Annotated in this window: 52 protein-coding genes and 2 tRNA genes (2 of these 54 running past the window's edge); 10 read left to right on the top strand and 44 right to left on the bottom strand. The window is 64.4% G+C overall.

The genetic code is table 11. From position 1 onward, the window contains the following. The 3 genes in view from SIL87_RS08020 to SIL87_RS08010 are tightly spaced (at most 13 nt apart) and all read right to left on the bottom strand, a layout consistent with a single transcriptional unit that may run on beyond the window. Positions 1-661, bottom strand: the 5' portion of a protein-coding gene (locus tag SIL87_RS08020) for an SPOR domain-containing protein (protein WP_319613649.1). 134 nt of this gene lie to the left of the window's left edge; 661 of the gene's 795 nt are visible here — the first part of the coding sequence; its start codon is at positions 659-661; its stop codon lies off the left edge, out of view. Between the two features lie 13 nt (positions 662-674). Continuing rightward, complete coding sequence (argS, locus tag SIL87_RS08015; protein WP_319613648.1) at positions 675-2,465, bottom strand: arginine--tRNA ligase; 1,791 nt, start codon at positions 2,463-2,465, stop codon at positions 675-677. A gap of 8 nt (positions 2,466-2,473) precedes the next feature. After that, positions 2,474-3,613: a deoxyguanosinetriphosphate triphosphohydrolase gene (locus SIL87_RS08010; protein ID WP_319613647.1), complete on the bottom strand. Its 1,140-nt coding sequence runs from the start codon at positions 3,611-3,613 to the stop codon at positions 2,474-2,476. A 177-nt stretch (positions 3,614-3,790) separates the two neighbouring features. Here SIL87_RS08010 and SIL87_RS08005 point away from each other — a divergent pair, with 177 nt between their 5' ends. Beyond that, entirely contained in the window at positions 3,791-4,120 is a 330-nt protein-coding gene (locus tag SIL87_RS08005) for a HesB/IscA family protein (protein WP_405055218.1), read from the top strand. Positions 4,121-4,132: 12 nt separating this feature from the next. Then, complete coding sequence (gene xth, locus SIL87_RS08000) at positions 4,133-4,903, top strand: exodeoxyribonuclease III (protein WP_319613645.1); 771 nt, start codon at positions 4,133-4,135, stop codon at positions 4,901-4,903. 105 nt (positions 4,904-5,008) lie between these two features. Here the strand turns inward: xth and recF are convergent, their stop codons facing one another. Both recF and dnaN read right to left on the bottom strand, forming a co-directional pair. Continuing rightward, positions 5,009-6,118: a DNA replication/repair protein RecF gene (gene recF, locus SIL87_RS07995; RefSeq protein ID WP_319613644.1), complete on the bottom strand. Its 1,110-nt coding sequence runs from the start codon at positions 6,116-6,118 to the stop codon at positions 5,009-5,011. Positions 6,119-6,289: 171 nt separating this feature from the next. Next, positions 6,290-7,414 (bottom strand): DNA polymerase III subunit beta, encoded by a 1,125-nt coding sequence (gene dnaN, locus SIL87_RS07990; RefSeq protein ID WP_319613643.1) that lies wholly within the window; start codon positions 7,412-7,414, stop codon positions 6,290-6,292. A gap of 209 nt (positions 7,415-7,623) precedes the next feature. Here dnaN and SIL87_RS07985 point away from each other — a divergent pair, with 209 nt between their 5' ends. From SIL87_RS07985 to SIL87_RS07975, 3 genes are all read left to right on the top strand, one after another. Then, positions 7,624-9,357, top strand: coding sequence for an ABC transporter permease (locus SIL87_RS07985; RefSeq protein WP_319613642.1), 1,734 nt, complete (start codon positions 7,624-7,626; stop codon positions 9,355-9,357). A gap of 9 nt (positions 9,358-9,366) precedes the next feature. Further along, positions 9,367-10,683 carry an ABC transporter ATP-binding protein gene (locus SIL87_RS07980; protein WP_319613641.1) on the top strand — a complete coding sequence of 439 codons (1,317 nt, stop codon included), beginning with the start codon at positions 9,367-9,369 and terminating at the stop codon, positions 10,681-10,683. Positions 10,684-10,756: 73 nt separating this feature from the next. Next, positions 10,757-12,589 (top strand): methyl-accepting chemotaxis protein, encoded by a 1,833-nt coding sequence (locus SIL87_RS07975; protein WP_319613640.1) that lies wholly within the window; start codon positions 10,757-10,759, stop codon positions 12,587-12,589. 29 nt (positions 12,590-12,618) lie between these two features. Here SIL87_RS07975 and SIL87_RS07970 read toward each other — a convergent pair whose 3' ends face one another. Further along, positions 12,619-12,900, bottom strand: coding sequence for a DUF427 domain-containing protein (locus SIL87_RS07970; RefSeq protein ID WP_319613639.1), 282 nt, complete (start codon positions 12,898-12,900; stop codon positions 12,619-12,621). A gap of 97 nt (positions 12,901-12,997) precedes the next feature. Here SIL87_RS07970 and fumC point away from each other — a divergent pair, with 97 nt between their 5' ends. Both fumC and SIL87_RS07960 read left to right on the top strand, forming a co-directional pair. Then, complete coding sequence (gene fumC / locus SIL87_RS07965) at positions 12,998-14,452, top strand: class II fumarate hydratase (RefSeq protein ID WP_319615937.1); 1,455 nt, start codon at positions 12,998-13,000, stop codon at positions 14,450-14,452. A gap of 67 nt (positions 14,453-14,519) precedes the next feature. Further along, a complete protein-coding gene (locus tag SIL87_RS07960; RefSeq protein ID WP_319613638.1) occupies positions 14,520-15,335 on the top strand; it encodes a DODA-type extradiol aromatic ring-opening family dioxygenase in 816 nt (271 codons plus the stop codon). Here the strand turns inward: SIL87_RS07960 and SIL87_RS07955 are convergent. From SIL87_RS07955 to SIL87_RS07925, 7 genes are all read right to left on the bottom strand, one after another. Then, entirely contained in the window at positions 15,304-16,587 is a 1,284-nt protein-coding gene (locus tag SIL87_RS07955; protein ID WP_319613637.1) for an MFS transporter, read from the bottom strand. The genes SIL87_RS07960 and SIL87_RS07955 overlap by 32 nt on opposite strands. 163 nt (positions 16,588-16,750) lie before the next feature. Beyond that, entirely contained in the window at positions 16,751-18,283 is a 1,533-nt protein-coding gene (gene mctP, locus SIL87_RS07950; RefSeq protein ID WP_319613636.1) for a monocarboxylate uptake permease MctP, read from the bottom strand. An 8-nt stretch (positions 18,284-18,291) separates the two neighbouring features. Next, positions 18,292-18,498: a DUF3311 domain-containing protein gene (locus SIL87_RS07945; RefSeq protein ID WP_319613635.1), complete on the bottom strand. Its 207-nt coding sequence runs from the start codon at positions 18,496-18,498 to the stop codon at positions 18,292-18,294. Between the two features lie 106 nt (positions 18,499-18,604). Then, positions 18,605-19,195, bottom strand: coding sequence for a guanylate kinase (gene gmk, locus SIL87_RS07940; RefSeq protein ID WP_319613634.1), 591 nt, complete (start codon positions 19,193-19,195; stop codon positions 18,605-18,607). A 6-nt stretch (positions 19,196-19,201) separates the two neighbouring features. Further along, positions 19,202-20,116 (bottom strand): YicC/YloC family endoribonuclease, encoded by a 915-nt coding sequence (locus SIL87_RS07935; protein WP_319613633.1) that lies wholly within the window; start codon positions 20,114-20,116, stop codon positions 19,202-19,204. Beyond that, a complete protein-coding gene (locus tag SIL87_RS07930) occupies positions 20,113-21,129 on the bottom strand; it encodes a site-specific DNA-methyltransferase (protein ID WP_405055259.1) in 1,017 nt (338 codons plus the stop codon). The genes SIL87_RS07935 and SIL87_RS07930 overlap by 4 nt, the downstream gene beginning before the upstream one ends. 121 nt (positions 21,130-21,250) lie before the next feature. Further along, positions 21,251-22,273 carry a glycosyltransferase family 2 protein gene (locus tag SIL87_RS07925; protein ID WP_319613631.1) on the bottom strand — a complete coding sequence of 341 codons (1,023 nt, stop codon included), beginning with the start codon at positions 22,271-22,273 and terminating at the stop codon, positions 21,251-21,253. A gap of 111 nt (positions 22,274-22,384) precedes the next feature. Here SIL87_RS07925 and SIL87_RS07920 point away from each other — a divergent pair, with 111 nt between their 5' ends. Beyond that, entirely contained in the window at positions 22,385-23,209 is an 825-nt protein-coding gene (locus SIL87_RS07920) for an IclR family transcriptional regulator domain-containing protein (protein ID WP_319613629.1), read from the top strand. A gap of 102 nt (positions 23,210-23,311) precedes the next feature. Here the strand turns inward: SIL87_RS07920 and SIL87_RS07915 are convergent, their stop codons facing one another. Continuing rightward, the gene (locus SIL87_RS07915) at positions 23,312-24,919 is read right to left on the bottom strand and encodes an NAD(P)/FAD-dependent oxidoreductase (RefSeq protein WP_319615936.1); all 1,608 of its coding nucleotides are present in this window, start codon (positions 24,917-24,919) and stop codon (positions 23,312-23,314) included. Positions 24,920-24,985: 66 nt separating this feature from the next. Between SIL87_RS07915 and SIL87_RS07910 the strand changes: the two genes are divergently transcribed. After that, positions 24,986-26,773 carry an ABC-F family ATP-binding cassette domain-containing protein gene (locus SIL87_RS07910; protein WP_319613628.1) on the top strand — a complete coding sequence of 596 codons (1,788 nt, stop codon included), beginning with the start codon at positions 24,986-24,988 and terminating at the stop codon, positions 26,771-26,773. Positions 26,774-26,904: 131 nt separating this feature from the next. On the opposite strand, the gene SIL87_RS07905 is transcribed toward SIL87_RS07910, so the two are convergent. Genes SIL87_RS07905 through SIL87_RS07880 form a run of 6 tightly spaced genes read right to left on the bottom strand, consistent with a single transcriptional unit; the run spans position 26,905 to position 32,678 of the window. Next, a complete protein-coding gene (locus tag SIL87_RS07905) occupies positions 26,905-27,369 on the bottom strand; it encodes a phosphate-starvation-inducible PsiE family protein (RefSeq protein WP_319613627.1) in 465 nt (154 codons plus the stop codon). Beyond that, positions 27,359-28,297 (bottom strand): alpha/beta hydrolase, encoded by a 939-nt coding sequence (locus SIL87_RS07900; protein ID WP_319613626.1) that lies wholly within the window; start codon positions 28,295-28,297, stop codon positions 27,359-27,361. The genes SIL87_RS07905 and SIL87_RS07900 overlap by 11 nt, the downstream gene beginning before the upstream one ends. A 17-nt stretch (positions 28,298-28,314) precedes the next feature. Next, a complete protein-coding gene (locus tag SIL87_RS07895; RefSeq protein ID WP_319613625.1) occupies positions 28,315-28,992 on the bottom strand; it encodes an ABC transporter ATP-binding protein in 678 nt (225 codons plus the stop codon). Next, positions 28,985-30,232 (bottom strand): lipoprotein-releasing ABC transporter permease subunit, encoded by a 1,248-nt coding sequence (locus SIL87_RS07890; RefSeq protein WP_319615935.1) that lies wholly within the window; start codon positions 30,230-30,232, stop codon positions 28,985-28,987. Before SIL87_RS07890 ends, SIL87_RS07895 begins: the two co-directional genes overlap by 8 nt. Further along, entirely contained in the window at positions 30,232-31,545 is a 1,314-nt protein-coding gene (gene proS / locus SIL87_RS07885; protein ID WP_319613624.1) for a proline--tRNA ligase, read from the bottom strand. The genes SIL87_RS07890 and proS overlap by 1 nt, the downstream gene beginning before the upstream one ends. A 35-nt stretch (positions 31,546-31,580) precedes the next feature. Beyond that, the gene (locus tag SIL87_RS07880; protein ID WP_319613623.1) at positions 31,581-32,678 is read right to left on the bottom strand and encodes an acyltransferase family protein; all 1,098 of its coding nucleotides are present in this window, start codon (positions 32,676-32,678) and stop codon (positions 31,581-31,583) included. Positions 32,679-32,780: 102 nt separating this feature from the next. Between SIL87_RS07880 and SIL87_RS07875 the strand changes: the two genes are divergently transcribed. Continuing rightward, positions 32,781-33,720, top strand: a protein-coding gene (locus SIL87_RS07875) for an IS630 family transposase (protein WP_319613622.1) whose coding sequence is annotated in 2 segments (ribosomal slippage) — positions 32,781-33,113 and positions 33,115-33,720 — 939 coding nt in all. Because the reading frame shifts where the segments join, the coding sequence is not laid out codon by codon here. Positions 33,721-33,972: 252 nt separating this feature from the next. On the opposite strand, the gene SIL87_RS07870 is transcribed toward SIL87_RS07875, so the two are convergent. The 24 genes from SIL87_RS07870 to clpX all read right to left on the bottom strand — a co-directional run. Further along, positions 33,973-35,637, bottom strand: a complete 1,665-nt coding sequence (locus SIL87_RS07870) for a ribonuclease J (protein ID WP_319613621.1) — start codon at positions 35,635-35,637, stop codon at positions 33,973-33,975. A 19-nt stretch (positions 35,638-35,656) separates the two neighbouring features. After that, positions 35,657-36,457 (bottom strand): type III pantothenate kinase, encoded by an 801-nt coding sequence (locus SIL87_RS07865; RefSeq protein WP_319615934.1) that lies wholly within the window; start codon positions 36,455-36,457, stop codon positions 35,657-35,659. A gap of 17 nt (positions 36,458-36,474) precedes the next feature. Continuing rightward, entirely contained in the window at positions 36,475-37,203 is a 729-nt protein-coding gene (locus SIL87_RS07860; protein WP_319613620.1) for a biotin--[acetyl-CoA-carboxylase] ligase, read from the bottom strand. Next, the gene (gene nuoN, locus SIL87_RS07855; RefSeq protein WP_319613618.1) at positions 37,200-38,660 is read right to left on the bottom strand and encodes an NADH-quinone oxidoreductase subunit NuoN; all 1,461 of its coding nucleotides are present in this window, start codon (positions 38,658-38,660) and stop codon (positions 37,200-37,202) included. Before nuoN ends, SIL87_RS07860 begins: the two co-directional genes overlap by 4 nt. Next, entirely contained in the window at positions 38,657-40,165 is a 1,509-nt protein-coding gene (locus SIL87_RS07850; protein WP_319613617.1) for an NADH-quinone oxidoreductase subunit M, read from the bottom strand. The genes nuoN and SIL87_RS07850 overlap by 4 nt, the downstream gene beginning before the upstream one ends. Positions 40,166-40,173: 8 nt before the next feature. After that, positions 40,174-42,102 (bottom strand): NADH-quinone oxidoreductase subunit L, encoded by a 1,929-nt coding sequence (gene nuoL, locus SIL87_RS07845; RefSeq protein ID WP_319613616.1) that lies wholly within the window; start codon positions 42,100-42,102, stop codon positions 40,174-40,176. Between the two features lies 1 nt (position 42,103). After that, on the bottom strand, positions 42,104-42,412 hold the full coding sequence (nuoK, locus tag SIL87_RS07840; RefSeq protein WP_319613615.1) for an NADH-quinone oxidoreductase subunit NuoK: 309 nt from the start codon (positions 42,410-42,412) through the stop codon (positions 42,104-42,106). After that, positions 42,409-43,056: an NADH-quinone oxidoreductase subunit J gene (locus tag SIL87_RS07835; RefSeq protein WP_319613614.1), complete on the bottom strand. Its 648-nt coding sequence runs from the start codon at positions 43,054-43,056 to the stop codon at positions 42,409-42,411. The genes nuoK and SIL87_RS07835 overlap by 4 nt, the downstream gene beginning before the upstream one ends. A gap of 6 nt (positions 43,057-43,062) precedes the next feature. Further along, a complete protein-coding gene (gene nuoI, locus SIL87_RS07830) occupies positions 43,063-43,551 on the bottom strand; it encodes an NADH-quinone oxidoreductase subunit NuoI (protein WP_319613613.1) in 489 nt (162 codons plus the stop codon). Positions 43,552-43,707: 156 nt separating this feature from the next. Continuing rightward, positions 43,708-44,724, bottom strand: a complete 1,017-nt coding sequence (nuoH, locus tag SIL87_RS07825) for an NADH-quinone oxidoreductase subunit NuoH (RefSeq protein ID WP_319613612.1) — start codon at positions 44,722-44,724, stop codon at positions 43,708-43,710. 3 nt (positions 44,725-44,727) lie between these two features. Next, positions 44,728-46,785, bottom strand: coding sequence for an NADH-quinone oxidoreductase subunit NuoG (nuoG, locus tag SIL87_RS07820; RefSeq protein ID WP_319613611.1), 2,058 nt, complete (start codon positions 46,783-46,785; stop codon positions 44,728-44,730). Beyond that, complete coding sequence (locus SIL87_RS07815) at positions 46,785-47,171, bottom strand: pentapeptide repeat-containing protein (RefSeq protein ID WP_319613610.1); 387 nt, start codon at positions 47,169-47,171, stop codon at positions 46,785-46,787. The genes nuoG and SIL87_RS07815 overlap by 1 nt, the downstream gene beginning before the upstream one ends. A 12-nt stretch (positions 47,172-47,183) precedes the next feature. Beyond that, a complete protein-coding gene (nuoF, locus tag SIL87_RS07810) occupies positions 47,184-48,479 on the bottom strand; it encodes an NADH-quinone oxidoreductase subunit NuoF (RefSeq protein ID WP_319613609.1) in 1,296 nt (431 codons plus the stop codon). Further along, positions 48,479-49,093, bottom strand: coding sequence for a complex I 24 kDa subunit family protein (locus SIL87_RS07805; protein ID WP_319613608.1), 615 nt, complete (start codon positions 49,091-49,093; stop codon positions 48,479-48,481). Before SIL87_RS07805 ends, nuoF begins: the two co-directional genes overlap by 1 nt. A gap of 2 nt (positions 49,094-49,095) precedes the next feature. Then, entirely contained in the window at positions 49,096-50,313 is a 1,218-nt protein-coding gene (locus tag SIL87_RS07800) for an NADH-quinone oxidoreductase subunit D (protein ID WP_319613607.1), read from the bottom strand. Beyond that, positions 50,310-50,882 (bottom strand): NADH-quinone oxidoreductase subunit C, encoded by a 573-nt coding sequence (locus SIL87_RS07795; RefSeq protein WP_331260083.1) that lies wholly within the window; start codon positions 50,880-50,882, stop codon positions 50,310-50,312. The genes SIL87_RS07800 and SIL87_RS07795 overlap by 4 nt, the downstream gene beginning before the upstream one ends. An 85-nt stretch (positions 50,883-50,967) precedes the next feature. Then, positions 50,968-51,528, bottom strand: a complete 561-nt coding sequence (locus SIL87_RS07790; RefSeq protein WP_029311283.1) for a NuoB/complex I 20 kDa subunit family protein — start codon at positions 51,526-51,528, stop codon at positions 50,968-50,970. Between the two features lie 91 nt (positions 51,529-51,619). Beyond that, complete coding sequence (locus tag SIL87_RS07785; protein WP_319613606.1) at positions 51,620-51,985, bottom strand: NADH-quinone oxidoreductase subunit A; 366 nt, start codon at positions 51,983-51,985, stop codon at positions 51,620-51,622. A gap of 196 nt (positions 51,986-52,181) precedes the next feature. Then, positions 52,182-52,258: transfer RNA gene (locus SIL87_RS07780), tRNA-Asp, on the bottom strand. 51 nt (positions 52,259-52,309) lie between these two features. Then, the gene (locus SIL87_RS07775; protein WP_319613605.1) at positions 52,310-52,525 is read right to left on the bottom strand and encodes a lipoprotein; all 216 of its coding nucleotides are present in this window, start codon (positions 52,523-52,525) and stop codon (positions 52,310-52,312) included. Between the two features lie 119 nt (positions 52,526-52,644). Beyond that, positions 52,645-52,716 (bottom strand) — tRNA-Val (locus tag SIL87_RS07770). 99 nt (positions 52,717-52,815) lie between these two features. Beyond that, positions 52,816-53,079: an HU family DNA-binding protein gene (locus SIL87_RS07765; protein WP_319613604.1), complete on the bottom strand. Its 264-nt coding sequence runs from the start codon at positions 53,077-53,079 to the stop codon at positions 52,816-52,818. Between the two features lie 225 nt (positions 53,080-53,304). Beyond that, positions 53,305-55,761: an endopeptidase La gene (gene lon, locus SIL87_RS07760; RefSeq protein ID WP_319613603.1), complete on the bottom strand. Its 2,457-nt coding sequence runs from the start codon at positions 55,759-55,761 to the stop codon at positions 53,305-53,307. A 181-nt stretch (positions 55,762-55,942) separates the two neighbouring features. Next, on the bottom strand, positions 55,943-56,530 hold the final stretch of the coding sequence (gene clpX, locus SIL87_RS07755) for an ATP-dependent Clp protease ATP-binding subunit ClpX (protein WP_319613602.1). The gene runs 669 nt beyond the window's last position; only the last 588 of its 1,257 coding nucleotides appear in the window; the start codon falls outside the window, past its right edge — the gene reads right to left on this strand; it ends in the stop codon at positions 55,943-55,945.

Raw genomic sequence — 56,530 nt, 5'->3', positions numbered from 1 at the left:
CGGGCTTCTGGTTGCCCAGAATGTCGGGGACCCGGGCGACCAGGACCTGCCAGGCCTGATCGGCTTTCGCCATCGAGGTCAGGGCGGCGAGCTGGACAGCGTAGGCGCCGGAACCGGTGGTTTGAGCGGGGGCGGTGGTGGACGGGGGTGGCGGGGTCGGGATGGGCGCGGGGGTGGGCGTGGGGATGGGCGTGGGGATCGTTGCCGCCGCGAATTGGGGTGGGGGTGGCGGGGGCAGCGGCAATGCCGGGGCGGTGGAGGTTGCGACGGGAGACGGGGTTGTGGCCGGGGTTGGAGGTGGGGGTTTGGGCAGGGCGGCGGCTTCTTCCTGGTCGAGTTTCGAGAAATCGGGCTGGGGCGATGCCGGGGCGAGTTGCGGCGGGCCGGAGGCGACTTCGCCGGACATGATCTGTTCATGGGCACCGGGAACCTGAAGGCCGCCGGGGTTTTTCGGCACGGTGCGCATCGGGCCGGCCGGAGGTTTGATGACCGGCGGCGGGCCGAGGCTGGTGTGGATGCCGCTCCAGATCAGGGCGAGCGCGATGATGCCGACGCCGAGGCCGCCGGCGATGATCGCCATGCGTTTGGTTTCGGGGTCGACACCGCGTGCGCGCAGGCGGGGCGAGGCGTAGGGGGGAATGTCGATATCCGGGTCTTGCATCACGCGGTCCTTTTCAGCGCATCTCCTCGGCCGGGGCGACCCCCATGACCGCGAGGCCGGAGCGGATCACCACTGCCGTGGCCGCGACCAGGGCGAGGCGGGCGCGGGTGGGTTCGGGCGCTTCGGTCTGGATGAAGCGCAGGGTGGTCTCGGTTCGGCCGGCGTTCCAGAGAGCGTGGAAGTCGCCCGCGAGATCATACAGGAAGAATCCGATTCGGTGCGGCTCGCGCGCGAGGGCGGCGGATTCGATCAGGCGCGGCCACGAGGCGAGGCGGCGGATGAGGGCGAGTTCCTCGGGGGCGGTGAGCGAGACGAGGCTGGTGGTGGCGAGGGAGGCATCCGAAATGTCGCCGAGTTCGGGCATGCCGGCGGCGGCGCGGAGGACGGAGCGGCAGCGGGCGTGGGCGTACTGGACGTAGAAGACCGGGTTTTCGCGGGTCTGGGCGACCGCGGCATCGAGGTCGAATTCCATCTGCGCGTCGGATTTGCGCATCAGCATGATGAAGCGGACGACATCGGGGCCGACGGCATCGATCAGGTCGGCGAGTTCGATATAGGTGCCGGCGCGCTTGGACATGCGCATCGGCACGCCATCCTTGAGGACGCGGACGATCTGGCAGAGCACGATGTCGAGCCGGGCCTCGGCGTTGGCGGCGAGGGCGCGGACGGCGGATTGCATGCGTTTGACGTAGCCGCCGTGATCGGCGCCCCAGACATCGATCATCTGGTCGAAGCCGCGCGCCATCTTGTCGGCGTGGTTCGCGATATCGTTGAAGAAATAGGTGTTCGAGCCGTCGGATTTGCGGACCGGGCGATCGACGTCGTCGCCGAAATCGGTGGCGCGGAACAGGGTTTGTTCGCGGGGTTCCCAATCCTCCGGGGTTTTGCCTTTGGGGGGTTCGAGAATGCCCTCGTAGAGAAGGCCGCGCGCGCGCAGGGCGGCTTCGGCGCGGATGACGCCGCCGCCGGCGATCAGGGCGGCTTCGCTGGTGAAGACATCGTGGTGGACGTGAAGGGCGGCGAGGTCGGCGCGGACCAGATCCATCATGGCGGCGACCGCGAAATCGCGCACGGTATCGAGCCAGAGGGCGGGGTCGGCGATGGTGAGATCGGGCGTCGCGAGAGCGGGGCCGTGGCGTTCGGCGAGTTGGGCCCCGACCGGCAGCAGATAGTCGCCGGGATATTGCAGGCCGGTGGGGGTGGCGGCGGCGAATTCGGCTTCGGTCATTGGCGTGCCGAGGGTCTGAAGGTAGCGCCAGTAAACCGACCAGGCGAGGGCGATGACCTGGGCACCGGCATCGTTCAGGTAATATTCGCGGGTGACGGCGTAGCCGGCCTTGGCGAGCAGGCTGGCCAGTGCATCGCCCACCACGGCACCGCGACAATGGCCGACGGTGAGCGGGCCCGTGGGGTTGGCCGAGACGTATTCGACGTTGACCCTGGCCCCCTGCCCCAGCGTGCTCGCGCCGAAGGCTTCGCCGGTTTGCAGGATGACGGGGAGCTGGGACTGCCAGAGGGCGGGTGCGAGAGTGAGGTTGACGAAGCCGGGGCCGGCGGGTTCGGCTTTGGTGACGCTGGGATTGTCGCGCAGGGCGGCGGCGAGGGCATCGGCGATGTCGCGCGGTTTCTGACCGAGGGGTTTGGCCGCGATCAGGGCGGCATTGGTCGCGACGTCGCCGTGGGCGGCCTCGCGGGTGGGGGTGATTTCGATGCGGGCGAGATGCTCGGTTCCGAGTGTGGGGTAGAGCGATGCGATCGTGCCGAGCACGGTGGTGCGGAGGTCGGTGAACAGGTTTGCGGACATGTGAACCTTCAGGCGGCGGCGGTGGGGTCGGTCAGACGGCGGTGTTCGTCGAGGGCGAAACGGTCGGTCATGCCGGCAATGTAGTCGCGGACGGCTTCGGCGGTCTGGTCGGTGTGGGGGTGTCCCGCCCGGTCGCGCCAATCATCGCGCAGGAGATCGGGGCGGGCGAGGAACAGGGTGGCCATGTCGCGGACCACGGCTTCGACCTTGTGGGTCATGCGGTTGACGCGCCAGTGGCGGTACATCCGGGCGTAGAGGAAGGTGCGGATGGCGCGGTTGGCCTCCGCGAGGTCCGACGCGAAGCCGATGACGGGGTGGGCGGCGGCGCGGATCGCGTCGGGCGATGCCGGTTTCAGCGCGGCAAGCCGGGTGCGGCTTTCGGCGAGGGCGCCGGTGACGAAGACGCCGATCATCTGGCGGACCATGTGGGCGCGGATGCGGCGGGGATCGGGCGTGAGGGCGCGGGCTTCGGCGAGGACCGTGCCGACCACCGGGAGATCGGACAGGTCATCGATGGTAAAGAGCCCGGCGCGCAATCCATCGTCGATGTCGTGGGCGTGGTAGGCGATGTCGTCGGACAGGGCGGCGACCTGGGCTTCGGCGGCGGCTTGCCGGGTGAGGTCGAGCGGGTAGCCGGCGTCGAACGCGGCGATGTAGGCGGGTGGCGCGGGCAGCGGGCCGTTATGTTTGGCGATGCCTTCGAGGGATTCCCAGGTGAGGTTGAGGCCATCGAAGCCCGGGTAGCGGCGTTCGAGCATCGTGAGGCTGCGCAGGCTCTGGGCGTTGTGGTCGAACCCGCCATGGGCGGCGAGCGCGGTGTTCAGCCCGGCCTCGCCGGCATGACCGAAGGGGGGATGGCCGAGATCGTGCGCGAGGGCGAGGGTTTCGGTGAGGTCTTCATCGAGGGCGAGGCCGCGTGCGATGCTGCGGGCGATCTGGGCGACTTCGAGGCTGTGGGTCAGGCGGGTGCGATAGAAATCGCCCTCGTGAATGACGAAGACCTGGGTTTTGTACTGGAGTTTGCGAAAGGCGTTGGAGTGGAGCACGCGATCGCGGTCGCGCTGGAAGGCGCTGCGGGTGGCGCTGTCCGGTTCGGGGAACTGGCGGCCGCGCGAGGCAGCGGCGTGGGAGGCGTAGGGCGCGAGCATTGGGGTGGCTTACAGGAGTGCGGGCCGGTGTCCAAGATGCACCGGAACTGCCCGAGGTTGAGGCGAATGAAAGTTTTCTGCTTCTTGTTTCCAAACAAGAAGCCCTCCCTCCCCTGCCCCACCTTACTGCTGGCCCAACCGGCTCGATGGGCCTATATATGGACCATGAGCGAAACCATGGACCGATTCAGGATCAGCGCCAGCGCGGCAGAGCGGATCGCCGCGATCGTGGCGGGCGAGGATGATGCCAAGGCATTGCGGGTCGAGGTGCTGGCCGGCGGGTGCAACGGGTTTCAGTACAAGTTCGATCTGACCGGAGCGATCGAGGACGAGGATTATGTCGTCGAGCGGGATGGGGCGAAGGTGGTGGTCGATCCTGCCAGTCTCGATCTGCTCGATGGGGCGGAGCTCGATTACAAGGATACGCTGATGGGGGCGTATTTCGCAGTGGGTAATCCGAATGCGAAAACATCCTGCGGGTGCGGCACCTCGTTTTCCGTCGAGTGAGACGCTGACACGATGAGGATTGCGACCTGGAACGTGAATTCCGTACGGATTCGCGCCGCACTCGTTGCGGATTTTCTGGAGCGCGTGCAGCCGGATGTGCTGTTGCTGCAGGAGATCAAGTGCGAGGCGCATCAGTTTCCGGGGGACGCGTTTGCCGCGGCGGGGTATCGCGCCGAGGTGTTCGGGCAGAAATCGTATAATGGCGTGGCGGTTCTTTCGCGCGAGGCGGTCGAGGTGCGGGCGCGCGGCTTGCCGGGCGAGGCCGAGGGTGCGGCGGCGCGGTATATCGAGGTCGGGTTGCGGGATGTGATCATCGGCAATCTGTATCTGCCGAACGGCAATTCGGGCGGGGCGGACGGGTTTCAGGCCAAGCTGGACTGGATGGCGCGGCTACGGGTTCATGCGGCGGCGCTGATGGCGACGGACCGGGATTTCGTGCTGGCGGGGGATTACAATGTGTGCCCGACCGATGCGGATTATGCCAAAGGTGCGTTGGGGGCCGACGATGCGCTGGTGCGGCCGGAGAGCCGGGCGGCGTTTCGGGCGTTGATGTGGCTCGGCTTGACCGATGCGGTGCGGGCGCTGCACCCGGCGGAGACGCTGTACACGTTCTGGGATTATCAGGCGGGGGCGTGGCAGCGGGACCGGGGCTTGCGGATTGACCATGCCCTGCTCTCGCCCCGGATGGCGGAGCGGTTGGAGAGCGTGGTCATTGCGAAGGCGGAGCGGGACCGGACGCAGCCTTCGGATCATGTGCCGGTGATGGTGACGATCGGGGATTGACCGGTTTCGGTCTGGCGCCTGATCGGATCGTGGGTCACGCGAAGGTGTTTTCGTCCGGCAAAAGCTGAGGCCGAGTCCCCCGAGGAAATCCGAGGCAACCCGAGGTCAGTGGATGGCGCCGTGGGTGACGTTGAGGATGGTTGCGTCGGAGCCGAGGGGGGTGAGCTGGTCGCGGTCGGTGGCGGTGCAGATGATCTGGGCGTCGAGCCGGGTCAGGGCGGTGCCGAGGGCCATGCGGTGGGTGGCGTCGAGATGGACGAAGGGTTCGTCGAGCAGGAGGACCGGGGCGGTGCCGCGCAAGGTTGTGACCAGAGTGGCGTGGGCCAGAATGGTTGCGACCAGCATGGCACGTTGCTGGCCGGTCGAGGCGAGGGCGGCGGCGAGGCCGGTGGCGTCGGTCAGGATGAGGTCGGCGCGTTGGGGTGAGACCGGGGCCGAGGGTTCGATGCGGTTGGTGGCGTAGAGGCGGCGGAGCCAGTCTTCGACCGCGAGGGCGGGTTCGGTGGCGAGGCGGGTGGCGATCGGGCAGTCCAGAGTCATTTGCGCGGCGGGAAATGGGGCGAAACTGCCCAGAGCGAGGGTTTTGTTCAGGCGGGCGATGAGGTCGAGCCGGGCGGCGGTGATGGCGGCGGCGTGGCGGGCCATGGAATCCTCGATGACCGCGAGCCATGCGGGATCGGCGGTGTGCTGTTCGATCTGGCGGTTGCGGTTGGCGGCGGCGGCCTCGAAGGCGGCAACCTCGCTGGCGTGGCCGGGGGCGAGGGCGAGGGTCAGCCGGTCGAGGAAGCGGCGGCGGGCGGAGGCACCTTCGGTGAACAGGCGGTCCATCTGCGGGGTGAGCCAGACGCAGGCGAAATTCGCGGCGGCGATGGCGGCGGTGACCGGATCGCCGTCGAGCAGGATTTTGCGGCGGTCGGCACCTGACGTTTCGATGCCGGTGCCGAGGGTGAACCGGCGGGTTTCGTCGGCGAGGGTGGCGGCGAGGGTGGCGGCGACGGCCCAGCCGCCGGAAGCTGCGGGGGCGCGGCGGGCGAGTTCGGCAAATTTCGCGCCGCGCAGGCCACGGCCGGGGGCGAGCAGGGAGATCGCTTCGAGCAGGTTGGTTTTGCCCGAACCGTTGGGGCCTTGCAGGGCGACGATGCGGGCCTCGATCCGGAGATCGAGCGCGGCGTAGGAGCGGAAATCGGTCAGGCGGAGGGTGGTAAGCCGGGTCATGGAGGGGAAGGATGGGAAGCGCTTCTTATTTCGCAGAAAAACGTCAGTCCGCTGCGTCCGTGACCTTGGCCGCGCCCGAACCTTGATTTAACAAAAGTTTTTTGCTTCTTTTTTTCAAAAAAGAAGCACTTTCTTAACCTTTCCAGCGGAATATCCAGATCGACGCGGGGTTCAAACCCGCATCGGCATCAGGACGAAGACGGCGCTGGCGTCTCCGGCGGCGCGGACCAGGGTGGGGGCACCGCCGTCGGCGAAGCAGAATTCGACGTGGCCTTTGATCTGTTCGGTGACGTCGTTGAGGTAGCGGGCCTGAAAGCCGATTTCGAGCGGGGTGGAGGTGTAATCGACCTGGTCGCCGTCGAGTTCTTCCGAGGCGGTGCCCTGATCGGGGCTGGTGGCGGAGAGGACGAGGAGGTCGCGGGCGACGGAGAGTTTGATCGGTTTGTGGCGTTCGGCGGTGATGGCGGAGACGCGGGCGACCGCGTTGGAGAATTCGTGGGTGTCGACGCGGAGGATTTTGTCGTTTCCGACCGGGATGACCTTGCTGTAGTCGGGGTAGGTGCCGTCGATCAGTTTGCTGGTCATGCGCATGGTATCGAGCGTGAACTGGATCCGGGTTTCGGAGAGGGCGATGGCGATATCGCCAGAGACGTCTTCGAGGAGTTTGCGGATTTCATTGACGGTTTTGCGCGGGATGATGACGCCGGGCATGCCTGCGGCGCCTTCGGGCAGGGCTTCCTCGACCCGGGCGAGGCGGTGGCCATCGGTTGCGACGGCGCGCAGCACGTCCGTGCCATCGGAGATCGCGGCGTGGAGGTAGATGCCGTTGAGGTAGTAGCGGGTTTCCTCGGTCGAGATCGCGAAGCGGGTGCGGTCGATCAGGCCGCGCAGGGCCTGGGCGGGGACGGCGAATTTGTGGCTGAGCTTGCCGGCGTCGAGTTTGGGGAACTCATCGGTCGGCAGGACCACGAGTTTGGTGGCGTAGCGGCCCGCGCGCAGGGCCAGCGGGGCGTCGCCGCCCTGATGGTCGAGCTCGATGGTGGCGTGTTCGGGCTGGCGGCGGACGATTTCGTAGAGGGTGGCGGCGGGGGCGGTGACGGCGCCGTCCTGTGCCGAGTCCACGGGGACGTCTTCGATCAGGGCGATTTCGAGGTCGGTCGCGGCGATGGTCAGGCGGCCGTCCTTCACGGAAAGCAGCACATTGGCGAGGATGGGGATGGTGTTGCGTTTTTCCACCACGTTCTGAACATGGGCCAGCGCCTTGAGGAGCGTGGCGCGATCCGCCTTGAGCTTCATGCGATCCTTCCAGTCATTGTGCCGGACGTCCGAGTCGGCCGGTTTTGTTCCATAGCCTACATCCGGGGGGAATAGAACCATGCCGCTGTCACTGACGTGAAACCAAACAATGGGTGACAAGGGGGGGCGTTGCGGGTTAAGGCGGGCCGTCGGGTTCTGAGGGCCGGGCATCAGATCGACATCGTCAATTCTTTCAAGCGGATCTGCTCATGACCAGAATCGCCCCGCCCGCCCTTGTGCATGGACGCCGGCTGCCCAATGGCTGGGATATCGCCGCGATCGTGCTGGTGTTCGCCGTGCTGATCGGCGTGGTGCATGTGGGACAGGGAACGCTGGCGCCGCTGAGCAGCGTGCAGGCGACCGCGATCCATCTCGATCCGGCGTATCTGCCGGGATATGCGGTGCGGACGACGCTGCGGATGTTCGCGGCGCTCGTTGCCTCGCTGATTTTCACGTTCACCGTGGCGACGCTGGCAGCGAAGAGCCGGCGGGCGGCGATTATTATCATTCCCATTCTGGATATTCTGCAATCGGTGCCGATCCTGGGGTTTCTGTCGTTCACGGTGCTGTTTTTCCTGCATTTGTTTCCGGGGCAGGAGCTGGGTGCGGAACTGGCGGCGGTGTTTGCGATTTTCACCAGCCAGGCGTGGAACATGGCGTTCAGCTTCTATCAGTCGCTCACCACGGAACCGGCGGATCTCGATGAGGCGTGCCGGAGTTTCGGGCTTTCGCCGTGGCAGCGCTTCTGGCGGCTCGATGTGCCGTTCGCGATGCCGGGGCTGGTGTGGAACACCATGCTGTCGATGTCGGGCGGGTGGTTTTTCGTGGTGGCCTCGGAGGCGATCACGGTGGGGAACACGACGTTCACCCTGCCGGGGATCGGCTCCTACGTGGCGGTGGCGCTGAGGCGGAGCGATCTGCTGGCGATTTTCTATGCCGTGCTGGCGATGCTGGTGGTGATTTTGCTTTATGATCAGTTGCTGTTCCGGCCATTGGTCGCCTGGTCGGCCAAGTTCCGGTTCGAGACGGTGCAGACGGCGGCGGATTCCGAGCCGTGGATGCTCAAGGTGCTGCGGCGGACCTATCTGGTGGCGGATGCGGCGGCGTGGCTGGGCGAGCGGCTCGCGGCGGTCGGGCGGTTGCGGCTGGGGCGGGCGGAGCGGACGTTCGCCTCGATGAAGACCAGTCGCGTGTCGTCCCGGCTGGGCGATGCGGTGTTCTATGCGATCGTGGCGGCGGCGGCGGGGTATGGGCTGTGGCTCGTGGTGTCGTTCTGTGCGGCGCATCTGCAGTGGCATGATTTGTGGACCTGCGTGATCGATGCGCTCTGTACCCTCGCGCGGGTGCTCGCGGCGCTGATCATTTCATGTGCGATCTGGGTGCCGGTGGGGGTGTGGGTCGGGCTGCGACCGAAGGCGACCAAGCTGGTGCAGCCGGTGGCGCAGTTTCTGGCGGCATTTCCGGCGAATTTGCTGTTTCCGGTGGTAGTGGCCGGGATCGTCGCGTTCCGGCTGATGCCGAATATATGGCTGACGCCGCTGATGGTGCTGGGGACGCAGTGGTATATTCTGTTCAACGTGGTCGCCGGGGCTTCGGCGTTGCCGGGCGATTTGAAGGAGGTCGCCGCGAGCTTCGGGCTGCGCGGATTTCTCTGGTGGAAGCGGCTGATCATTCCGGGGATATTGCCCTATTTCGTGACCGGGGCGCTGACCGCGACGGGAGCGGCCTGGAATGCCTCGATCGTGGCCGAGGTGGCGTCCTGGGGGAAGACGACGTTGGTGGCCAAGGGGTTGGGCGCGTATATCGCGCTTGCGACCGTTGCGGGGAATACCAGCCGGATCGTGCTCGGGGTCGCGGTGATGTCGGCCTTCGTTCTCTCGTTCAACCGGCTGATCTGGCGACCGCTTTATGCCTATGCCAGCCGGCGCACCAACCTTGGGTAGGAGGTTTCGATGGATCAGCAGGTGACGACGACGCTGCTTGAGGTCAGGCATTGCCAGCAGGCCTATCCGAAGGATGCCAACAGCGATGTGATCGTGCTCGACGATGTGAATGTGAGCTTGCGCGAGGGCGAGATCGTGGGGTTGCTCGGGCGGTCGGGCTCGGGGAAGTCGACGCTGCTGCGGATCATCGCGGGGTTGCTGCGGCCGACCAAGGGCGATGTGACCTGGCAGGGGCGGCCCGTCGTGGGGCCGGTGCGCGGGGTGGCGATGGTGTTTCAGAGCTTCGCGCTGTTTCCGTGGCTGACGGTGCAGGAGAATGTCGAGCTGGGGCTGGAGGCGCAGGGGGTGGCGCGGCGGGAGCGCGAGCAGCGTTCGGAGGAGGCGATCGATCTGATCGGGCTCGGCGGGTATGACGGGGCGTATCCCAAGGAATTGTCGGGGGGGATGCGCCAGCGGGTGGGGCTGGCGCGGGCGCTGGTGACGCATCCGGATTTGTTGTTGATGGATGAGCCGTTTTCGGCGCTCGACGTATTGACCGCCGAGACGCTGCGGACCGATCTGATCGATCTGTGGTCGGAGCGGAAACTGCCGGTGAAATCGATATTGATGGTGACACATAATATCGAGGAAGCAGTGCTGATGTGCGACCGGATTTTGGTGTTCTCCTCGGACCCCGGGCGCGTCGCGCATGAGATGGCGGTGCCGTTCGCGCATCCGCGCAACCGGCTGGATACGGCGTTCCGGCAGATGGTCGATGACATTTATGCGGTGATGACGCGGCGGAAGACGCCGGCGGATCTGCGGGCCGCGGCGGCAGTGCCCGCGACCGGGTTTGCCACCCCGCTGCATCCGATCGGGACAAATCTGATGTCGGGGTTGATGGAGACGCTGGCGGCGGAACCTTATCACGGGCGGGCCGATCTGCCGGCGCTGGCGGCGGTTTTGCAGTACGAGGCGGATGAGTTGCTGCCGCTCGGTGAGACGTTGCAGTTGCTGCGGTTCGCGGAACTTGAGGAAGGCGATATCCGGCTGACCGAGCAGGGGATGCGGTTCGTGCAGGCCGATACCGAGGAGCGCAAGACGATTTTCGCCGAGGCGGCGCGGACCCATGTGAAACTGGTGGCCGCGATCCGTCAGGTGATCGATGAGCGGTGGAATCACCGGGCGTCGGCGGTGCGGTTTCGCGACGAGCTGGAGGATCACATGTCGCCCGAACGGGCGGAGGAGACGCTGCGGACCGCGATTTCGTGGGGGCGGTATGCCGAATTGTATTCGTATGACGAGGAGGCGCAGCAGTTCAGTCTCGAAGATATCGAGGAGGACTGATCGGTTAACCTTCGCTTTATCTTTGCCGTCTAAGATGCGCCGGATTGCAACCGATCGGCGAGGACGACCGAAGATGATCCTGAGGCGCGACGTATCCACCAAATTATATCTGACGGCGGCGATCAGCCTGATCGGGTTCATCTGCCTGTGCGCCTTTGCGCTGCATCTTCTGTACCGGACCATGGTGGAGGACCGGATCGACAAGGTCGATACGATTGCGCAGGTGACGCGCTCGGTGGTCGAGTCGATCTATCGGCGCGAGCAGAAGGGGCAACTGACCGAGGCGCAGGCGCAGGCCAAGGCGGTACGGATCATCAGCACGATCAGATACGGCAAGGACGGGTATGTCTTCGTCAATACCAGCAAGGCGGTGCGGGTGATCTTTCCGCCCGACCCCAAGCTGGTCGGCCAGGATACGTGGAATCTCCGCAGTGCCGGTGGGACCTATCCGAACCGGATCATGGCGCAGCGCGCGGTCGCGGGAGATCCTCGACCGGTGTTCTACCGGTTTCCCAAACCCGGATCGGCGTCGCCGCAGCCGAAAGTGGCGACGGTGATCTATTTCGCACCGTGGGACTGGGTGATCGGCACCGGGGTATATCTGGATAACGTGCGGCATGCTTTCATCAATGAGATCTGGGCATTCGCGGGCTTTGCGGTGCCGATTCTGCTGGTGATCTTCGGGGTGGCGTTCTGGCTGTCGCGCACGATCGCGCGGCCCTTGCGCGGGCTGGCGGCGCAGACGCAACGGCTGGTCGAGGGTGATTTCAGTATCGCCGTGGAGGGGACCGCACGACCCGACGAAATCGGCATTCTGGCCGCCGCGATCGATGCGTTCAAGATCGCCGGCATCAAGGCGCGCCGGTTGGAGGATGAAGCGAGCAAGGCGCGTGAAGCGGCTGAGGGGGAACGCCGGCGGGCGGAAGCGGTCAGGGAAGAGACCACACGGAATCTCGGCCGGGTGGTGGATGAACTCGCCGGCGGGTTGAGCAAACTTGCCGCCGGTGACCTGGTGCAGCGGATCGAGCAACCATTCGCCGCCGATTACGAGACACTCCGGAGCGATTTCAACGCAGCGATCACGCAGTTGAATGCGACGATGACCCGTGTGGCGGTGAATACCGATGCGATCCGGTCGGGGACCGGGGAGATTGCCGGAGCGTCGGACGATTTGTCGCGCCGGACCGAGCAGCAGGCGGCGAGTCTGGAGCAAACCGCCGCCGCGCTTGATCAGGTGACCGCCACCGTGCGCAAGACCGCCGAAGGGGCGAGCCATGCGCGAAATGTGGTACAGGCGGCGCGGGAAGATGCCGAACGATCGGGCGAAGTGGTGGGACGCGCCGTGACGGCGATGGGCGGGATTGCGGAATCGGCGGGCGAAATCGGCAAGATTACCGGAGTGATCGACGAGATTGCGTTTCAGACCAACCTGCTGGCGCTCAATGCCGGTGTCGAGGCGGCACGGGCGGGGGATGCGGGGCGCGGGTTTGCCGTGGTCGCCTCGGAAGTGCGGGCACTGGCGCAGCGGTCCGCCGAGGCGGCGAAGGAGATCACCGCGCTGATCCGCACCTCGGGCGGGCAGGTTGCAACCGGGGTCGATCTGGTTGCCGAGGCGGGTAAGGCGCTCAAACGGATCGTTCAGCAGGTCGGGGAGATCAATCATATCGTGTCCGACATTGCGGCTTCGACGCAGGAGCAGGCCACCGGGCTCGCGCAGATCAACATGGCGGTCAATCAGATGGATCAGGTCACCCAGCAAAATGCCGCCATGGTCGAGCAATCGACTGCCGCAGCGCATGCGTTATCTGATGAAGCCGATTCGCTCTCGGATTTGATGGCCCAGTTCAGGCTGGTTGCCGAGGTCGCTCCGGGTCGGGCGCGGGTGCCGCTGCGACAGGCGGGATAACCGAGCGTCAGGTCGCGGCGGCTCGCCGATCAGCGGACCGTGACACCTTTCCAGAAGGCGATGCGGCCCTTGATGTTGGACGCGGCGGGGAGCGGATCGGCGTAGTACCAGGCGGCGTCCTGGTTGGTTTTGCCGTCGATTTCTATCGAATGATAATTGGCGGTGCCTTTCCAGGGGCAGCGGGAGGTGGTGGCGCTCGGGCGCAGGGAAGCGGCGCGGACGGACCCGAGCGGGAAATAATGGTTGCCTTCGACCACCACGGTGTCGTCCGATTCCGCGATGACCGATTCGTTCCAGATGGCTTTGACCACGGCGTGCTCCTGAAGATGTGTTGCGTAACGATAGATGGGCATGGCGCGGAACAGTGGAAGGGTTGGCGGCGGGCGCGCGGTTGCCCATGTCCGGATGATGGACGAGCATGACCCCCCTGCCCTGCGCGACGTGGCGATCGGGATCGCGGCGCACGGATTTCGGACCGAGAGCGATTCGATGGGCGAGATCGAAGTTCCGGCGGATCGGTACTGGGGCGCGCAGACGCAGCGGAGCCTGAAGCATTTTTCGATCGGCGCGGAGCGGATGCCGCTTGAGGTGTACCGGGCCTATGCGCTGGTCAAGAAGGCGGCGGCGGAGGTGAATCACGCGGCGGGGAAGCTGCCGGCGTGGAAGGCGGCGGCGATCGTGCGGGCCGCGGATGAGGCGCTCGACGGGGCATTCGACGCCCATTTCCCGTTATTTGTTTATCAGACCGGGTCGGGCACCCAGTCCAACATGAATATCAATGAGGTCCTCGCCAACCGGGCGAGCCAGTTGCTGGGCGGGGTGATCGGGAGCAAGGCACCGGTGCACCCCAACGACGATGTCAATCTGGCGCAATCCTCGAACGACACGTTTCCGACTGCGATGCACGTGGCGACGCTGGATGCTCTCGAGCGGCAGTTGTTGCCGAATGCAGCGGCGCTGACGGCCGCGATCGAGGCGAAGGCGGTGGAATGGATGGATGTGCCCAAGACCGGGCGGACCCATCTGCAGGATGCGGTGCCGCTGACGGTGGGACAGGAGTGGTCCGGCTACGGCCATCAATTGCGCGATGCGCTGGCGCGGATCGAGGCCGCGAAGGCGGGACTCTACGAGTTGGCGGCGGGCGGCACCGCAGTCGGGACCGGGATCGCGGCATGGCCCGGGTTCAGTATGGCGATTGCGGCACGGATTGCCGCGCTGACCGGCCAGCCGTTTGTGACGGCGCCGAATAAATTCGCGGCCCAAGGGTCGCTCGATGCGATGGTCGCGGTGATGGCGGCGATCCGGGGGCTCGCGGTGGCATTGATGAAGATTGCCAACGACATGCGCTGGCTGGCTTCGGGACCGCGCTGCGGGATCGGGGAACTGGTTTTACCGGAGAACGAGCCGGGATCGTCGATCATGCCGGGAAAGGTCAATCCGACCCAGTGCGAGGCGATGGTGATGGTGTGCATTCAGGTGATCGGGGATGACAATGCGGTCGCGTTTGCCGGGAGCCAAGGCAATTTCGAACTCAATGCGATGCGCCCGATCATCATCAATAATGTGCTGCGATCATGCCGGAACCTTGCAGATGCCTGCGGCACGCTCAACCGGTTTTCGGTGGCGGGGACCGTGTTGAACCGGGAGCGGATCGACGAGCAGATCGGGCGTTCGCTGATGCTGGTGACCGCGCTGAGCCCGGTGATCGGGTATGATCGGGCGGCGATGGTGGCGCATCGGGCCGAGGCGGAAGGGCTGAGCCTGCGGGACGCGGCGATGGCTTATGCCGGGATGGACGGGGCGGAATTCGATCGCATCGTCGATCCGGCGAAACTGGTGGGCAGGGGTCTTGCCGGCGCATGAAGGGGTGATGGAAACGACGGGGGCGGACGATTATATCAGTATCGAACGATTATGATGGGTTCGGACCATGGATGCGTTGCCAGCTATTTTCGTGAGCCACGGATCGCCGATGCTGGCGATCACGCCGACGCCGGCACGGGCGTTTCTGGCCGGGTTGGGGACGGCGCTGCCCAAGCCGCGGGCGATTCTGGTGGTGTCCGCTCATTGGGAGACCGTGACGCCGATGGTCAATGCAGTGGCCCGCAACGCGACGATCCATGATTTCGGCGGATTTCCCCGGGCGTTGTTCGAAATCGAGTATCCCGCGCCCGGCGATCCCGCACTGGCGGCGCGGGTTGCGGATCTGCTGACGGCGGCGGGGTTCGCGACCGGGATCGATCCGGTGCGGGGGCTCGATCATGGAGCGTGGGTGCCGGTGATGCTGGCCTATCCGATGGCCGATGTGCCGGTGCTGCAGCTTTCGGTGCAGACGATGTTGGGGCCGGAACATGCGTTTGCGGTGGGTCGCGCGCTGGCGCCGTTGCGCGACGAGGGGGTGCTGGTGCTCGGGTCGGGCAATTTTACCCATGATTTGCGGCGGTTTCGCGGTCAGGCGGTGGATGCGCCGGAAGCCGGGGACGTGACCGCTTTCAGCGCGTGGATGGATGACGCCATCGCACGCGCCGATATCGCGGCGCTGCTCGATTACCGGTCGCTTGCGCCGCATGCGCACGACGAACACCCGACCGAGGAACATCTGCTGCCGCTCTTCACGGCGATGGGCGCGGCGGGGCCGGACATCGAAGCGCATCGGCTGCATCGTTCGACCGAGCATGCGATTTTGCGGATGGACGCCTATGCGTTCGACCGCGTCAGCGATCGGCCTGCCGCCGTTCACGACTGACGCAGGCGCTCGGGCTGGCCGCTGGCACAACATTGCCGAGGCGCAAAATCGGCAGCATCGAAACGAGCAGCAGCCCCCCGGCGGTGACGAGGGGCAATCCGGCGGTCCAGACCAGGGCCGAACCGCCGGGGCCGAGGCATTTCGCATAGATTGCGGTGAATAATAACGGGCCGATCAGCGCGGTGAGGCCGGACAGGCTGCTGAGCAGGCCCTGCAACCGCCCCTGCGCCGCGCCGCTGACCCGGTGCGCCATGATCCCCTGCACCGAGGGCATCGCCAGCGCCCAGAACGAGATCACCGGCACCCCGGCCCAGAAGATGAGACTGCGCGGCGCGAAGCCGAAAACCCCGAACCCCGCCGCGCCCAGTAACAGCCCCAGAATCAACGTGCGAACCTCGCCGAACCGCTTGACCACCGGGCCGACCAGCAGGCCACCGACCAGAGCGAAGCCGATTCCCGCCGCCGCAAGGGTCAGGCCGATTTTCAGCGGTATCCAGCCGAACCGGTCCTGCACGTAGAGCACCAGCACCGAGGGGATCGCCTGGAGGGCCAGCGTGCCGAGCGCATAGATGGTCGCCGGTGCCGCAATGCCGGGGCGCAGATAAAATGCAAGCGCCGATAGCGGATTGAGGCCGCGCCAGGTCAACCGCGTGCGCGCCCGCTTCGATAGCGATTCCGGCAGCGCAACCCATCCGTAGATGAAATTCGCCAATGCCAGACCGGCTGCGAACCAGAATGGCAGGCGCAGCGACACCCCGCCCAGAATTCCGCCCAGCGCCGGACCCAGCACGAACCCCAAGGCCGCCGCAACGCCGGATATGCCGAATGCCGCTGCCCGGCGCTCCGCCGGGGTGACATCCGCGATATAGGCGTTCGCCGCCGCAATGTTCGCCGATGACGCGCCCGACAGCATCCGCCCGACCAGCAGCCACGCCACATCCGGCGCCAGAGCCATCACCACGAAATCGGCGGCCTGACCCAGACAGGACAATAATATCACCGGCCTGCGGCCATAGCGGTCGGACAGGGCACCCAGCACCGGTGCTGTGATGAACTGCATTGCGGCCCATGCCGCGCCGAACAGACCGAACACATGCGCGGCAACCACCGTGTCGCCCCGTACCAGACCCTGAATCAGTTTAGGCAGGACCGGCAAGACGATCGCCATCGCCAGCATGTCGAGCAGGATCGTCGCCATGATGAACCCGAATGCCGCCCCACGCCGCGCCCGTCGCGGTAAGAGTCCGCTCACGGCGCGCGGTGGCTCGACAGACGGGGGGCAGAAGGCCAGGGGCTCTGCCCCTGGACCCCGCTAAGGGCGGAGCCCTTAGAACCTTTGAGTTTCAGGCAAGGGGGCGGGCCGGGGGGCAGCGCCCCTTGGTCTTTTCTGCGCCGTCGCTCTGATGGCCGCGCGATCATACGTAATCGGCTTCGGCCGTGATGTCGTGGATGCGGTCGGAGGCGAAGGTGTTGATGATGGGAGACAGGATGGTCGAGACAGCGACGTTGAGGAGGAAGGTGGCGATGGCGATGTAGCAGGGGAAGGTGAAGCCGCCGATGTGGAACGGGTAGATGGCACCGGCGAGGTGATTGAGCAGGGCGTAGTGGGTTGCCATGACGATGCCGCAAGCCCAGCCGATCAGCAAAGCCCAGCCATTATAGAAGCGGGTGAACAGGCTGAACACGATGGCGGGGAAGATCTGGATCATCCACATGCCGCCTAGGAGTTGGAGCTGGATGGCGTATTTCAGCGGCAGGCCGAAGATGAAGAGCAGAGCGCCGATGATCATGACGATCGAGAAGAGTTTGGCCACCATGGATTCCTGGCCGGGGGTGACGCGGGGGTTGATGAACTGGCGCCAGATGTCGCGGGTGAATATGTTGGCCGAGGCTATGGCCATGATGGCGGCGGGGACGAGGGCGCCGATGGCGATGGCGGCGAAGGCCACGCCGACGAACCATGACGGCAGGGTGTGGATCAGCAAAGCGGGGACCGAGAAGCTGGGGCCGTAGGCTTTGAACCCCGCGGCGAATTGCGGCATGCCCGCGACCCCGGCGGCGACGGCCATGGCACCGAGCAGGGTGATCAGGCCGAGCATGAAGGAGTAGGCCGGCAGGATGACGGCGTTGCGGCGCACGACTTCGCCCGAGCGGGCCGAGAGGATGCCGGTGGTGGCGTGGGGGTAGAGGAACAGCGCCATGGCCGAGCCGAGGGCGAGGGTGGCGTAGCCGGAATAGAGACCGCCGCTGCCGGCGGGCGGGGTGGGCAGCAGGAGTTTCGCGGGCGGCATTTTCGCGAAGATCGCGCCGAAGCCGCCGAGCTCGTAGGGGATGACGATGATGGCGACGATGATGGTGAGGTAGATCAGCAGGTCTTTGACGATGGCGATCATGGCGGGGGCGCGCAGGCCGGAGGTGAAGGTGAAGGCGGCGAGCACGAGGAAGGCGATGATCAGCGGGAGGTGCGCGCCGAAGCCGGCGCCGGTGATGCCGAGGCCGCCGATCACGGTTTGCATGCCGACAAGCTGGAGGGCGATGTAGGGCATGGTCGCGACGATGCCGGTGATGCCGACGGCGAGGGCGAGGAGGCGGTTGCCGTAGCGGCCGCGGACGAATTCGGGGCCGGTGACGAAGCCGTGTCTGGCCGAGACGCGCCAGAGTTTGGGGAAGATGACGTAGAGGATCGGGTAGGCGACGATGGTGTAGGGAACCGCGAAGAAGGCGAGCGCGCCGGCACCGAACATCAGCGCGGGAACCGCAATGAAGGTGTAGGCGGTGTAGATGTCGCCACCAATCAGAAACCAGGAAATGATGACGCCGAACTGGCGGCCACCGAGGCCCCATTCGTCGAGCTTGGTGAGGTCTCCGCTTTTCCAGCGCGCAGCGGCGAAGCCGAGCACCAGGACGAGCACGATCAGGATGGTGAAGACGATAGTCGCGGTTGTCATGGGGGTACTCAGCTTTCCGCTTTGTAGACGATGAAGATGATCAGGGCGGAAACCGGGACGGCGAGAAGCTGGTACCAGTAGAAGAATGGAAAACCGTAGAGAGCGGGGAGCGGGTGGTTGTAGAACGGCACCCAGAGCGTGCCGATGAAGGGGATCAGCAGCAGAATCCGCCACGCGGAGGCGCGGGATGCCGGTGGGGGTGCCTGTGATGGCATGATGCTGATAACCTCCCGTTACGTTGATCCCGATGCCGGGACTGTTACCGGATATCTAGGCCGATCGGCGCTCGCGAAGCAAGGGAGGCGCTTGCTTCCTGCACGTCTACTGCCCCGTTACGACCCGCGAGGTCATGAGGCGGCAGGCGCGGCGGATTGCGCGCAGGTCGGTCAGGGCGACGTCGAAATCCTTGTTCTCGATGATGAAGTCGAATTCGCTCTGGTGGGCGAGTTCGGTTTCGGCTTCCGCCATGCGGCGGGCGATGGTGGCGTCGTCGTCGCCGCGGGAGATGAGGCGGATGCGGAGATCGTCGAGCGAGGGGGTGCGGATGAAGACGCCCATCACATCGTCCGGCAGGGCGGCGCGGAGCTGGCGGTAGCCTTGCCAGTCGATGTCGAAGAGGATGTCGCGCCCGGCGGCGAGGGCGGCTTCGACCGGGGCGCGCGGGGTGCCGTAGGCGCGACCGAAGACATTGGCGTGTTCGAGGAATTCGCCGTTGGCGATCATGGCGGCGAAGGCTTCGGGGGTTTTGAAATAATAATGCACGCCGTCCTGCTCGCCCTCGCGCGGGGCGCGGGTGGTGGCGCTGATCGAGAGAGAGATGAAGCCGTCATTCGCGAGGAGGGCGCGGGAGAGCGAGGTTTTGCCGGCACCGGAGGGCGCGGCGAGGACGAGGCAGAGGCCGCGCCGGTTCATCGGGGCTTATTCAATGTTCTGGACCTGCTCGCGGAGTTGCTCGATCGCCGCCTTGAGGTCGAGCCCGATGGCGGTGAGCGGGAGCGAGGTGGATTTGCTGCAGAGCGTGTTCGCCTCGCGGTTGAATTCCTGCATCAGGAAGTCGAATCGCCGGCCGATCGGGGCGGATTCGGCGAGGAGGGCGCGGGCGGCGGCGAGGTGGGCGTCCAGCCGGTCGAGCTCTTCGCGGATGTCGGATCTGGTGGCGAGGAGCGCAATTTCCTGAGCGAGGCGGTCAGGGGCGACGGGGTTGGACTCGGCGAGGAGGGCGGCGAGGGCAGCTTCGAGGCGCGCGCGATGCTGGAGGGTCTGCTCCTCCGCACGAGCCCAGGCGGCTTTGACCTGGCTATCGATCCGCGTGAGCAGGGCTTCGATGACGGTGGCGAGACGATCGCCTTCGGCGTTGCGGGCGATGACGAGATCGGCGAGGCCCGCTTCGAAGCTCGCGGCGAGGGCGGTGGCGAGGCCGGCCTGTTCGTCTTCATCGGCGTCGGGATCGGTCGTGTCGGCGATCGGACGGATCACGCCGGGCAAGGCGAGCAGGGCCTCGGGCTGGGGCGGTGGGGCGTTCGGGATGCGGCGGGCGAGGTCGAGCGCGCGGGCGAGGTAGAGATCGAGCATGGCTTCGTCGATCATGGTGGAGGCGATGCTCTCGCGCTTGAGCGTGAGGGCGACCGAGATGTTGCCGCGTTTGAGGCGACGGCCGGCGGCTTCGCGCAGGGCGGGTTCCAGCGCATCGAAGCCCGGCGGCAGGCGGAGTTTGAGATCGAACCCCTTGCCGTTCACGCTGCGGAGTTCCCACGCGTAGGTCGTGGCGTGGTACGTGCCGGCGGTGCGGGCGAAGCCGGTCATGGAGGCGATGGTGGTGACGCCAGTGCTCATGGGCGAAGGGTTTCGCGCACATGGTCGAGGGCGACAAGCCTGCCGTCGCGCTCGATGTGCCAGAAGGTCCAGCCATTGCAGCTTGCCGCGTTCTGCGCGAGGGCGCCGACCTGATGGATCGAGCCGCGATGAGGGCCGGCGATGATGGTGGCATCGGCGGTGACGGTGGCGGCGATGCGGCGGAGGCGGTCGTGCAGGATGGTGCCGGGCGGGACCAGCCCGCGTTCGACCAGAACGCCGAAGGCGATGCGCGGGGCTTCGCGACGGTTGGTGGCTGAGGCGGTGAGATGGGCGGGGGCTGCGCGGAGTTCGCGCAGGCGGGCCCAGCCGGCTTCGACATAGGCGGGGTGGCGCTCGATGCCGATGAAATGGCGGTTGAGGCGTTTGGCGACGGCGGCGGTGGTCGCGGTGCCCGAGAACGGATCGAGCACCACGTCGTCGATATTGGTGGCGGCGAGGATGACGCGGTGAAGGAGGGCTTCGGGCTTCTGGGTCGGGTGGAGTTTGAGCCCGTGCTGGTTGCGCAGGCGTTCGTTGCCGGTGCAGAGCGGAATGGTCCAGTCACTGCGCATCTGGGTGTCGTCGTTGAGGGATTTCATGGCCTGGTAGTTGAAACGATAGCGCGATTTCGGCTCGCGCGCCGCCCAGATCATGGTTTCGTGCGCGTTGGTGAAGCGCCGTCCGCGAAAATTGGGCATCGGGTTGGTTTTGCGCCAGATGACGTCGTTGAGAATCCAGAAGCCGAGATCCTGCATGATCGCGCCGAGGCGGAAGATGTTGTGGTACGAGCCGATCACCCAGATCGTGGCGTCCTTGTGGAGCAGGCGGCGGGCTTCGGTGAGCCAGGCGCGGGAAAAGGCGTCGTAGGCGGCGAAATCGGTGAATTTGTCCCAATCGTCGTCCACGCCGTCGACCAGACTGTCATCGGGGCGGCGGAGTTCGCCGCGGAGCTGGAGGTTGTAGGGCGGGTCCGCGAAGATGCAGTCGATCGAGGCATCGGGCAGCATGCGCATGGTCTCGGCGGCATCGCCGAGGAGCAACTGGTCGAGCGGGAGTTCGCGAATGGCGGACAAGGGCAAGGATGGCCTCGGCTGGTTGACGTTCCTTATACCTGACGAACGCGCCGTAGTCGCGTCAATGGTGATCGGGGCGTTCGGGCGAGCCCTGTGAGGGATCGGGTGCCGCGTTCCAGGCGGCGCGGACGAGGTAGACCGGGCGCTGTTTGCTCTCCTCGTAAAGCCGTCCGAGATATTCGCCGAGCACGCCGAGGGCGAGGAGCTGGACGCCGCCGAGGAACAGGACCGCGACCAGCAGCGATGGGTAGCCCTTGACCGGATTGCCGTAGATCAGCTTGTTGAAGATCGTGATCACGGCATAGACGAAGGCGAAGATCGAGACCGCGAAGCCGAGATACGAGGCGAGGCGGAGCGGGGCGCTGGAGAACGACGTGATGCCCTCGATCGCGAAATTCCAGAGTTTCCAGTAGTTCCAGGTCGTGGTGCCGGCATGGCGGGGGGCGCGGTTGTAGGTGATGGTCGCGGTGCGAAAACCGACCCAGGCGAACAGGCCCTTCATGAAGCGGCGGCGCTCGGGCAGGCGTTTCAGGGCGTCGAGCGCGGGGCGGGAGATCAGGCGGAAATCGCCGGTATCGGCGGGGATTTCGACATCGCTCATCCGGTTGATGATCCGGTAGAAAGCGTGGGCGGTCGCGCGCTTCACCGGACCGTCGCCCTCCCGCGAGGCGCGGACGGCGTTGACGACTTCGAAACCTTCGCGCCATTTCGCGATCAGGGTGGCGATGATTTCGGGCGGGTCCTGGAGATCGGCGTCGAGCGGGATGACGGCATCGCCCCGGGCGAAATCGAGCCCGGCGGTGAGGGCGGCTTCCTTGCCGAAATTGCGGGAGAGATCGATGACGCGGACGCGCGGATCGTGCGCGGCGAGGGCGACGAGGCGGGGGAGCGTGTCGTCGCGGCTGCCATCGTTGACGCAGACGAGTTCCCAACTGTCCGGCCCGGCATCGAGCGCGGCGGAAAGGCGGGCGTGCAGCGGGGCGATGTTCGCGGCCTCGTTATGGAAGGGAACGACGATCGAGATGGTGGGGGGACGGACGCCGGGAGCGTCGAGGCGGGGCGCGGTTGGGGCGGGTTCGGCCATGGGGTCGATGATGGCACGATTTGCGGGCATCGCACAGGCGGGCGTGATGGTCCGGCGTTGACGGGGCGGTTCGATCGGTTCGATATGATGACAGGGTCAGAGGGCGGCGGGATGGCGGTTGAACGGGGCGATGCGGCGCGGGTGAGGATGGCGGCACCGGCGGAACGGTCGATGCAGGTGCAATCGCTGGTGCGGGCGCTGGCGATTCTGAACCGGCTCGGAGCGTCCGACGAGGGGTTGAAGCTGATCGAGATCGGCCAGCAGGTCGGGCTGTCGCCGTCCACCGCGCATCGGTTGCTCACAACGCTCGAACAGGAGCGCTATGTCCATTTCGATGCGGAACGGCGGGTCTGGTCGGTCGGGGTGCAGGCATTCGCGACCGGGACGGCATTCCTCAAGAGCCGCAACGTCGCGGCCCTGGCTCCGGGCCCGATGCGCGCGCTGATGGAGTTGACCGAGGAGACCGTCAATCTCGCGATGGAGGATCAGCACGAGGCGGTCTATCTGGCGCAGGTTGAATGCCGGCAGATGATGCGGGCGTTCGCGCGGCCCGGAGGTCGGGTGCCGCTGCATTGCTCGGGCGTGGGCAAGGCGCTGCTGTCGGCGATGAACCGTGCCGAGATTTCGCGGATTCTGCATGCGCGGGGGATGGCGCGGATGACGGTGAAGACGATCAACAACACTGCCCATCTCCACGAGGATCTCGCGGCGGCGCGGGCGCGGGGGTATGCGATCGATGATGAGGAACACGCGATCGGGCTACGGTGCATTGCGGCGGTGATTTTCAACGAACATGCCGAGGCGGTGGCGGCTGTTTCGGTATCGGGGCCAATGGCGCGGATCACGGATGCACGGATTCCGCAACTCGGTGAGCAGGTGCGTCGGACGGCGGATGCGATCACTGCCCTTTATGGCGGTCGAGTAGCACATGGATAGGCAAGATTTACTTCATCAGAAAATATAAAAATCGCCTGCTGCCAATTAAAAAAGTTTTTTGCTTCTTTTTTACAAAAAAGAAGACCTTCCTATACTCACTTTTCACCCGGCACGTATAACCGCCTCAGCCGCGCGGATACCGTCGACTCCGGCGGACAGGATGCCGCCGGCGTAGCCCGCGCCCTCGCCGGCGGGGAACAGGCCGGGGGTGTTCAGGCTTTGGCCGGAGGGATCGCGGGTGATGCGGATGGGGGCGGAGGTGCGGGTTTCGACACCTGTGAGGAGCGCGTCCGCGCGGTCGAAGTCGGGGATTTTTCGGGCGAAGTGGGGGATGGCTTCGCGGATGGCTTCGATGGCGTAATCGGGCAGGCAGGGGGCGAGGTCGGTGAGGTGAACGCCGGGTTTATAGCTGGGGATCACTGATCCAAGGCTGGTGGATGGGCGGGCGGCGAGGAAATCACCCACAAGCTGGCCGGGGGCGTGGTAGGTGCTGCCGCCCTGAAGGTAGGCGCGGGATTCGAGGTGGCGCTGGAAGGTCATGCCGGCGAGGATGTCGCCTCGATCGGCATCGGGGTAGTCGGCCGGAGTGACGCCGACGACGATGCCGGCGTTGGCGTTGCGTTCGTTGCGGGAATACTGGCTCATGCCGTTGGTGACGACGCGGCCGGGCTCGGAGGCGGCGGCGACGACGGTGCCGCCGGGGCACATGCAGAAACTGTACACGCTGCGGCCGTTTTTCGCGTGGTGGACCAGTTTGTAGTCGGCGGCACCGAGAAGCGGGTTGCCGGCGAAGCTGCCGTAGCGGGCGCGGTCGATCATGGACTGCGGATGTTCGATACGAAATCCGATCGAGAAGGGTTTGGGGTCGAGATGGACGCCAGCATCGCGCAGCATTTCGAACGTGTCGCGCGCGGAGTGGCCGATGGCGAGGATGATGTGGTCGGCGGTGAGGGTTTCGCCGGAGTCCAGGATCACGCCACGGGCGCGGCGGGGGGTTGAATCGAGGATGAGGCCGGTGACGCGGGCACCGAAGCGGTATTCGCCGCCGAGGCGTTCGATGGTTTCGCGCATGGTCTCGACCATGCCGACCAGACGGAAGGTGCCGATATGGGGGTGGGCGACGGTGAGGATTTCGGCGGGCGCACCGGCGGCGACGAATTCGGTGAGGACTTTGCGGCCGAGATGGTTGGGGTCGCTGATCTGGCTGTAGAGCTTGCCGTCGGAAAAGGTCCCTGCCCCGCCTTCGCCGAACTGGACGTTGGATTCCGGCGTGAGGATACCGCGCCGCCAGAAGGCCCAGGTGTCTTTGGTGCGTTGGCGGACCGGCTTGCCGCGCTCCAGGATGATCGGGCGGAGACCCGCCTGGGCGAGGATGAGCGCGGCGAACAGGCCGCAGGGGCCGGTGCCGATGACGATCGGGCGGGTGGATGCGGGACGGGTGGATGCGGGGCGGATGGCGGGGGGTTTGTAGGTGGTGTCGGGCGTGGGGCGGATGTGGGGGTGGTTGCGGGCGAGGATTTCGGGCTCACCTTCGGTTTCGGCATCGATCGTGTAGGTCAGTTTGATTGCGGATTTGCGGCGGGCGTCGATCGCGCGGCGGGCGATGGTGAAGCGGCTCGGGATGGCCGGGGCGAGGCGTGCGGCGACCGCGGCGGCGAGGTCGGCCTCGGAATGGTCGAGCGGGAGGATGATTTCGGTAAGGCGGAGCATAGGTTGCATGTTTAGACGGTCCTGTGCGCGCTTGCCATGCCGGGGCGGAATAGCCACAAGGCGGACATGGCCCCTCCCCTGCTGAATTTACAGAATATCCGGCTTTCACTCGGCGCATCGCCCTTGCTCGATGGGGCGGAGATCGGGGTGGGGGCGGGTGAGCGGATTTGTCTCGTCGGGCGGAACGGTTCGGGCAAGTCGACGCTGCTGAAAATCGCTGCCGACATGATCGGTGCGGATGGCGGGACGCGGTTTTTGCAGCCGGGGGCGACGTTGCGATATCTGCCGCAGGAGCCGGATCTGACCGGGTTTGCGACGGTGATGGATTACGTTCTGGATGGGCTGGATGCCGAGACCGACGGGCATCGGGCTCGGGGATTGCTGGACCAGCTCGGGTTGAGCGGGGCGGAGACCACGGTGCGACTTTCGGGTGGCGAGGCGCGGCGGGCGGCGATTGCGCGCGTGTTGGCACCGGCACCTGACGTGCTGTTGCTGGATGAGCCGACCAATCACCTGGATCTGCCCGCGATCGAATGGCTTGAGGCGGAGTTGCGCGGCTCTCGCGCCGGGATCGTGCTGATCAGCCATGACCGGCGGCTGCTGGAGAAGGTGTCGCGCAGCATCGTCTGGTTGGATCGGGGGCGCACCAGCCGGATCGACCGGGGGTTCGCGCATTTCGAGACGTGGCGCGACGAGGTGTTCGAGCAGGAGGCGCGGGATGCGCAGAAGCTTTCGCGCGAGATTGCCCGCGAGGAAGACTGGATGCGCTATGGCGTGACGGCGCGGCGCAAGCGAAATGTCCGGCGGGTCGCGGAACTGGCCGGGTTGCGCGAGAAGAAGCGGGAGGAAAAGCGGGACAGCCGCGAGTTGCAGGTGAGCGCGAGCGCGGCCTCCCTGTCCGGCAAGATCGTGATGGATGCCAAGGGGATATCGAAATCCTATGGCGATCAGGTCATCATTCGCGATCTGACGCTGCGGGTGCTGCGCGGCGATCGGCTGGGCATCGTCGGGCCGAACGGGGCGGGCAAGACGACACTGCTGCGCTTGCTGACGGGGCAGGATCAGCCGGATGCCGGGACAATCAAGATCGGGACCAATCTGGCGGTGGCGACGTTGGATCAGCAGCGCGCGGCGCTCGACCCCGCGACGACGCTCGCCGATACGCTGACCGGGGGCAAGAGCGATCTGGTGGAAGTGGGCGGGGAATCGCGTCATGTGATCGGTTATATGAAGGATTTTCTGTTCCGGCCGGAGCAGGCGCGCACGCCGGTGGGCACGCTTTCGGGCGGGGAGCGCGGGCGGTTGCTGCTCGCGGCGATATTGGCGAAACCGTCGAACCTGCTGATCCTGGATGAACCCACCAACGATCTCGATCTGGAGACGCTGGATATATTGCAGGACATGCTGAGCGAGTATGCCGGGACGATTCTGCTGGTCAGCCATGATCGTGATTTTCTCGACCGGGTGGCGACCTCGACCTTGGCGGCGGAAGGCGATGGGCGCTGGGTGGAATATGCCGGCGGCTATTCGGATATGCTGGCGCAGCGCGGCGAGCGCGGGCGCGAGGCGGCGGCGGTGCGCAAGGCCGGGCCGGTGGCGAAGCGGGCGAACGAAAAAGCCGCGTTTTCGTTCAAGGACCGGCACCGGCTGAAAGCATTGAACGAGGAGATGGCCGCGGTGCAGGGCCGGATCGACACTCTGGAGGCGACGTTCGCGGATACCGAGTTGTTCACCAGGCAGCCGGAGCAGTTTCAGGCGAATATGACGGCGCTGGCGGGGCTGCATGAGCGGATGGGCGTGTTGGAGGCGGAGTGGCTGGAGTTGGAGATGCGGCGGGAGAGTGTTGAAGGGTAAGAAAGGAAGGTTTCTTTTTTGTAAAAAAGAAGCAAAAAACTTTTTAACTCGGGGGCGGAGCCTGTGGCGAGTGAGCGCCTCGGACCAAACTAATAAAAGTTTTTTGGTTCTTTTTTACAAAAAAGAACCGCTTAACTTTCCTTACCGAGCGCCGGCGAGACCTTGATTGTGATACTCCGCGCGATCACCAGCACGATGACCAAGATGCACAACGCCACCAGATCGCGCGAGGAGAATTTCTGGGCGTAGAGTTTGATCAGGATTTCGCGCAGGGAGAACACGATGGTGACATCCAGCAGGGTCGAGAGGCGGATGCGGCGGGTGCGGGCGTAGTCCATGAAGGTGTTGAACAGCTCGATCAGGATGACGACGTCGAGGATGCGTTCGACCAGGGTACGGAGTTCGAATCCGTCGACCTTGGCGGGGCGGAGGTCGGGGAACAGGTGGATGGTGGTGACGACGGCTTCGACGAAGGCGAAGCCGAGGGCGATGAGCATCAGCGGGATGACACCGATGATCACCGCGTCAACCGCGATATCGTAGCCGCGAAAGATCAGGGCGCGCCAGCGGAGCCGGGGCTTGGGTTCAGAGGCCACGGGCCGCCATGGCGTCGGCGATTTCATCGATTGCGCCGGTGGCTTCGGGGATGATGCGGCCCATGGTGATGAACCCGTGGATCTGGCCGGGGAAGCGCCGCACCGTGACCGGGACGCCGGATGCGATGAGGGTGCGGGCGTAGTCTTCGCCTTCGTCGCGCAGCGGATCGAAGCCGGCGGTGATGATCAGGGCGGGCGGCAGATTGGCGTGGTGGGCGGCGCGGATGGGTGAGGCGCGCCAGTCGTGGGTGTCGTCCTGACTGCGGAGATAGTGGTTGCGGAAATAGATCATGGTCTCGCGGGTGAGACCGTAGCCTTCGGCGAATTCCTGCTGGCTTGGCGAGGTCATGGACATGGCGATCGAGGGATAGATGAGGGCCTGCAGGGCGAGGACGGGGCCGTGATTGTCGCGCGCGTCGATTGCGACGACGGCGGCGAGGTTGCCTCCGGCGCTGTCGCCGCCGACGGCGAGGCGGTTCGGATCGATGCCGAGATCAATCGCGTTGGCGGCGACGAAGGCGGTGGCATCGATCGCATCGTCGGCGGCGGCGGGGAATTTGTGTTCGGGGCCCATGCGGTAGTCGACCGCGACGATGACGGCGCCGGTGCGCTGGGCAAGCTGGCGGCAGACGACATCGTGGGTGTCGAGATCGCCGATCACCCAGCCGCCGCCGTGGAGATAGACCATTCCGGCGCGGGGGGCGGGATCGGTGCCGTCACGATAGAGGCGGAGCGGGATGGCGCCGTTGCGGCCGGGGGCGGTGAGATCGCGGATTTCGGCGAGGGCGGGCGGTTCGGGGCTCAGCGCGGCGCGGGCGGCACGATAGGCGAGGCGCGCCTGTTCGGGGGTGAGGGTATGGGTGGCGGGGGCGCCGGAAAGGCGGATCATGTCGAGCACTGTAGCGGCGCTGCGGTCGAGTTCGGCCATGGGCAGGTCTCCGTGGTTCAGGATGCGACCAGCAGACCGTCGCGCAGGATGATGGTGCGGTCCATGCGGGCGGCGAGGTCGGGGTTGTGGGTGGCGATGAGGGCGGCGATGTTTTCGCCGCGAACGGCGCGGAGCATTTCGTTGAAAACGATATCGGCGGTCGCGACGTCGAGATTGCCGGTGGGTTCGTCGGCGAGCAGGAGTTTGGGGGCGTTGGCCATGGCGCGCGCGATGGCGACGCGCTGACGTTCGCCGCCGGAGAGCTTGCCGGGCAGATGGTTGGCGCGATTGGTCAGGCCGAAAGCGGCGAGAAGGGTGGCGGCGCGGGCCTCGGCATCGGCGCGGGATTTGCCGGCGATCATTTGCGGGATCGCGACGTTTTCGAGGGCGGTGAATTCGGCGAGCAGGTGGTGGGATTGGTAGACGAAGCCGATTTCATCGCGGCGGAGGCGGGTGCGTTCGGAATCCGAAAGCCGTCCCGTGTCGATGCCGCCGATCCGAATCGTGCCGGAATCGGCTCCTTCGAGCAGGCCGGCGAGATGGAGCAGGGTGGATTTTCCCGAGCCCGACGGGGCGACCAGGGCGGTGATTTCACCGGCGCGCAGCGTGAGATCGGCCCCGCGCAGGATGTGGAGTTGTTCGTCGCCGCTGCCGAAAGTGCGGGTGACTTTATCGAGGGTGAGGATGTCACTCATGGCGGAGGGCCTCGACCGGGTCGGTGCGGGCGGCGCGCCAGCTCGGGTAGATGGTGGCGGCGAAGGACAGGGCGATGGCGAGGAGGACGACTTCGATCACCTGGCTCCATTCGAGTTTCGCGGGCAGGGATTCGAGATAGTAGACGGTGGGGTTGAACAACTGGGTGCCGGTGATGTTCTGGATGAACATGCGGATGTTTTCGATATAGGTGCAGAAGACGACGCCGAGGCCGAAGCCGATGACCGTGCCGAGCACGCCGACCGAGGCGCCGACCATGAAGAAGATCCGCAGGACCGAACCGGACGATGCGCCCATGGTGCGCAGGATCGCGATATCGGCGGTCTTGTCCTTGACCATCATGATCATGGACGAGACGACGTTGAAGACGGCGACGATGATGATGAGGGTGAGGATCAGGAACATCACGTTGCGTTCGACGTTGACGGCGGCGAAGAAGGCATTGTTGCTGTCCTGCCAGTCGACCACGTTGACCGGCGTGCCGGACAGGGCTTGCGGGATGGCGGCTTTGATCGGGCCGTCCTTGTCGGGGTTTTTCACGAAGAGCTGGATCTGGGTTGCGGCATCGGGCGCGCGGAACAGGGTTTGTGCGGCCTTGAGCGGCAGGAAGACGAAACTGGAATCGTACTGCGCCATGCCGGTCTGGAAGATGGCGGTGACGTGGAAGCTCTCGATCCGGGGGATGGTGCCGATGATGGTCGCGTTGCCCTGCGGCAGGACCAGGGTGATGGTGCCATCGAGCGGGATGCCGAGCTGGGTACCGACGCCTGCGCCGATCGCGACGTCGTTGCCGGAAAAGCCCTTGAGGGTGCCTGAGATGATGTGATGCGAGACGGTCTTGAGGTCGGCGAGGCCGGAGGGCTGGATACCGCGGGCAACACCGCCGATCGCGCCGCCGTGCGGGCCGGTCATCAGCACCTCGCCCTGCACGATCGGGATGGCGCTGATCACGCCGGGGATTTTCATGAGTTTGCCGGCGGCGGCATCGTACTGGCTGATGTTGTGGCCCGCGCCGTAGACGCCGATATCGCCATTCAGGCCGAGGATCTGGGCGAGGAGTTCCTGGCGGAAGCCGTTCATCACGCTCATCACGATGATCAGGGTGGCGACGCCGAGGGCGATGCCGATCAGGGAGAAGATCGCGATGATCGAGACGAAGCGCTCACCCTTGCGGGCACGCAGGTAGCGGAAGGCGACGCGGCGCTCGAAGGCGTTGAACATCAAGCCAGCACTTTCGCGAGCGCATCTTCGAGGGAGAGTTCGGCGCGTTCGCCGGTGTGGCGGCGCTTGAGTTCCACCTGATTTTTGGCGGCACCGCGCGGTCCGACGATGAGTTGCCACGGATGGCCCATCAGATCGGCGTCGGCGAATTTTTCGCCGGCGCGGGCGTCGCGGTCGTCGTAGAGGGCGGCGTCGCCCAGGCGGGCGTAGAGGTCTTCGCAGAGTTTGTCGGTGGTGGCGTCGCCCTGGCGGAGGTTGAGGATGGCGGCGCGGAACGGCGCGACGGCATCGGGCCAGATGATCCCGGCGTCATCGTGGCTGGCTTCGATGATCGCACCGGTGAGGCGCGAGACGCCGATGCCGTAGCTGCCCATTTCGGGGTGGATTCTCGCGCCGTCCGGGCCGACGACGGAGAAGCCCATTTTTTCGCTGTATTTGGTGCCGAAGTAGAAGATCTGGCCAACTTCGATGCCCCTGCCCTCGCGGCGGTCGGACTCCGGGATTTTGGCCCAGGCTTCGGTATCGTGTTTTTCATCGGTTGCGGCGTAGAGCGTGGTCATCTGGTCGAAGAAGGCGTCGAGGTCGGCCTGGGTGTCGTAATTATAGGTGTCGTTGCCGAGGTCGATCGATTCGAAGGCTTTATCGTAGAACACGCCGCTTTCGCCGGTCGGGGCGAGGATGTGGAACTCGTGGGAGAGATCGCCGCCGATCGGGCCGGTATCGGCGCGCATCGGGATGGCGCGGACGCCCATGGTGCGGAAGATCCGCATGTAGGACAGCATCATGCGGCGGTAGCTTGAGACAGCGGCTGCGTAGTCGAGATCGAAGCTGTAGCCGTCCTTCATGTAGAATTCACGCCCGCGCAGGACGCCGAAGCGGGGGCGGACCTCATCGCGGAATTTCCACTGGATCTGGTAGAGCATCTGCGGCAGGTCGCGGTAGGATTGCACCGACTCGCGCATGATGGCGGTGAGCATTTCCTCGTTGGTCGGGCCGTAGAGCATCTCGCGGTCGTGACGGTCGCGGATGCGGAGCATTTCCGGGCCGTACGCGTCGTACCGCCCGCTTTCGCGCCAGAGATCGGCGGATTGGATGGTCGGCATCAGGATTTCCTGCGCCCCTGCCCTCGCCTGTTCGGCGCGGACGATGTTCGCGATGTTGTGCAGCACGCGCAGGCCGCTCGGCAGCCAGGCATAGATGCCGGCGGATTGCTGGCGGATCATCCCGGCGCGGAGCATCAGGCGGTGCGAGACGATCTGCGCCTCGGCGGGGGTTTCCTTGATGGTGGGGATGAGCGAGCGGGAGAGGCGCATGCGATGTCCTGAGCGAGTGGTTGGTGCCCGTTCTCCTACAGCGGCACGGAGCCCTCGGCCAGAGCCTCGGCACGGGCGGGGTCGAGCCGGCGGTTCAGGGCGACACGGGCGGGTTTTTCGATCAGGAGGTGCAGGACGATGCCGAGGGCGAAGGTGAGCGCGATCAACAGGCCGGAATAGGCGAGCGGAACCGTGGCCGGGGGCTCGTGCAGGCGGCGGAACAGTTGCGAGGTGACCAGTTCGGCGGGGGCGAAGCTCATGTAGAGCGGGTAGGAGATCACGCCGATGTAATGAAGGGGCTTGATGCGGCCGAGATAGGCGGGTTTTTCGGCGTCGCCCTGCATCGCGAAACCGTAGAGCATCAGCCAGAGACCGAAGACGGTCATGGCATCGTGACCAGCCCAGGCGAAGGCGGCGGCGACAAGGGCTCCCACGAGGCCGATTGCCGCGCCGTTCGCTTCATCGGCGAAGAGCGGGACCGCGATCGTGGTGATCATGCCGGCGATGAACTCGGGGAAGAAGCGCAGCATCGAGGCGCCGAAGGTGAGGTTGAGCCCACGGTAGTGGAACGAGACCACACACAGGATGAACAGGCAGAGCGGCAGGGCCGCGATGACCGCCATGTAGTAGAATCGGCTGAAGCTCACGACGATGAAGGGGAAGATCAGGTAGCCGGCCCATTCCGTGCTGATCGACCATGAGGGGTAGTTCCAGGTCCAGTGATGCAGGAACCCCCAGCTCTGGACCAGCAACAGATTGTCGATAAGGGCGATGGTGCCGAACCGGTCCGGCTGGCGCGGGACGATGCCGATGGCAAGGCCGCCGATGAAGATCGCGCCGAGCAGGACGATCACTGCGAGGTGGACCGGATAGAGACGCGCGAGGCGTTTGCCCCAGAAATGGGTGATGCCCTGGCGGGTCATGGGAATTTTATCATCGACGCGGGCGAGGATCAGGCCGGAGAGGACGAAGAACCCGTCGACGCCGAGATAGCCCTTGTCGATGATCGCGCCGAGCGGGCCGAGATGGCGGCTGAACTGGGCATGGAGGTTGATGTGATAGGCGAAGACCCAGAGCGCGAAAATCGCGCGGCAGGCGGTAAGGTCCGTCAATTCGCGTGATTTGTTCATCATTTGGGACTAGAGCATGATTTCTTAAGGTTGAGTCGAGTTTAGGGATTCCGGCGCGGCGGAAAATACGATTCAAGGTGCTGGCTGGAATGGAGGCCAGCATCGATGGGTGCACCCTATTCGTTGGACTTGCGTAAGCGTGTTGTTGGAGCCGTGGCCGCGGGGATGAGCCGACGTGCGGCTGCTGAGCTTTATCAGGTTGGGATTTCTACCGCGATCCGCTGGGTGGAGCGTGCTGATGCGGTGGGCAGTCCGGCAGCATTGCCGATGGGAGGCAAAAAGCCTTTCAAGCTCGCCAAAGAGGCAGACTGGATCAACGCGCGGATCGCGAAGAAGCCCGATATAACCGGGCGCGAACTGTTGGCTGAGTTGCGCCAACGCGCCGTCGAGATCAGCTACTACGGCGTGTGGCACTTCCTCGACCACACAGGCCTCACCTTTAAAAAAAACGCTGCACGCCAGCGAGCAAGACCGCGCTGACGTCGCACGGCGCCGCCGGCAATGGCGCCAGGTGCAAGGCAGGATCGATGCCAACCGACTGATTTTCATCGATGAAACCTGGACCAAGACCAACATGACGCGCCTGCACGGGCGCTGCGCCATCGGCCAACGGTTGGTCGACAAAGTGCCGCATGGTCACTGGAAAACCCTGACCTTCGTCGCTGGCCTGCGGTGCGACGAGATCATCGCCCCCTGCGTGTTCGACCGTCCGATCAACGCCATCAGTTTCCTCGCATGGGTAAAGCAATTCCTGGTGCCGACACTACGGCCCGGCGACATCGTCGTGATGGACAATCTGAGCAGCCACAAATCCTTGGCCGTGCGACGCGCGATCAGGGCGGCCGGCGCGAAGCTGTTCTTTCTGCCCCCGTACAGTCCAGACCTCAATCCGATCGAGCAAGCCTTCTCCAAGCTCAAGACCCTCCTCCGCAAGGAAAACGCACGAACAATCGCACAAACCGAAACCTGCATCGGGACCCTGCTCGACAGGATCACTCCACAGGAATGCGCCAACTATTTCAAGGATGCAGGATACTCAACTTAAACCTATCACGCTCTAATGCCAGAAAAAAGCCCGCCGACCAAAGGGCCAGCGGGCCAAGTTCAGGGAGGAAACGCCAGTCACACGGCAGAATGAAGAACCAACCTTCACTCTATGGCGCATGATGCATCGCAACATGGGTCGGCGTAAAGCAAAATCGTCGCCGAAAACTGACAAAAAACGGCCATCCATACATAAAATGACCTGTTTTTAGGCACAAGTGACCACAATTCTGTGATGATGGGTATAAAATGGTCAACCGACCTGGATGACGTGCACATCGACCATCGGGCGCTTGCCGAATCGGCGACCGAGCACCCGGCGCAGCGCGGATTGGGCGGCCTCCTTCACCGCGCGGCGATCGGCCCGCAGACTGGCCGGGAGTTCCTCGAAACTCGCGACGAAATCGGATGCGAGGGCGGCGATTGCGGCATCGTCGGTATCGAACAGGCCGGGGGCGGTGATCTGGGCATCGCCCTTGACCCGTCCCGAGGGATCGACCGCGATGCTGCCGATGACGACGCCGTTGAACATCATGCGGCGCCGTGCGGCCATGACGCCGCCCTGCATCGGGACCAGACGATCGCCATCGACCGCGAGGCGGCCGACCGGCACGGAGTCGATGACTTCCGGCTCGCCCGGCCCGAGGCGGACGACATCGCCATCTTCCAGCAGCAGCGAGGAGATGCCTTCGGCCTCGGCAAGATCGGCCTGGGCGGCCATGTGGCGCCATTCGCCATGGGTGGGGATGATATAGTTCGGGCGGACGAGGCGGTATAGGCGGCGGAGTTCGTCGCGCGCCGGGTGACCCGAGACGTGGACCATGTGGTCGTCCGCGGTCATGACATTGACGCCGGCGCGGACCAGATCGTCCTGCACCGCGCCGATCGCGCGTTCGTTGCCGGGAATCTGGCGCGAGGAGAAAATCACGGTATCGCCTTCGCCGAGGGCGATGTTGCGGTGGGTGTCGGCGGCGATGCGGGCGAGGGCCGAGCGTTTCTCGCCCTGGCTGCCGGTGGCAAGGATCAGGAGGTTGTCGTCGGGGATGCGGCCGGCTTCGTCCTCGGGGACGAAATCGGGGAGATCCTGAAGGTAGCCGACTTCCTGTGCCGCTTCGACGTATTTGGCGAGGCTGCGCCCGACCAGGGCCACATGGCGATCGGCGGCGAGGGCGGCTTTCACCACCGAATCGATCCGGGCGATGTTGCTGGAGAAGCAGGTGACGACCACCCTGCCCTTCAGCCCGGCGATCAGCGCGGTCATGCTTTTGCGGACCGTGGCTTCGGAGCCGGAATGGCCTTCGACCATGGCGTTGGTGGAATCGGAAATCATGGCGAGAACGCCTTTGTCGCCCAGGGCCTGCAGGGCGGCTTCGTCGGTCGGCGGGCCCACCAGCGGTTCGGGGTCGAGCTTCCAGTCGCCCGTGTGCAGGATGGTGCCGACCCGGGTGGTGATGGCCAGCGCCTGCGCTTCGGGGGTGGAGTGCGCCATGCGGATGTATTGCAGGTCGAAGCCACCGACCTTGAATGCCGAACCCGGGGCGGTTTCGTGGATTTTCACGGTGCGGAGCAGACCCGCTTCGCTGAGCCGGTAGCGGATCAGGGCGGCGGTGAAGGGGGTTGCGTAGATCGGGCAGCGCAGACTGTCCCAGATGCGGGCGATGCCGCCGATATGGTCCTCATGGGCGTGGGTGATGACGAGGCCGCAGATACGGTCGCGGTTGGCCTTCAGATAGGCGGGGTCGGGGACCAGCAGTTCGGCTTCGGGGGCTTCCGGCCCGGCGAAGCCCATGCCGCAATCGACGACCAGGAGATCGTCGTCGATGCCATAGACGTTGAGGTTCATCCCGATCTCGCCGGTGCCGCCGAGCGGTGTGAAGGTGAAGCCGGTGTTGGATTTCGGGGCTGGTTTCTTGGTCATTCGTAGCGGTCTTTCATGATCAGTCGTTGTCCGGCTCGCGGTTGCGCAATGGCGGGGATGGATTGCGCAGGCTGAGCAGGCGCAATCCTTCAAGGGTGAGATCGGGGTCGGTGCGCTCGATGCGCGCACTTCCCTCGGCGATGAGGGGGGCAAGGCCGCCGGTGGCGATGACCTTCATCCGCGCGCCGAATTCGTTTTCGATCCGGGTGATGAGACCTTCGACGAGGCCGACATAGCCCCAGTAGATGCCCGAGCGCATGGCCGGGATGGTCGATGTGCCGATGACGCGCTGCGGGCGGCCGATGCCGATGCGCGGCAGGCGGGCAGCCGCCTGATGGAGGGCCTCGACCGAAAGGTTGATGCCGGGCGCGATGGCACCCCCGACATAGGCACCGGTTTCATCGACGACGTCGAAGGTGGTGGCGGTGCCGAAATCGACCACGATCAGCGGACCGGCGTAGGTTTGATGGGCTGCCAGCGCGTTGAGCAGGCGGTCGGCGCCGACTTCGTGGGGATTGTCGACCTTGATGGCGAAACCCCAGTCGAGCGTGGCGTTGGCGATCAGCGGTTCGATGCCGAACCAGTCGCGGCAGAGGCGACGCAGGTGATAGAGCGCGGCGGGAACCACCGTGCCGATCACCGCATCGTGCAGACTGGCAATGGCGATGCCGTTGCGGTCGAGCAGGAAGCCGAGCCAGACGCCGTATTCATCGGAGGTGCGCTGCGCATCCGTCGCGATGCGCCAGGTGCCACGCCATGCGCTGCCGTCGTGCACGGCGAAGACGATGTTGGTGTTGCCGGCGTCGATCACCAGTCTCATGCGGTGCGGGGCCTCTGTCATGACAGGGCGATGTCGCCGCTGCGGATGGTGGTTATCGTTTCACCCTGTCGGAGCAACAAACTGCCGTCCGCGTCAATCCCCGCGAAAATTCCGGCGATCCGCCCGGCATCGACAGCAAGCGCGGTGCCGGGCGGGTGAGCGCGGGTCTGCCAGACGGCGCGGAGGGTTTCGCCGCGATCGGCGATGAGGCTGCACTGCCAGTGATCGAGCCGGGCGCAGAGCTTCGGCACAAGCCCGGCAGGGGTGATGTGGCCGCCGAGGGCAGCGAGGCTGGTGGTGATGCGCCCCGGGATATCGGGGGCGAAAGCGAGGTTGATGCCGATGCCGATGACCAGGGTGGTGAGGATGGCGTGCTCGATCGTGGCGTCGATCAGGATGCCGGCAAGCTTGGCGTTATGCGCCATCACATCGTTCGGCCATTTGAGGGTGAGCGGCGACGGCGCGGGCAGGACAGGGTCGAGCGCATCGATGATGGCGAGGCCGGAGAGCAGGGCGAACATGCTGCCCTGACTGGCGGGGACGTTGGGGCGGAGCAGGGCGGAGGCGTAGAAATTACCCGGTGGCGAGGACCATACGCGCCCGGCGCGGCCACGCCCCGCAGTCTGTTCCGCCGCGACGATCAGCAGCCGGTCGGGTTCGCCGTGGCGTGCGCGGGTGGTGCAAGCATCCGAGGTGGAGGCGATGGTCTCGACATGTTCGATCCGCCACGGGGAAAGACGTGTCAAAATCCCTGGCTCGGAAACAGGGCGCGGGCCGCCAGCGAGGTGATGGTGGAAAGCGGCGCCGGGTAGAACACGAACAGGGTGGTGACCACGGCGCTGATCCCGATGACGAGGTTGACGCCGGCGGTACGCGCATCGAAACCCGGCGAACCGGCATCGAAATACATCACCTTGATGACCCGGAGATAATAGAAGGCGGCGATAACGCTGGTGATGATGCCGATGATGGCGAGGATGTCGAGATGGGCGTCGATCGCGGCGGCGAAGACGTAGAACTTTCCGAAGAAGCCCGAAAGCGGCGGGATACCGGCCATCGACCACATCATGATCGCCAGCACCAGGGCGTAGCGCCCATCCTCCCCGGCCATGCCGGCAAGATCGGCGATGCGTTCGACCGGGCGGCCGTTGCGCGACATTGCGACGATGCAGCCGAAAGTTCCGAGCGACATCACGAGGTAGATCGCGAGATAGATCAGCGTGGCGCGGACGCCGAAACTGGTGCCGGCGGCGAGACCCATCAGGGCGTAGCCCATGTGGCCGATCGAGGAATAGCCCATCAGGCGCTTGATGTTGCTCTGGCCGATCGCGCCGAAGGCACCGATGATCATGGAGGCGGCCGCAAGGATTTCGACCAGATCCTGCCATTGGGCGAATAGCGGGGCGAAGGGGCCGAGCATGATGCGCAGCAGGAGGGCGAAGACCGCGATTTTCGGGGCGGTCGCGAAGAAGGCGGTGACCGAGGTGGGTGCGCCCTCGTAGACATCGGGGGTCCACATATGGAACGGCGCGGCGGAGATCTTGAAGGCGAGACCGACCAGGACGAAAACCAGCCCTAGAGTTGAGCCGAGCGAGACGGTGGTGTGGCCGGTCATGGCACCGGCAAAGCCGTGGGCGATGCCGGTAAAGCCGGTGGTGCCCGAATATCCGTAGACCAGCGAGATACCGTAGAGCAGCAGGCCTGAGGAGAGCGCGCCGAGGATGAAGTATTTCAGCCCGGCTTCGGACGAGCGGAGATTGGTGCGGGCGAAAGCAGCGAGGACGTAGAGGGCGAGCGACATGATCTCGAAGCCGAGATACAGCGTCAGCAGATTTCCCGCCGAGACCAGCACGATCATGCCGACCACGGCGAAGATGATCAGGACCGGGTATTCGAAGCGGGTGATGCCGGTGCGCTGGTTGAAGGCAACCGAAAGCGACAGCGCGCCGGCAGCGCCGAGCAGGACCAGTATATCGGCGAACCGGGTGAAATCGCTGGTGACGAACAGCCCGTGCAGGATCGCGCCGTCCGGCGCGATGAAGAGCAGCCGGGCGGTGATCACGAGGACCACGATGGCCGAGCCGGTGATCGCGAAACTGTGGTCGCGCGCGGTGAAGACGCCGGACATCAGCATGATCATGCCGGCAATCGCGAGAACGAGGATCGGGAGCATGGTGTAGAACACGGTCATCGAATTGCTCATGGCCGGGCCATCGCCAGGGTGGCCTGCTGCTGGAGGGCGGCGACATGGGCATGGACCAGATCGGTCACCGCGTTATGAAAGGCGTAAGTAAGGCCGGACGGGACGAAGCCGAGGGCAATGACCAGAACCGCGAGCGGGGCGAGCATCAGCCACTCCTTGCCGGTGAGATCGGTGATGATGGCGTTGGCGACGCTTCTTGCCTGATCGAACAGCACCCGGCGGACCATGACCAGCATGTACATCACGCTCAGGATCATGCCGGTGCCGGTGAGTATGGCGACCCAGAAATTGATCTGGATGGCACCGACCATGACCAGGATTTCGCCCACGAAGCCCGACGTGCCGGGCAGGCCGACATTCGCCATCACGAAGAGCATCAGGAAGGATGCGAAAACCGGCATCCGCACCGCAAGGCCGCCGAGCTGGTCGAGCCGGAGGGAATGACCGCGGGCGAGCAGGATGCCGACGCAGAGGAACAGGGCGGCGATGACCAGCCCGTGCGAGACCATCTGGAACAAGGCACCTTCGATGCCAATGACGGTGAAGGTGAAGATACCGACCACGATCAGCCCCATATGGGCGACCGAGGAATAGGCGATCATGCGTTTCATGTCGGTCTGCGCGAGCGCGGCGAAGGAGATGTAGATGACGCCCATGATGCCGAGCGCGAACATCAGCGGTGCAAAATACTGCGCGGCATCCGGCAGCATGGGCAGGGAGAAGCGCAGGAAACCGTAGGCACCCATTTTCGAGAGAACCGCCGCGAGCATGATGGTGCCGGGGAGCGGCGCTTCGCCATAGGCATCGGGCAGCCAGGTGTGAAGCGGCCAGACCGCTGCTTTGACGCCGAACGAGGCGAGGAAGGCGAGGAACAGCCAATCCTGAATGTGCGGCGGGATCGGCGTGTGCATCAGCGTGATCATGTCGGTGGTACCGGCATGGTGCCACATCCAGACCAAAGCCAGCAGCATCGGCAGCGAGCCGGCCAGGGTGAAGACGAAGAATTTGATCGCGGCGTGGATGCGCCGTTCGCCGCCCCAGACGCCGATGATGAGATACATCGGGATCAGGACGCCCTCGAAGAAGATGTAGAACATCAGGAAGTCGAGCGCGCTGAACATGCCGATGGTCATGGTTTCCAGCAGCAGAAAGGCGGCCATGTAGTCACGGACCCGGCGGGTTTCGCGCCAGCTCGCGAGGATCACGATGGGGGTGAGCAGCGCGCTGAGGACGATGAAGAACAGGCTGATGCCGTCGATGCCGAGGCGGTAGGCGATGTGGAATTGCGGGATCCAGGCGGCGGTTTCGTTGAACTGGAAGCCGTGGATGTGCGGGTTGAAACCGATCAGCATGACGATGGCGAGGACCAGCACGATCAGACTGGTCCAGAGCGCGATCCAGCGGGCGGTGCGCGCGGCGGCGGCAGGGCTTCCCTGGGGGATATAGAGCAGGACGGCACCGAGCAGCGGCAGCCAGATCATCAGGGACAGGATGGGGAAGGTCATGATCGGTCCTATCGCGCCAGCAGGAACACGGTGACCAGCACCATCAGGCCGATCAGCATGACGAAGCCGTAGATCGCGATCGAGCCGGACTGCAGGCGGCTGGCCTGACCCGATGCCGCACCGGTGAGGCGCGCGAGCCCGGTGGGGACGCCATCGATTACCTCGTCGTCGCCGACGCGCCAGATCAGGCGGGCGAGTTGCCAGGCGGGGCGGACGAACAGGACATCGTAGGCTTCGTCGAAATACCATTTGTTGAGGACGAACTGGTAAAGGCCGGGGACCGCCTTTGCGAGGCGGGCAGGCATGGCGGGTGCGATTTCGTAGAACCAGTAGGCGATCCCGATCCCGCTGATGGCGAGCAGAAGGGGCAGTTCGGCGCCCCAGACCGGGATGTTATCGAGCCGGTGCATCATCGCGCCGTGATACGGCAGGGCGATGCTGGAACCCCAGAACGCGGCATAGTGTTTGCCGATCAGGATGGGCGCGAGCAGGAAGCCGCTGGTCAGGGCCCCGAAGGCGAGGACGATGAGCGGACCGAGCATGACCGCGGGGCTTTCATGGACATGGGCCATGGCATCGGCCTGAATGCGGGACTTGCCGTGAAACACCATGAGCATCAGGCGCACGATATAGAAGGCGGTCAGCCCGGCCCCGAGCGAACCGGCGACCCAGCCGAACATCGCGGTGCGCGAATGGTTGGCGAAGGCGGCGGCGAGGATTGCGTCCTTGGAAAAGAATCCGGAGAAAGGCGGGATCGCGGCGAGAGCGAGCGCGCCGAACCACATGGTGACGTAGGTGACCGGCAGCTTGCGCCAGAGCCCGCCCATTTTCCGGACGTCCTGCTCGTCGGACAAGGCGTGGATGACCGAACCGGCACCGAGGAACAGCAGGGCCTTGAAGAAAGCGTGGTTGATCAGATGGAAGATCGCCGCCGGGCCGACGCCGACGCCGACCGCGAGGAACATGTAACCGAGTTGCGAGCAGGTGGAGTAGGCGATGATCCGCTTGATGTCGTTCTGCACGCAGCCGATCGTGGCGGTGAAGAAGGCGGTGGTGCCGCCGATCACGGTGATGACTTCGAGGGCGACCGGGGCGTGGTCGATCAGCGGGGTCATCCGCACCATCAGGAACACGCCGGCGGTGACCATTGTGGCGGCGTGGATGAGCGCGGAAATCGGGGTCGGGCCTTCCATTGCGTCCGGCAGCCAGGTGTGGAGGAACAATTGGGCGGATTTTCCCATCGCCCCGATGAACAGCAGGATCGAGATGACTTCGAGCACCGGCAGGTCGCTGCCGAACAGATGATAGGTCTGCGGGATGGCGGCCGGCACGCCGGCGAAAATGACGTCGAAGCTGACGCTGTGGAAGGTGAGCCAGGTGAGGACCACGCCGATCGCGAAGAACAGATCGCCGACCCGGTTGACGATGAACGCCTTGATTGCGGCCACGTTGGCGCTCGCGCGGTCGTACCAGTAGCCGATCAGCAGGTAGGACATCAGGCCGACGCCCTCCCAGCCGAAGAAGAGCTGGATCAGGTTGTTGGCGGTAACCAGCATCAGCATCGCGAAGGTGAACAGGGAAATATAGACGAAGAAGCGCGGCTCCGTGCGGTCATGCGCCATGTAGCCGATGCTGTAGACATGGATGATCGCCGAAACCACCGTGACCATGCCGACCATGACGAGGGAGAGCGTGTCCTCGCGGAGCGCCCAGTGCGGGGTGAAGCGGGCGACATCGATCCAGGTGCCGAGCATCACCAGATGGTCGGGTACGTGGAGGACAAGATGGCGGACCAGCAGCGCGATGCCGGCAAGGGCCGCGACGATCAGGGAGGCGACGCTGGCGCCGACCGCGACGGCGCGGCTGGTGAAGGGGCGCAGCAGGCCGGCGAGCAATCCACCGGCGAGAGGTGCGAGAACGGCTATGGCGAGCAGCATGTCAGCCCTTCATCAACGTGACGTCTTCGACCTCGATCGAACCACGGTTGCGGAAATAGACCACGACGATCGCAAGCCCGATCGCCGCCTCGGCCGCCGCAACCGAGAGGACGAACATGGTGAAGACCTGACCCATCATGTCGTGCAGGGCGGCGGAGAAGGCGACGAAATTGATGTTCGCGGCGAGCAGGATCAGTTCGATCGACATCATGATGACGATGACGTTCTTTCGGTTTAGAAAGATCCCGAAAATGCCGATGACCAGCAGAAGACCGGCGACGACGAGATAATGGCCGAGGCCGATGGTCATGGCACGTGCTCCCGGTCCGTCGGTTGCCGGGTGGGCTGGCGCGCGCCCTCGCCGAGTTTCATGGTCACCATGGTCAGGGTCTGATCGATCGGACGGTCGTGCTGGGTATGGATGTTCTGGCGGCGGGGGCCCCGGCGGTCGCTATGGGTCAGCACGATCGCGCCGATCATGGCGATCAGCAGCAGCAGGGCGACCAATTCGAACGGCAGCATGAAGCGGGTGTAAATCAGATCGCCAAGGGCATTGGTATTGGGCAGGTGCGCCGGCATCGGCACGGCGATGGCGAGGTGGGCGGCGGGGGCGATGGTCCAGTCGATTGCCATCATGCCGATTTCGATCAGGAGGATAAAACCGATGACAAGGCCGAGCGGCGCGTAACGCTGAAACCCTTCGCGCAGGGCGGCAAAATCGACGTCGAGCATCATGACGACGAACAGGAACAGCACGGCGACCGCGCCGACATAGACGATGACCAGCACCATCGCGAGGAATTCGGCCCCGGCGAGCACGAACAGGGCGGCGGCGTTGATGAAGGCGAGGATCAGGAACAGGACCGAGTGGACCGGATTGCGCGCGGTGATGACCATGCAGGCCGAAACGAGCAGGATGGCAGCGAAGACATAAAAGGCGATGGCGGGGATCATGCCGGTTTACCGGTACGGCGCATCGAGTTCGAGGCGCTTGGCGAGTTCGGTTTCCCAGCGATCGCCGTTGTCGAGCAGTTTCGCCTTGTCATAGAGCAGTTCCTCGCGGGTTTCGGTCGCGAATTCGAAATTCGGGCCTTCGACGATGGCATCGACCGGGCAGGCTTCCTCGCACAGGCCGCAATAGATGCATTTGGTCATGTCGATGTCGTAGCGGGTGGTGCGGCGCGAGCCATCGGCGCGGGGTTCCGCTTCGATGGTGATCGCCTGGGCCGGGCAGATCGCCTCGCACAGCTTACAGGCGATGCAGCGTTCCTCGCCATTGGGGTAGCGACGCAGGGCGTGCTCGCCCTTGAAGCGCGGACTGATCGCGTTTTTCTCGTAGGGGTAGTTCAGGGTCGCTTTGCGCTTGAAGAAATAGCGCAAGGTGAGCCCCATGCCGGAGAGGATTTCCAGCAGCAGGAAGCTGCGCGCGGTGCGGTCTAGCTTCGACATTTTGGGGTCCTCCGAACGGACGAAAGTAGAAGGATTTCGTCTGTCATCCAGAAAGAAGCGAGAAAAATTCGGTTCATTCGACTCGCGGACGTGGCGCGACGGCTAAAAGCTCTTTGTGCCCTTTTATCGGAAAAGACATGTTCGCCCTGCACGTGCTCAAGCATGCGGCAGCCATCCGAAAATCTCCAGCACGCTCGCCGTGAGAACCAGCCAACCGAGCGAGAGCGGCAGGAAGACTTTCCAGCCGAGCTGCATCAACTGGTCGTAGCGGAAGCGCGGCAGGGTGGCGCGGACCCAGAGGAACACGAACAGACACACAGCCACCTTCAGGATGAACCAGATCGGTCCGGGAACCCAGATGAACGGAGCGAACGGGATCGGGGACAGCCAGCCGCCGAGGAACAGGATGGTGGTCATGCCACTCATCAGGATCATGTTCGCGTATTCGCCGAGGAAGAACAGCGCGAAGCTCATGGCCGAATATTCGACGAAAAAACCGGCGACGATTTCGCTTTCGCCCTCCGGCAGGTCGAACGGCGCGCGGTTGGTCTCGGCGAGGCCGGAGATGAAGAAGACCACGAGCATCGGCAGCAGCGGGATCGCGAACCAGATATGGCGCTGGGCCAGGACGATGTCGTTGAGATCGAGACTGCCGGTGCACACCAGGACGGAGAGGATGACGAGGCCGATCGAGACCTCGTAGCTGACCATCTGGGCAGCGGCGCGCATCGCCCCGAGGAAGGCGAATTTCGAGTTGCTCGCCCATCCCGCGATGATGACGCCGTAGACGCCGAGCGAGGAGATCGCGAATAGGTAGAGCATGCCGACATTGATGTTGGCGATCGCCCAATGGTCGTTCACCGGGATCACCGCCCAGGCGATGATGGCAAGGCCGAACGTGATGATCGGGGCGAACAGGAACAGGTAGCGATTGGAACCATCGGGGATGATGGTTTCCTTGAACAGCATTTTGATCGCATCCGCGAAGGGCTGCCAGAGCCCGAACGGACCGGTGACGTTGGGACCCCGGCGAAGCTGGATCGCGGCAAGCACCTTGCGTTCGGCATAGGTGAGATAGGCGACGCCGATCAGCAGCGGGACGATCAGGGCAAGGGATTTCAGCAGGGTGAGGATCAGGATGCCGAAATCGGTGGCGAAGAAACCGGTGGTCATGGGCTACTCCGCCGCCTGCTGGAGCGGGGCGAGAATTTCGCTCACGCATTTCGCCATGGTCGGGCTGGCCCGGCTGATCGGGTCAGTCTGGTAGTAGTTGGCGAAAGCCGGGGTGAAGGGGGCGTCGGTCACGTCGCTATCAACGCTGACGGTTTCGGCACCGGTCGGGGCGAGGCGGCGGACCGTGTCGGGGGTCGCGAAGACCGGATTGGCCTCCGCCATGCGTGCGCGCAAAGCGGTGAGGTCGTCATATGGCAGAGGTTTGCCGAGCAATCCGCTTACGGCGCGGATGATGGTCCAGTCCTCGCGGGCTTCGCCGGGAGGAAAGATCGCGCGCTGGCCGTATTGCACCCGGCCCTCGGTGTTGACGTAGGTGCCGGGTTTTTCGGTATAGGCGGCGCCGGGGAGGATGATGTCCGCGCGCGCGGCACCGCGATCGCCGTGGTGGCCCTGATAGATCACGAAAGTCTCGGGCGGAATCGCCGACATGTCGATTTCATCGGCACCGAGCAGCCAGAGCAGATCGACGCCGCCGTTCAGCATGCCGGCGACGCTCTTGCCCCCTGCTTGCGGGACAAAGCCGAGATCGAGCCCGCCAACCCGGGCGGCGGCGTTGTGCAGAACGTTGAAACCGTGCCAGTCGGCGGTGAGCATCCCGCTGGCCTGCGCGATCTGCCGGCAGATCGCGAAGATCGACGCCCCATCCGCGCGTGCCAAGGCCTGCTGACCGATGATCAGGAGGGGTTTTTTCGCGGCGACGAGTTGCTTCGTGAATTCATGCCCCGGATCGAGCAGGGCGCGCAGGGCCGCAGCGTCGCTGCCGAGATGGGTATGGGGATAGGTGAGGTCGGCCGGGGCACCGACCATGCCGGCGACGAAACCGGTATCCTCGACCCAGCGGCGGCGGATGCGCGCGTTGAGCACCGGGGCCTCGTGGCGCGGGTTGACGCCGACGAACAGGACCGCGTCGGCTTCATCGATGCCTTCGATCGTCGTGTTGAACAGATAGTTCTCGCGTTGCGCGGGATCGAGCGCGGCACCATCCTGACGGCAATCGAGATTGGGGCTGCCGAGGGAGGTGAGCAGATCCTTCAGCGCCATCATGCTCTCGGCATCGCACAGATTACCGGCAATCGCGCCGATCCGCGCGGGATCGGCGCCGTTGAGGCGGGCGACCACGGCGGCGAGCGCCTCGTTCCATGTCGCGGCTTGGACCTTGCCGTTGCGCCGGAGCCAGGGGTGGTCGAGGCGCTTGCGCTTGAGCCCGTCGAGCGCGAAGCGGGATTTGTCGGCGAGCCATTCCTCGTTCACCGCATCGTTGATCCGGGGCAGGATGCGCAGCACCTCGCCACCGCGGGAATCGATGCGGATATTGGTGCCGATCGCATCGAACACGTCGATACTGTCGGTTTTGCGGAGTTCCCAGGTGCGCGCGACGAAGGCGTAGGGTTTTGCGGTGAGCGCGCCGACCGGGCAGAGGTCGATGATGTTGCCCGAAAGCTCCGAGGACAGACCGCGCTCGACATAGTTGGTAATCTCGAGGTTTTCGCCACGTGAAGTCCCGCCGAGTTCGGGGACGCCGGCGACTTCCGCGAGGAAGCGGACGCAGCGGGTGCACTGGATGCAGCGGGTCATCACGGTCTTGACCAGAGGACCGAAATATTTGTCGGTCACCGCACGCTTATTCTCGTGATAGCGGGTGTGATCGCGGCCATAGCCCATGGCTTCGTCCTGCAGGTCGCACTCGCCGCCCTGATCGCAGATCGGGCAATCGAGCGGGTGGTTGATCAGCAGGAATTCCATGACGTTGCGGCGGGATTGCCGGACTTTTTCGGTGTCGGTGAAGATCACCATGCCTTCGCCCACCGGCTGACCGCAGGAGGCGACCGGCTTCGGCATTTTTTCGATCTCGACCAGGCACATCCGGCAGTTGCCGGCAATCGAGAGACGTTCGTGGTAGCAGAAGCGCGGAATTTCCTTGCCGGCGGCTTCGGCGGCCTGGAGTACGGAAAACCCGTTGGGGACTTCGAGTTCGATCCCGTCGACGGTGACCTTGGGCATCAGCGTTGCCTCCGGTAGGCGGCGAGCAGTTCTTCGACCTCGATGCCGTCGATCTTCATGCCCGCCAGCGTGCAATCGGAAATCATCACGCCGGACAGATCGGCCTGATCGATGATGGCACCAGCCAGCGAGACGTCCTGAAATCGGGCGCCGGACATATTGGCGTCCTTCACCACCATGCCGGGCAGCAATGCATCCTCGATCCGCGCGCCGGAGAGATCAACCGCACTGAACGTCACGCCGGACATGTTGACATCGGTAAAGCGCGCACCTGCCATGCCGGCGTTTGTGAAGCTGACCCGATCCAGCTTCACCATCTCGAACACCGAATCGGAGATGTCGGATGAGGTAATCTGCAGGGATTCGTTCAATTCACTGTGCTGCATGGCCAGGCTCCGTCATTCCGCTGCAATCCGGGGCGCGGTGCGCGCCTTGTAGTCCGTGATGCGCTGTTCGACCATCGGGCGGAAGTGGCGCAGCAGACCCTGAACCGGCCAGGCTGCCGCATCGGCCAACATGCAGATCGTGTGGCCTTCGAGCTGGCGGGTGACTTGTTCCATCAGGTCGATCTCGGCGTATTCCGCCCTGCCCTCGACCATGCGGTTCATCATGCGCATGACCCAGCCGGTGCCCTCGCGGCAGGGTGTGCACTGGCCGCAGCTTTCATGTTTGTAGAACGCCGAAATTCGGGCGATCGCGCGGATCAGATCGGTCGATTTGTCCATCACGATGACGGCGGCGGTGCCGAGGCTGCTGCCGGCTTCGCGCAGGGAGTCGAAATCCATCAACGCATTGTCACAGACCGATTTCGGGATCATCGGGACCGAGGAACCGCCGGGGATGACGGCCAGAAGATTGTCCCACCCGCCGCGCACCCCGCCGGCATGGCGCTCGATCAACTCGCGCATCGGGATACCGAGTTCGTCTTCCACGGTGCAGGGTTTGTTGACGTGGCCGGAAATGCAGTAAAGTTTGGTCCCCGAGTTTTTCGGCCGCCCGAGGCCGACGAACCAGGCGGCACCACGCCGCATGATGGTCGAAACGGTGGCGATCGATTCGACGTTGTTGACCGTGGTCGGGCAACCATAGACCCCCATGGCGGCGGGAAACGGCGGCTTCATCCGGGGCATGCCCTTCTTGCCTTCGAGGCTTTCGAGCAGGGCGGATTCCTCGCCGCAGATATAGGCACCACCGCCGCGATGGATGGTGATATCGAAATCCCAGCCCGAACCGCTCGCATTCGGACCGATCAGCCCGGCCTCGCGCGCTTCATCGACCGCGGTCTGAAGATTGAGGTATTCGTTGTAGTACTCGCCGCGAATATAGATGAAGGCCTTGTGCGCGCCCATCGCGAAGCTCGCGATCAGGCAGCCTTCGACGAGTTTGTGCGGGTCGTGGCGGATGATGTCGCGGTCCTTGCAGGTGCCGGGCTCGCTTTCATCGGCGTTGACCACGAGGTAGCTCGGCCGCCCATCGCTCTGCTTGGGCATGAAGGACCATTTCAACCCGGTCGGGAACCCGGCGCCGCCGCGCCCACGCAGACCCGAGGCTTTCATTTCCTCGATGATCGCATCGCGGCCACGGGCGAGGATATCGGCGGTGCCGTCCCAGTCGCCGCGCGCGCGGGCGCCGGGGAGATGCCAGTCGTGGATGCCGTAGAGATTGGTGAAAATGCGGTCCTTGTCGCTCAGCATCAGGACTCTGCTCCGGTGGCGTTGCGGGTGACATCGCCGAACAATGTGGTGCGCCCGCCTTCGGGGGCGGAGTTCTGCCGGCCGATGGTGGAGCCGGGCTTTGGCGGATGTCCCTCGCGAAAGGCGGTGAGCAGGGCTTCGGTCCGCTCACCGTCGAGATCTTCGTAATAATCGTCGTTGATGACCAGAACCGGCGCATTGACGCAGGCACCCACGCATTCGAGTTCCTCAATGCTGAACAGGTCCCCATGGGCGGCAACCGCCCTGGTGCAGGCATCGCGCACGTCATCCGAACCGCGCAGCCAACAAGGGGTCGTGGTACAGACCTGAAGGTGAAACTTCTGAACCGGCTGGAGGTGGAACATGGTGTAGAAAGTCGCGACCTCGTAGACGCGGATGGGCGGCATGCCGAGACGCGCGGCCACCACGTCCATCGCCACGGTCGGAACCCAGGCGTGACCGGTGGTACGGGCCATCTGGCGCTGTACGAGATCGAGCAGCGGCATCACCGCGCTGGCCTGCCGGCCTTCGGGATATTTCGCGATGATTCCGGGGATGTTCGCTTCACTCACTTCGTCGAAGGCGAAATGATCGGGCTGGATCGGATCGGTCATGTTCAGCGGTCCACTTCGCCGAACACGATGTCGAGCGAGCCGAGCACGGCAATCGCGTCGGCGAGGAGATGACCCTTCGACATCAGTTCGAGCGCCTGAAGATGCGAAAATCCGGTCGCGCGGATTTTGCAGCGATACGGGTGATTGGTGCCATCGGCGATGAGATACACTCCGAACTCGCCTTTTGGAGCCTCCACCGCGGTATAGGTGGTGCCCGCCGGGACGTGATAGCCCTCGGTATAGAGTTTGAAATGATGGATCAGCGCCTCCATCGAGCGCTTCATTTCAGCGCGCTTGGGCGGGGTGATCTTGTTGTCCTGCACCTTGACCGGGCCCTGAGGCATTTTCTCGAGGGCCTGGCGGATGATTTTCAGGCTCTCGCCCATCTCGCCGATGCGGACGAGGTAGCGATCGAAACAATCGCCGTGGCGGCCCACCGGTATGTCGAACTCGACCTCGGCATATTTGTCGTAAGGCTGGGCACGGCGAAGATCCCACGCGATGCCGGCGGCGCGCAGATTGGGGCCGGAGAACCCCATGCCCAGCGCATCGGCCGCCGAGATGATGCCGATATCGACGAGGCGCTGACGGAAGATGCGGTTGCCGTTGAGCAGGTTCTGCAGATCGTCGAGAAATTTCGGGAAGGTTTCGCTCCACGCCCATATGTCGTCCGCGAGGCCGGCCGGCAGATCCTTGGAGACGCCGCCGGGGCGGAAATAATTGGCGTGGAAGCGCGCGCCGGAAACCGCCTCGTGGAAGGTGAGGAGCTTCTCGCGTTCCTCATAGCCCCAAAGGCTGGGCGATTGCGCGCCAATGTCGAGCGCAAGATGCACCACGGTGAGCAGATGGTTCAGGATGCGGGTGATTTCGGAGAACAGCACCCTGATCCATTGGCCACGATCGGGCACCGTGATGCCGAGGAGCTTTTCGGTGGCGAGCGCGAAGGCGTGCTCGCAGCACATCGGCGAGACGTAGTCGAGCCGGTCGAAATACGGGACCGCCTGGAGATAGGATTTGTATTCGATCAGTTTTTCGGTGCCGCGATGGAGCAGCCCGATATGCGGATCGGCGCGGGTGACGGTTTCGCCTTCGAGTTCCATGATCAGACGCAACACACCATGAGTGGCCGGGTGTTGCGGACCGACATTGACGGTGTGGCGTTCGAGTTCGAGCGTGCGCAGTTCGCGCCCCGGAGCCGCCTCGTGCAGACCGCCGCTCATGGCTTTGCTCCCGGCTTGGGCGCAGGTTCGGCCTCGGCGGGACGGCGGATCGCCTTTTCATCGCCGGGCAGCGTGGTCATGGCTTCCCACGGCGAGAGAAAGTCGAAATTGCGGAATTCCTGGGTGAGAGCAACCGGCTCGTAGATCACGCGTTTCTGATCCTCGTCGTAGCGGAGTTCGACATGGCCGGTGAGCGGGAAATCCTTGCGGAGCGGGTGACCTTCGAATCCGTAATCGGTCACGATCCGGCGATGATCGGCAAGACCATCGAAGGTGATACCGAACAGATCGAACACCTCGCGCTCCCACCAGGCGGTGCCCGGCCAAACGGCGGTGACGCTCGGAACCGGCGTGGTTTCGTTGGTGCCGACGATGACGCGGAGGCGATCGTTGCGGCTGACCGAAAGGAGATTGTAGACGACATCGAAGCGCTCGGCGCGTTCCGGCCAGTCGACACCGCAGACATCCATGCATTGCTCGAAGGCAAATCGCGGGTCGGTGCGCAGCGTGGTCATGAGGTCGAGCAGGCGATCGCGTCCCGCAAGCAGGATACGCTCATCACGTTCCATGAAAACGGCGGCAACCCCGGGCAGCGCACCGAGCGCCGCTTCGAACGCATCGACCGCCGGAGGCGGCATGTCGGGGGGGGCGGTGTCACTCACGGAAGATGGTTCCGGTCCGGCGGATTTTTTTCTGAAGCTGCATGATGCCGTAGACCAGGGCCTCGGCGGTCGGCGGGCAGCCGGGCACGTAGATATCCACCGGAACGATCCGGTCACAGCCGCGCACGACGGAATAGGAGAAGTGATAATAACCCCCGCCATTGGCGCAACTGCCCATCGAGATGACCCAGCGAGGCTCGGGCATCTGGTCGTAGACCTTGCGCAACGCGGGAGCCATTTTGTTGGTGAGGGTGCCCGCGACGATCATGACATCGCTCTGACGCGGGGAGTTGCGCGGGATGATGCCGAACCGGTCGAGGTCCCAGCGCGGCATGTAGGCGTGGATCATTTCGACCGCACAGCAGGCAAGTCCGAAGGTCATCGGCCAGAGGCTACCGGTGCGTGCCCAGTTCACCAGCTTGTCGAGATTGGCGACCACGAAGCCCTTGCCCGCGATTTCACCGGTGATGCCGCGGATGACGGCGTCCTGCTCGGCACCGGGCGCGAGCGCCTCGCGGTTCCAGGCGATTTCGGGTTGCTGCACGGCGTTCATCTCATGCCTTCCGATCAGACCGTTGCCGGCCAATAACCACATCGATACGCGATGCCACAGTATGCCGCGGCAACGCAGATATTCGCCGGGATTATTCCCAGTCGAGCGCGCCTTTCCGCCATTCGTAGATGAAACCGACAACGAGAATTGCGAGGAACCCCATCATCGACCAGAAGCCCAGCGTGCCGATCCGCGACAGGCTGACCGCCCACGGGAACAGGAACGCAACTTCGACATCGAAGATAATGAACAGAATCGCAACGAGATAATAGCGCACGTCGAACTTCCGGCGCGCATCGCTGAACGGTTCGAAGCCACATTCATAGGCGCTGAGTTTATCACCATACGGGTTCTGCCGCGCGACGAGGAGGGAGCCGATCACGAAGGCGGCCCCGATCAGGCCTGCGATTCCCAGAAAAACCAGAATCGGGAAAAAATGCGCCAAGTCCTGCGGCATCGCCGTCTGCCCCTCTCATGTCCCGAAACGCCAGATCCCGGGGTTACCTGTAACACGAGGTTTCGACCAGGTCTGCTTTCCGCATGTCGTACTGCGCACGAAACAGATCAAGCAATGCGATCTGCCGCGAAGGACCAATCCCCTTATTGTGTTCCATCAGATTTATTGAATAGATGGTTGTCACTGAAAGAATATATGGCGCGAGTGACGGGGCTCGAACCCGCGACCTCCGGCGTGACAGGCCGGCGCTCTAACCAACTGAGCTACACCCGCGTCTTGGACGTGCTCGTAACGCGCCGGCCTGTAGGCGTCAAGCGTGGCGGGTTATTGCGGTGACGTGACCGCCCCGCCAATGGCCCCTGCGCCCCCCCCGATCAATGCGCCGGTGGCAGGCTTGCCGCCGGTCAGTGCCGCAATTCCAGCACCGGCGCCGGCACCAAGAGCACCGCCGCTGAGGGCGCGGGTTCCTGGCGAGTAGCCGCACGCCGCCAGGGCGAGCACCAAGCCAAGAGCGAAAACGGGTTTGATGATTTTGCGCATATGTGAATCCTCCTCAGTGTTGATCACAGCCGGGAGATGGGGGCAGCCGTCTGTCAGATGTCCATCCGTGAGATGAACTCTGGTCAAGATTGGGCCAAATTACAGAAGGGGAGTCGGTATGGGCGGTGACGGTTTCGAACCGCCGACCCTCTCGGTGTAAACGAGACGCTCTACCGCTGAGCTAACCGCCCGAATCGGCAACCCATTGCAGAAAGGGCGCACGATGGCAAAAAATGGTCGAGGGATGCCTGCCGGCGGCTGCGGGTGCTGCCACCGGCGGAGTGCAATGCCTAGTTCACGCCGTCCTTAAGGGTTTTGCCGGGCTTGAAGCGCACCGAGGTCGAAGCCGGGATCTTGATTTCCTCCCCGGTACGCGGATTGCGTCCGATCCCTGCTTTGCGCTCCGCCGTGGCGAAGGTGCCGAAGCCCACGAGACGGACCTCCTGCTTCTTTTTCAGAGCCGATTCGATAGCGGCAAATACGGCGTCAACGACTTCGGTCGCCTTGGCCTTCGACAGATCGGTCTGCTCCGCCACGTCGGCGACGAGATCCATTTTGTTCACGGGTTGGTCTCCCAGTTATAAAAAATTGCACACAACAACTCCGGCATCGGGCGTGACCCCGACCCGCGATGTCCTGTATCCGATTCGAGAGCGCACACTAGAGGGGCCGGTTTGCCCGCGTCAACGAAGACGACGCAGAAACCGGCCCCATGACAGTGATTTAAGACCCGGCAGCACCACGCATGCGCGACATTGCAGCCAAGCCCACCCTTCGGCTCAATGCGGCAATGCGCTGCCCGCCGGCTCAGCCGCGCGGTGGGGAGCCGGGTCGACCGGCTCTTCCCACTCGATCGGTTCGAGCTTGCGGACCAGCGCGTGGGCGATCACCTCATCGACATGGGATACCGGGATGATGGTGATCGATTTCTTCACATTGTCCGGGATATCGGCCAGATCCTTCTCGTTGTCCTTCGGGATCAGCACAGTGGTAATACCGGCGCGCAGGGCGGCAAGCAGCTTTTCCTTCAACCCGCCGATCGGCAGAACACGGCCACGCAGGGTGATCTCGCCGGTCATGGCGATATCCTTGCGCACCGCAACTCCGGTGAGCGCCGAAATGATCGACACCGCCATGGCGATACCGGCCGAAGGACCATCTTTCGGCGTTGCTCCCTCGGGCACGTGAACGTGAATATCGCGCTTCTCGAACAGCGGCGGCTTGATGCCGAAGCTGATGGCACGCGAGCGGATATACGAAATCGCCGCCTGCACGCTCTCCTGCATCACATCGCCGAGCTTGCCGGTATTCTTGACGGCACCTTTGCCGGGGAGAAGCACGCTTTCGATCGTCAGGATCTCGCCGCCCACCTCGGTCCAGGCCAGACCCGTCACCACACCGACCATGTCTTCCAGCTCGGTCTCGCCGAAGCGGAATCGCGGCACGCCCGCGTAAGTTTCGAGGTTCTGCGCGGTGATATCGACCCTCGCGGTCTTTTTGGTCACGATCTCCTTGACCGATTTGCGGGCCAGATTCGCAAGTTCCCGCTCCAGGTTCCGCACCCCGGCCTCGCGGGTGTAGGTACGGATCAATTCGCGCACGGCATCGTCCGCGACGGACCATTCGTCCGTCTTCAGCCCGTGCGCCTCCGCTTGCTTCTCGATCAGGTGTCGCCTGGCGATTTCGACCTTCTCGTCCTCGGTGTAGCCGGGGATGCGGATGATCTCCATGCGATCGAGCAGCGGCTGCGGCATCCGCAGGGAATTTGCGGTGGTGACGAACATCACATCCGAAAGATCGTAGTCGACCTCCAGATAATGGTCGTTGAACGTCGCGTTCTGTTCAGGGTCGAGCACCTCGAGCAGAGCGGATGTCGGGTCTCCGCGCCAGTCGGCACCGAGTTTGTCGATCTCATCGAGAAGGAACAGCGGATTCGAGGTTTTCGCCTTCTTCATGCCCTGAATGACCTTGCCCGGCATGGAGCCGATATAGGTCCGGCGATGACCGCGGATTTCAGCTTCGTCGCGCATGCCGCCGAGCGACATCCGCACGAAATTCCGCCCGGTTGCCTTGGCGATCGATTTGCCCAGCGAGGTTTTACCCACACCGGGAGGCCCGACCAGGCAGAGAATCGGCCCCCGGAGTTTCGGGCTGCGCGACTGCACCGCCAGATATTCCGTGATCCGTTCCTTGACCTTGTCCAGCCCGTAATGATCGCCATCCAGCACACGTTCGGCCTCGATCACGTCGTTCTTGATCTTCGCGCGTTTCTTCCACGGGATTCCCAGCAACCAATCGAGGTAGTTGCGCACCACGGTCGCTTCCGCGCTCATCGGGCTCATGGTCTTGAGCTTCTTCAGCTCGGCCGTCGCCTTCTCGCGCGCTTCCTTGGAGAGCTTGAGAGTCTTGATCTTTTCCTCGAGTTCGGCGGTCTCGTCCTTGCCTTCCTCGCCCTCGCCCAACTCCTTCTGGATCGCCTTGAGCTGCTCGTTGAGGTAGTATTCGCGCTGGGTCTTTTCCATCTGGCGCTTGACCCGGTTCCGGATGCGCTTCTCGACCTGGAGCACGCCGATCTCGGCCTCCATATGGGCGAACACGCGTTCCAGCCGTTCGGCGACCGAGGCGGTTTCGAGCAGTTCCTGCTTGTCAGAGATTTTCAGCCCGAGATGGCTCGCAATGGTGTCGGCGAGTTTCGAAGGATCGTCGATCTGGTTGATCGAGACCAGAACCTCCGGCGCGATTTTCTTGTTTAGCTTGATATACTGCTCGAACTGAGTGACAACGCCGCGGGCTAGGCCTTCCGTCTCCTTCGATTCATCGACGAGGTCAGGGATTGGCGCCGAGAGCACCTCGAAATGCGTCTCGGTCTGGTTGTAGCCGGTGATCCGCGCCCGGCGCACGCCTTCCACGAGCACCTTCACGGTGCCGTCCGGCAGCTTGAGCAATTGCAGCACGGTCGAGACCGTGCCGACATCGTAGATATCCTTGGCGGCAGGGTCGTCCTGCTGGGCGTTGCGCTGGGCTACGAGAAGGATCTGCTTGTCATCCTTCATCACGCCTTCGAGCGCCCGCACCGATTTTTCACGCCCGACAAAGAGCGGTACGATCATGTGCGGGAACACCACGATGTCGCGCAGCGGTAACACCGAGAGGGCGTCGCCGGTTGCCGGCGGGCGAACGGCGCTTGACGCGGTCGCACGGGGGGTGCGGGGTTTCTTGGGATTGGTCTCTGACATCAGACTACCTTTCGTAGGCCACGCACTCTGCCCTGTTGCGGCACAGATTGCGGTGCCGGTTGATCCGGCCACAATGACAATATGGGGGCACAAACGAAATCCGGCAACTGAGTGCCGGATTTCGAGGATCAGCCGCGCAATCGTGAAGGGACGGACGCCGCCACGGCGGCGGCATCAAACCTCAGGAAGCGGTCTCGGCCCGCTCTTTGCCGTGCAGAAACAAGGGGTTGGCCCGGCCTTCGGCAACTTCGCCGTTGATCACCACTTCCTCGACCGAATCGAGGCCCGGCAGATCGAACATGGTGCCGAGCAAAATCTGCTCCATGATCGAGCGCAGGCCACGCGCGCCGGTCTTGCGCTGGATCGCCCGGGCGGAGACCACGCGCAACGCATCGTCGGTGAAATTGAGCTTGACCCCTTCCATTTCGAACAGCCGGCCATATTGCTTGACCAGCGCGTTCTTGGGTTTGGTCAGGATTTCGATCAGCGCGGCCTCATCAAGGTCCTCAAGAGTGGCAACCACCGGCAGGCGACCGATGAATTCGGGGATCAGGCCGAATTTCAGCAGATCCTCGGGCTCGCATTCCTTGAGAATTGCGCCGGTCCGCCGCTCGCTCGGATCACGGACATCCGCCCCGAAGCCGATGCCTGATCCCTTGCCGCGCTGGGAAATGATTTTTTCGAGACCCGAGAACGCGCCGCCACAGATGAACAGGATATTGGTGGTATCGACCTGGAGAAATTCCTGTTGCGGGTGCTTGCGTCCCCC

The sequence above is a fragment of the Acidiphilium acidophilum genome (assembly GCF_033842475.1).
Lineage (GTDB): Bacteria > Pseudomonadota > Alphaproteobacteria > Acetobacterales > Acetobacteraceae > Acidiphilium > Acidiphilium acidophilum.
The sequence above is the reverse complement of the archived record's forward strand: the minus strand, read 5'-3'. Positions and strand labels throughout refer to the sequence as shown.

Bases quoted from the DNA above. Each gene is read 5' to 3' on its own strand.
- nuoK (WP_319613615.1), bottom strand. From the start codon at position 42,412: ATGACCATCGGCCTCGGCCATTATCTCGTCGTCGCCGGTCTTCTGCTG.
- nuoH (WP_319613612.1), bottom strand. From the start codon at position 44,724: ATGACCACCGGTTTCTTCGCCACCGATTTCGGCATCCTGATCCTCACC.
- SIL87_RS07930 (WP_405055259.1), bottom strand. From the start codon at position 21,129: ATGCGCATGCTGCCCGATGCCTCGATCGACTGCATCTTCGCGGACCCG.
- SIL87_RS07880 (WP_319613623.1), bottom strand. From the start codon at position 32,678: ATGATGAACAAATCACGCGAATTGACGGACCTTACCGCCTGCCGCGCG.
- dnaN (WP_319613643.1), bottom strand. From the start codon at position 7,414: ATGAAGCTCAAGGCGGATCGCGCCACGCTCCTCAAGGCGCTGGCCCAT.
- gmk (WP_319613634.1), bottom strand. From the start codon at position 19,195: ATGAACCGGCGCGGCCTCTGCCTCGTCCTCGCCGCGCCCTCCGGTGCC.
- SIL87_RS07920 (WP_319613629.1), top strand. From the start codon at position 22,385: ATGGCGGTTGAACGGGGCGATGCGGCGCGGGTGAGGATGGCGGCACCG.
- SIL87_RS07985 (WP_319613642.1), top strand. From the start codon at position 7,624: ATGACCAGAATCGCCCCGCCCGCCCTTGTGCATGGACGCCGGCTGCCC.
- SIL87_RS07775 (WP_319613605.1), bottom strand. From the start codon at position 52,525: ATGCGCAAAATCATCAAACCCGTTTTCGCTCTTGGCTTGGTGCTCGCC.
- SIL87_RS08005 (WP_405055218.1), top strand. From the start codon at position 3,791: ATGGACCGATTCAGGATCAGCGCCAGCGCGGCAGAGCGGATCGCCGCG.
- recF (WP_319613644.1), bottom strand. From the start codon at position 6,118: ATGACCCGGCTTACCACCCTCCGCCTGACCGATTTCCGCTCCTACGCC.
- nuoL (WP_319613616.1), bottom strand. From the start codon at position 42,102: ATGCTGCTCGCCATAGCCGTTCTCGCACCTCTCGCCGGTGGATTGCTC.
- SIL87_RS07890 (WP_319615935.1), bottom strand. From the start codon at position 30,232: ATGTTCAACGCCTTCGAGCGCCGCGTCGCCTTCCGCTACCTGCGTGCC.
- SIL87_RS07900 (WP_319613626.1), bottom strand. From the start codon at position 28,297: ATGGCCGAACTCGACCGCAGCGCCGCTACAGTGCTCGACATGATCCGC.
- SIL87_RS07795 (WP_331260083.1), bottom strand. From the start codon at position 50,882: ATGGAACGTGATGAGCGTATCCTGCTTGCGGGACGCGATCGCCTGCTC.
- SIL87_RS07850 (WP_319613617.1), bottom strand. From the start codon at position 40,165: ATGACCTTCCCCATCCTGTCCCTGATGATCTGGCTGCCGCTGCTCGGT.
- SIL87_RS07975 (WP_319613640.1), top strand. From the start codon at position 10,757: ATGATCCTGAGGCGCGACGTATCCACCAAATTATATCTGACGGCGGCG.
- xth (WP_319613645.1), top strand. From the start codon at position 4,133: ATGAGGATTGCGACCTGGAACGTGAATTCCGTACGGATTCGCGCCGCA.
- SIL87_RS07915 (WP_319615936.1), bottom strand. From the start codon at position 24,919: ATGCTCCGCCTTACCGAAATCATCCTCCCGCTCGACCATTCCGAGGCC.
- SIL87_RS07765 (WP_319613604.1), bottom strand. From the start codon at position 53,079: ATGGATCTCGTCGCCGACGTGGCGGAGCAGACCGATCTGTCGAAGGCC.
- SIL87_RS07835 (WP_319613614.1), bottom strand. From the start codon at position 43,056: ATGATCCCCGCCATCGCCTTTTATGTCTTCGCTGCCATCCTGCTCGTT.
- SIL87_RS07870 (WP_319613621.1), bottom strand. From the start codon at position 35,637: ATGACCAAGAAACCAGCCCCGAAATCCAACACCGGCTTCACCTTCACA.
- SIL87_RS07805 (WP_319613608.1), bottom strand. From the start codon at position 49,093: ATGACCGATCCGATCCAGCCCGATCATTTCGCCTTCGACGAAGTGAGT.
- mctP (WP_319613636.1), bottom strand. From the start codon at position 18,283: ATGACAACCGCGACTATCGTCTTCACCATCCTGATCGTGCTCGTCCTG.
- nuoF (WP_319613609.1), bottom strand. From the start codon at position 48,479: ATGCTGAGCGACAAGGACCGCATTTTCACCAATCTCTACGGCATCCAC.
- nuoN (WP_319613618.1), bottom strand. From the start codon at position 38,660: ATGAGCAATTCGATGACCGTGTTCTACACCATGCTCCCGATCCTCGTT.
- nuoG (WP_319613611.1), bottom strand. From the start codon at position 46,785: ATGCCCAAGGTCACCGTCGACGGGATCGAACTCGAAGTCCCCAACGGG.
- SIL87_RS07785 (WP_319613606.1), bottom strand. From the start codon at position 51,985: ATGCCGCAGGACTTGGCGCATTTTTTCCCGATTCTGGTTTTTCTGGGA.
- fumC (WP_319615937.1), top strand. From the start codon at position 12,998: ATGGACGAGCATGACCCCCCTGCCCTGCGCGACGTGGCGATCGGGATC.
- SIL87_RS07935 (WP_319613633.1), bottom strand. From the start codon at position 20,116: ATGAGCACTGGCGTCACCACCATCGCCTCCATGACCGGCTTCGCCCGC.
- SIL87_RS07925 (WP_319613631.1), bottom strand. From the start codon at position 22,273: ATGGCCGAACCCGCCCCAACCGCGCCCCGCCTCGACGCTCCCGGCGTC.
- SIL87_RS07790 (WP_029311283.1), bottom strand. From the start codon at position 51,528: ATGAACGCCGTGCAGCAACCCGAAATCGCCTGGAACCGCGAGGCGCTC.
- SIL87_RS07960 (WP_319613638.1), top strand. From the start codon at position 14,520: ATGGATGCGTTGCCAGCTATTTTCGTGAGCCACGGATCGCCGATGCTG.
- SIL87_RS07945 (WP_319613635.1), bottom strand. From the start codon at position 18,498: ATGCCATCACAGGCACCCCCACCGGCATCCCGCGCCTCCGCGTGGCGG.
- nuoI (WP_319613613.1), bottom strand. From the start codon at position 43,551: ATGTCGAAGCTAGACCGCACCGCGCGCAGCTTCCTGCTGCTGGAAATC.
- SIL87_RS08010 (WP_319613647.1), bottom strand. From the start codon at position 3,613: ATGCTCGCGCCCTACGCCTCCCACGCCGCTGCCTCGCGCGGCCGCCAG.
- SIL87_RS07895 (WP_319613625.1), bottom strand. From the start codon at position 28,992: ATGAGTGACATCCTCACCCTCGATAAAGTCACCCGCACTTTCGGCAGC.
- SIL87_RS07910 (WP_319613628.1), top strand. From the start codon at position 24,986: ATGGCCCCTCCCCTGCTGAATTTACAGAATATCCGGCTTTCACTCGGC.
- argS (WP_319613648.1), bottom strand. From the start codon at position 2,465: ATGTCCGCAAACCTGTTCACCGACCTCCGCACCACCGTGCTCGGCACG.
- SIL87_RS07980 (WP_319613641.1), top strand. From the start codon at position 9,367: ATGGATCAGCAGGTGACGACGACGCTGCTTGAGGTCAGGCATTGCCAG.
- SIL87_RS07800 (WP_319613607.1), bottom strand. From the start codon at position 50,313: ATGAGCGGCGGTCTGCACGAGGCGGCTCCGGGGCGCGAACTGCGCACG.
- SIL87_RS07815 (WP_319613610.1), bottom strand. From the start codon at position 47,171: ATGCAGCACAGTGAATTGAACGAATCCCTGCAGATTACCTCATCCGAC.
- proS (WP_319613624.1), bottom strand. From the start codon at position 31,545: ATGCGCCTCTCCCGCTCGCTCATCCCCACCATCAAGGAAACCCCCGCC.
- lon (WP_319613603.1), bottom strand. From the start codon at position 55,761: ATGTCAGAGACCAATCCCAAGAAACCCCGCACCCCCCGTGCGACCGCG.
- SIL87_RS07865 (WP_319615934.1), bottom strand. From the start codon at position 36,457: ATGAGACTGGTGATCGACGCCGGCAACACCAACATCGTCTTCGCCGTG.